General features: G+C 43.9%; 43 protein-coding genes (1 of these 43 cut by a window edge). 24 read left to right on the top strand and 19 right to left on the bottom strand.

Features of this window, described 5'->3' with window-relative positions; genetic code table 11:
• The first annotated feature begins 525 nt into the window (after positions 1–525).
• Positions 526–1083 carry an alkyl hydroperoxide reductase subunit C gene (ahpC, locus tag DFP79_RS00490; RefSeq protein WP_133501904.1) on the top strand — a complete coding sequence of 186 codons (558 nt, stop codon included), beginning with the start codon at positions 526–528 and terminating at the stop codon, positions 1081–1083.
• A gap of 88 nt (positions 1084–1171) precedes the next feature.
• Positions 1172–2716: an alkyl hydroperoxide reductase subunit F gene (gene ahpF / locus DFP79_RS00485; RefSeq protein ID WP_133501913.1), complete on the top strand. Its 1545-nt coding sequence runs from the start codon at positions 1172–1174 to the stop codon at positions 2714–2716.
• Between the two features lie 126 nt (positions 2717–2842).
• Here the strand turns inward: ahpF and DFP79_RS00480 are convergent, their stop codons facing one another.
• Together DFP79_RS00480 and DFP79_RS00475 are read right to left on the bottom strand one after the other, a co-directional pair.
• Positions 2843–4081: an MFS transporter gene (locus tag DFP79_RS00480; protein WP_133501902.1), complete on the bottom strand. Its 1239-nt coding sequence runs from the start codon at positions 4079–4081 to the stop codon at positions 2843–2845.
• A gap of 172 nt (positions 4082–4253) precedes the next feature.
• Positions 4254–4757, bottom strand: coding sequence for a glycine cleavage system transcriptional repressor (locus tag DFP79_RS00475; protein ID WP_133501900.1), 504 nt, complete (start codon positions 4755–4757; stop codon positions 4254–4256).
• 157 nt (positions 4758–4914) lie between these two features.
• On the opposite strand from DFP79_RS00475, the gene DFP79_RS00470 reads away from it, so the two are divergent.
• Together DFP79_RS00470 and DFP79_RS00465 are read left to right on the top strand one after the other, a co-directional pair.
• On the top strand, positions 4915–6834 hold the full coding sequence (locus DFP79_RS00470; protein ID WP_166637605.1) for a putative bifunctional diguanylate cyclase/phosphodiesterase: 1920 nt from the start codon (positions 4915–4917) through the stop codon (positions 6832–6834).
• A 95-nt stretch (positions 6835–6929) separates the two neighbouring features.
• Entirely contained in the window at positions 6930–7568 is a 639-nt protein-coding gene (locus DFP79_RS00465) for an NAD(P)H-dependent oxidoreductase (RefSeq protein WP_133501896.1), read from the top strand.
• Positions 7569–7713: 145 nt separating this feature from the next.
• Here DFP79_RS00465 and DFP79_RS00460 read toward each other — a convergent pair whose 3' ends face one another.
• Together DFP79_RS00460 and DFP79_RS00455 are read right to left on the bottom strand one after the other, a co-directional pair.
• Positions 7714–8730 (bottom strand): AraC family transcriptional regulator ligand-binding domain-containing protein, encoded by a 1017-nt coding sequence (locus DFP79_RS00460; protein WP_133501894.1) that lies wholly within the window; start codon positions 8728–8730, stop codon positions 7714–7716.
• 32 nt (positions 8731–8762) lie between these two features.
• A complete protein-coding gene (locus DFP79_RS00455) occupies positions 8763–9746 on the bottom strand; it encodes a hypothetical protein (RefSeq protein ID WP_133501892.1) in 984 nt (327 codons plus the stop codon).
• A gap of 338 nt (positions 9747–10084) precedes the next feature.
• On the opposite strand from DFP79_RS00455, the gene DFP79_RS00450 reads away from it, so the two are divergent.
• From DFP79_RS00450 to DFP79_RS00440, 3 genes are all read left to right on the top strand, one after another.
• The gene (locus DFP79_RS00450) at positions 10085–12109 is read left to right on the top strand and encodes a phytase (protein WP_133501890.1); all 2025 of its coding nucleotides are present in this window, start codon (positions 10085–10087) and stop codon (positions 12107–12109) included.
• A 143-nt stretch (positions 12110–12252) separates the two neighbouring features.
• Positions 12253–12570, top strand: coding sequence for an antibiotic biosynthesis monooxygenase (locus DFP79_RS00445; RefSeq protein WP_133501888.1), 318 nt, complete (start codon positions 12253–12255; stop codon positions 12568–12570).
• Positions 12571–12578: 8 nt separating this feature from the next.
• Positions 12579–13274 (top strand): helix-turn-helix transcriptional regulator, encoded by a 696-nt coding sequence (locus DFP79_RS00440; protein ID WP_133501886.1) that lies wholly within the window; start codon positions 12579–12581, stop codon positions 13272–13274.
• Here DFP79_RS00440 and DFP79_RS00435 read toward each other — a convergent pair.
• On the bottom strand, positions 13271–13780 hold the full coding sequence (locus DFP79_RS00435) for a hypothetical protein (RefSeq protein WP_133501884.1): 510 nt from the start codon (positions 13778–13780) through the stop codon (positions 13271–13273). The genes DFP79_RS00440 and DFP79_RS00435 overlap by 4 nt on opposite strands.
• Before the next feature lie 106 nt (positions 13781–13886).
• Here DFP79_RS00435 and DFP79_RS00430 point away from each other — a divergent pair, with 106 nt between their 5' ends.
• Entirely contained in the window at positions 13887–14252 is a 366-nt protein-coding gene (locus DFP79_RS00430; protein WP_133501883.1) for a VOC family protein, read from the top strand.
• A 170-nt stretch (positions 14253–14422) separates the two neighbouring features.
• Here DFP79_RS00430 and DFP79_RS00420 read toward each other — a convergent pair whose 3' ends face one another.
• Positions 14423–15082, bottom strand: a complete 660-nt coding sequence (locus DFP79_RS00420; protein ID WP_279526477.1) for an oligopeptide/dipeptide ABC transporter ATP-binding protein — start codon at positions 15080–15082, stop codon at positions 14423–14425.
• A gap of 407 nt (positions 15083–15489) precedes the next feature.
• On the opposite strand from DFP79_RS00420, the gene DFP79_RS00415 reads away from it, so the two are divergent.
• Entirely contained in the window at positions 15490–16929 is a 1440-nt protein-coding gene (locus tag DFP79_RS00415; protein WP_133501881.1) for a glycoside hydrolase family 32 protein, read from the top strand.
• Between the two features lie 61 nt (positions 16930–16990).
• Here the strand turns inward: DFP79_RS00415 and DFP79_RS00410 are convergent, their stop codons facing one another.
• The 6 genes from DFP79_RS00410 to DFP79_RS00385 form a co-directional block, all read right to left on the bottom strand.
• On the bottom strand, positions 16991–17704 hold the full coding sequence (locus tag DFP79_RS00410; RefSeq protein WP_133501879.1) for a type 1 glutamine amidotransferase: 714 nt from the start codon (positions 17702–17704) through the stop codon (positions 16991–16993).
• Positions 17705–17711: 7 nt separating this feature from the next.
• The gene (locus DFP79_RS00405; protein ID WP_133501878.1) at positions 17712–18551 is read right to left on the bottom strand and encodes an ABC transporter permease subunit; all 840 of its coding nucleotides are present in this window, start codon (positions 18549–18551) and stop codon (positions 17712–17714) included.
• Entirely contained in the window at positions 18551–19432 is an 882-nt protein-coding gene (locus DFP79_RS00400; protein ID WP_243730159.1) for an ABC transporter permease subunit, read from the bottom strand. Before DFP79_RS00400 ends, DFP79_RS00405 begins: the two co-directional genes overlap by 1 nt.
• A 41-nt stretch (positions 19433–19473) precedes the next feature.
• Positions 19474–20631, bottom strand: a complete 1158-nt coding sequence (locus tag DFP79_RS00395; protein ID WP_133501874.1) for an ABC transporter ATP-binding protein — start codon at positions 20629–20631, stop codon at positions 19474–19476.
• 255 nt (positions 20632–20886) lie between these two features.
• Entirely contained in the window at positions 20887–21990 is a 1104-nt protein-coding gene (locus tag DFP79_RS00390; protein ID WP_133501872.1) for a polyamine ABC transporter substrate-binding protein, read from the bottom strand.
• A 141-nt stretch (positions 21991–22131) separates the two neighbouring features.
• The gene (locus tag DFP79_RS00385; RefSeq protein WP_133501911.1) at positions 22132–23463 is read right to left on the bottom strand and encodes a glutamine synthetase family protein; all 1332 of its coding nucleotides are present in this window, start codon (positions 23461–23463) and stop codon (positions 22132–22134) included.
• 351 nt (positions 23464–23814) lie between these two features.
• Between DFP79_RS00385 and DFP79_RS00380 the strand changes: the two genes are divergently transcribed.
• The 4 genes from DFP79_RS00380 (at position 23815) to DFP79_RS00365 (ending at position 25985) form a co-directional block, all read left to right on the top strand.
• Positions 23815–24615: a response regulator transcription factor gene (locus DFP79_RS00380; RefSeq protein ID WP_133501870.1), complete on the top strand. Its 801-nt coding sequence runs from the start codon at positions 23815–23817 to the stop codon at positions 24613–24615.
• A 132-nt stretch (positions 24616–24747) separates the two neighbouring features.
• Complete coding sequence (locus tag DFP79_RS00375) at positions 24748–25107, top strand: hypothetical protein (RefSeq protein WP_133501868.1); 360 nt, start codon at positions 24748–24750, stop codon at positions 25105–25107.
• 130 nt (positions 25108–25237) lie between these two features.
• Complete coding sequence (locus DFP79_RS00370; RefSeq protein WP_133501866.1) at positions 25238–25594, top strand: hypothetical protein; 357 nt, start codon at positions 25238–25240, stop codon at positions 25592–25594.
• Between the two features lie 7 nt (positions 25595–25601).
• Positions 25602–25985 carry a hypothetical protein gene (locus DFP79_RS00365; protein ID WP_133501864.1) on the top strand — a complete coding sequence of 128 codons (384 nt, stop codon included), beginning with the start codon at positions 25602–25604 and terminating at the stop codon, positions 25983–25985.
• Between the two features lie 165 nt (positions 25986–26150).
• On the opposite strand, the gene DFP79_RS00360 is transcribed toward DFP79_RS00365, so the two are convergent.
• The 3 genes from DFP79_RS00360 to DFP79_RS00350 all read right to left on the bottom strand — a co-directional run bounded on the left by DFP79_RS00360 (position 26151) and on the right by DFP79_RS00350 (position 30040).
• A complete protein-coding gene (locus DFP79_RS00360; RefSeq protein WP_133501862.1) occupies positions 26151–27434 on the bottom strand; it encodes an NAD(P)/FAD-dependent oxidoreductase in 1284 nt (427 codons plus the stop codon).
• A 75-nt stretch (positions 27435–27509) separates the two neighbouring features.
• Positions 27510–29009, bottom strand: a complete 1500-nt coding sequence (locus tag DFP79_RS00355; RefSeq protein ID WP_133501860.1) for an aldehyde dehydrogenase — start codon at positions 29007–29009, stop codon at positions 27510–27512.
• Positions 29010–29155: 146 nt separating this feature from the next.
• Positions 29156–30040, bottom strand: a complete 885-nt coding sequence (locus tag DFP79_RS00350) for a LysR family transcriptional regulator (protein ID WP_133501858.1) — start codon at positions 30038–30040, stop codon at positions 29156–29158.
• A gap of 162 nt (positions 30041–30202) precedes the next feature.
• On the opposite strand from DFP79_RS00350, the gene aguB reads away from it, so the two are divergent.
• Complete coding sequence (gene aguB, locus DFP79_RS00345) at positions 30203–31081, top strand: N-carbamoylputrescine amidase (RefSeq protein WP_133501856.1); 879 nt, start codon at positions 30203–30205, stop codon at positions 31079–31081.
• Between the two features lie 17 nt (positions 31082–31098).
• Positions 31099–32214 carry an agmatine deiminase gene (aguA, locus tag DFP79_RS00340; protein WP_133501854.1) on the top strand — a complete coding sequence of 372 codons (1116 nt, stop codon included), beginning with the start codon at positions 31099–31101 and terminating at the stop codon, positions 32212–32214.
• A 12-nt stretch (positions 32215–32226) separates the two neighbouring features.
• Here the strand turns inward: aguA and DFP79_RS00335 are convergent, their stop codons facing one another.
• Positions 32227–32850: an SGNH/GDSL hydrolase family protein gene (locus DFP79_RS00335; protein WP_133501852.1), complete on the bottom strand. Its 624-nt coding sequence runs from the start codon at positions 32848–32850 to the stop codon at positions 32227–32229.
• Between the two features lie 155 nt (positions 32851–33005).
• On the bottom strand, positions 33006–33536 hold the full coding sequence (gene uraD / locus DFP79_RS00330) for a 2-oxo-4-hydroxy-4-carboxy-5-ureidoimidazoline decarboxylase (protein WP_133501909.1): 531 nt from the start codon (positions 33534–33536) through the stop codon (positions 33006–33008).
• A 136-nt stretch (positions 33537–33672) separates the two neighbouring features.
• On the opposite strand from uraD, the gene uraH reads away from it, so the two are divergent.
• From uraH to DFP79_RS00310, 4 genes are all read left to right on the top strand, one after another.
• A complete protein-coding gene (uraH, locus tag DFP79_RS00325; RefSeq protein WP_133501850.1) occupies positions 33673–34029 on the top strand; it encodes a hydroxyisourate hydrolase in 357 nt (118 codons plus the stop codon).
• A 398-nt stretch (positions 34030–34427) separates the two neighbouring features.
• Positions 34428–35582, top strand: a complete 1155-nt coding sequence (hpxO, locus tag DFP79_RS00320; protein WP_133501848.1) for an FAD-dependent urate hydroxylase HpxO — start codon at positions 34428–34430, stop codon at positions 35580–35582.
• A gap of 637 nt (positions 35583–36219) precedes the next feature.
• Positions 36220–37848, top strand: a complete 1629-nt coding sequence (locus tag DFP79_RS00315; protein WP_133501846.1) for a methyl-accepting chemotaxis protein — start codon at positions 36220–36222, stop codon at positions 37846–37848.
• Positions 37849–37872: 24 nt separating this feature from the next.
• Positions 37873–39501 carry a methyl-accepting chemotaxis protein gene (locus DFP79_RS00310; protein ID WP_133501844.1) on the top strand — a complete coding sequence of 543 codons (1629 nt, stop codon included), beginning with the start codon at positions 37873–37875 and terminating at the stop codon, positions 39499–39501.
• Positions 39502–39581: 80 nt separating this feature from the next.
• Here DFP79_RS00310 and DFP79_RS00305 read toward each other — a convergent pair whose 3' ends face one another.
• On the bottom strand, positions 39582–40622 hold the full coding sequence (locus DFP79_RS00305) for a hypothetical protein (protein WP_133501842.1): 1041 nt from the start codon (positions 40620–40622) through the stop codon (positions 39582–39584).
• Between the two features lie 155 nt (positions 40623–40777).
• On the opposite strand from DFP79_RS00305, the gene DFP79_RS00300 reads away from it, so the two are divergent.
• The 5 genes from DFP79_RS00300 (at position 40778) to DFP79_RS00280 (ending at position 44888) form a co-directional block, all read left to right on the top strand.
• Entirely contained in the window at positions 40778–41563 is a 786-nt protein-coding gene (locus tag DFP79_RS00300) for an endo alpha-1,4 polygalactosaminidase (RefSeq protein WP_133501840.1), read from the top strand.
• A 62-nt stretch (positions 41564–41625) separates the two neighbouring features.
• Positions 41626–42510 (top strand): nuclear transport factor 2 family protein, encoded by an 885-nt coding sequence (locus tag DFP79_RS00295; protein ID WP_133501838.1) that lies wholly within the window; start codon positions 41626–41628, stop codon positions 42508–42510.
• Between the two features lie 28 nt (positions 42511–42538).
• Positions 42539–43045 (top strand): DNA-deoxyinosine glycosylase, encoded by a 507-nt coding sequence (locus tag DFP79_RS00290; RefSeq protein ID WP_133501836.1) that lies wholly within the window; start codon positions 42539–42541, stop codon positions 43043–43045.
• 125 nt (positions 43046–43170) lie between these two features.
• Positions 43171–44247, top strand: a complete 1077-nt coding sequence (locus DFP79_RS00285; RefSeq protein WP_133501834.1) for a PA0069 family radical SAM protein — start codon at positions 43171–43173, stop codon at positions 44245–44247.
• A 41-nt stretch (positions 44248–44288) separates the two neighbouring features.
• Positions 44289–44888, top strand: a complete 600-nt coding sequence (locus tag DFP79_RS00280) for a DNA-3-methyladenine glycosylase I (RefSeq protein WP_133501832.1) — start codon at positions 44289–44291, stop codon at positions 44886–44888.
• A 36-nt stretch (positions 44889–44924) separates the two neighbouring features.
• On the opposite strand, the gene DFP79_RS00275 is transcribed toward DFP79_RS00280, so the two are convergent.
• Positions 44925–45231, bottom strand: partial view of a S41 family peptidase gene (locus tag DFP79_RS00275; RefSeq protein ID WP_133501830.1) — the end only. 1040 nt of this gene lie beyond the right edge of the window; the window shows 307 of its 1347 coding nt (coding positions 1041–1347); the start codon falls outside the window, past its right edge; the stop codon is at positions 44925–44927.

The following is a 45231-nucleotide window of genomic DNA, read 5'->3' as shown; positions in this document are numbered from 1 at the left end:
ATTGACGTGTTCACTCATCAAAGACTTTAATTTTTTAGAAGTCTCCAGCGAGCGCCCACACAAATTATCTGATTATCTATTTTAAAGAGCGTACCGACTCGGTTACTTAGAAGCGTTCTTCTTAGTGTCTCACTCGTTGTTCTGAGTGGCTTGCCGTGTCAGTGGGTGCGTATATTACCTTCCAGATTTTTTTACGCAAGCACTTTTTTCATTTATTTCGGTTTTTTATCAATCGCGGCATTTTACCTATATTTGCGCTTTAGAGAACAAGCTTTAAAGAAGCTTGCGCTTGTCATACTAGCTTCTTACCCTCCTCGTCTTACTTAGCCCTTTCCTTCTTCTACTCACGCCCTATTATCCAAATCGAAACCATCCACTTTACTAGCCACTATAAGATACAGCCAAACACGGAATAGTTTTTAACTATTAATTTTGTAGATATTAACAATTTCATTAATTTAGTGACTGTTTTTAATATAGCTCTCGTTGGTAACGCAAACCGCAATTAACTTTAGGAGATAAAAAATGGTTAACACTCAAATCAAACCGTTCAACGCTACAGCATTTAAACAAGGTGAGTTCGTCGAGATTTCTGAAAAGGATGTACTAGGTAAATGGGCTGTATTCTTTTTCTACCCAGCTGACTTCACATTTGTTTGCCCAACAGAGCTAGGTGACGTTGCAGACAAATACGAAGAGCTTCAGAAGCTAGGTGTTGAAGTATTCTCTGTGTCTACTGACACTCACTTCACTCACAAAGCATGGCACGACAGTTCTGAGACAATAGGCAAAATCAACTACTACATGGTAGGAGATCAAACAGGTAACGTTACAAACAATTTCGGTGTAATGCGTGAAGGCCAAGGTCTTGCTGACCGTGCCACTTTCTTGATCGATCCAGAAGGCACTATCCAAGCAGTAGAGATTACAGCTGAAGGTATCGGTCGTGATGCTGATGACTTACTTCGCAAAATAAAAGCCGCTCAATATGTTGCTGCGCACCCAGGCGAAGTTTGCCCAGCAAAATGGAAAGAAGGCGAAGCAACATTAGCACCATCTTTAGATTTAGTTGGCAAAATCTAATTTAGACAAAGCCGACTTAGCCTCCCTCATCCCCTCTTAGAGGGAGGCTCTCTACTCTATGTTAAAACACAGTAACGGGTTAACGAACATGTTAGATTCAAATATTAAGCAGCAACTGGACACTTATCTAAAGAATATCATTAATCCGATCGAGATTACTGTGTCCACCAATGGCACCGCAAAAGCAGAAGAATTACTAGATCTTGCTCGAGATATTACGAGCTTGAATGAAAAAATCACTCTATCCGTTGATGAATCCCCAACAGGAAGAGCACCTTTGATGGCAATTGGCCCCCAAGGAGAAGAAACACGCGTTAAGTTTGCAGGAATTCCTATGGGACATGAGTTCACATCACTTGTACTTGCACTATTACAAGCAGGTGGACACCCAGCAAAAGAATCGAAAGAAACCATTGAACAGGCAAAGTCACTTACTAATAAACTTGATTTCGAAATTTATATTTCATTGACCTGCCAGAACTGCCCAGAAGTGGTACAGGCCTTAAACCTATTAGCTGTACTAAACCCGAATGTCACTACAACCATGATTGATGGGGCGCTGTTCCAAGACGAAGTCAACGAGCGCAATATTATGGCAGTACCGTCTGTATATCTGAACGGCGAACTATTCGGCCAAGGCAGAATGTCATTAGATGAAATCCTAAATAAAGTAGATACCGGCGCATCTGACAAACAAGCTGCCGCACTGTCTGAAAAAGCGCCTTACGATGTTCTTGTTGTCGGTGGAGGTCCAGCAGGAGCATCCGCAGCTATCTACTCTGCTCGTAAAGGCATTCGCACGGGCGTAATTGCGGATCGATTTGGTGGGCAGGTCGCTGACACAATGGCGATCGAAAACTTTATTTCTGTCAAAGAAACAGAGGGACCAAAGCTTGTTTCGAATTTAGAACAGCATGTGCTTGATTACGATGTAGATCTAATGAAGACGCAAAAAGCCGTACGTCTTGAGAAAAAAGAATTAATCGAAGTCGAATTGGAAAACGGAGCAGTGTTAAAAAGTAAATCCGTTATTCTAGCGACTGGCGCACGCTGGAGAGAAATGAATGTACCTGGCGAGCAAGAATACAAAGGCAAAGGTGTTGCTTACTGCCCACACTGTGATGGCCCGCTATTTAAAGGTAAGAAAACCGCAGTCATCGGTGGTGGTAATTCAGGCATCGAGGCAGCAATTGATTTAGCCGGAATAGTAGAACATGTAACTGTACTTGAATTTGGCGATCAGCTAAGAGCAGACGATGTATTGGTTAAGAAAGCAGAGTCTCTTGCTAATGTTACGATTATAAAAGAAGCGATGACAACAGAGGTTATTGGCGACGGTCAACGTGTCATAGGCTTGAAGTACACTGACCGTAAATCTAACGAATCACACCTTGTCGATGTCGCGGGAATTTTTGTTCAGATCGGCCTTGTTCCAAACAGTGAATTTTTGAAAGAAACACTAGAGTTAACGGACCGTGGAGAAATTGTCATTGATGGCCGAGGACAAACATCAATTCCAGGCGTTTTTGCAGCTGGTGATGTAACCACACAAGCATACAAACAGATCATTATCTCAATGGGTGCTGGCGCAACAGCAGCTCTTGGAGCATTTGATCACTTAATCAGAAGCTAATGTAGTTTAAACTCAATATTTCACTTTGGTTTGTGCGTGCCAACCAAAACCAACTGGCTGACTTTAATCGAAAGCAGCCAGTTTTTTTATTTTTTATAAACTCGTCGTTGTATGCTCTCTTCCGTTTCAACCCTTTAATTCCATTTTGGATACAATCGTACAGCTGGAACGACTTAAAGATACAATACCAATAATACAGGCAATTATTCCCAACAAAGCTCCCAACCCTATAGCATAACGCCCTCCGAACTCGTCACACAACCAGCCAACAATTGGCCCACCCAGAGCCGTACTTCCTAAAATAACGCTGATAGCAACCGCCATCACACGACCTTTATATCTTTTATCTGAAGAAATTTGCATAAACGCATTTACAGACGTAGTCATAAGTTGCAACGTCATTCCAAGGAAGACTAGCGTAATGCAAAACATCCACATAGAGTCACTCATTGCGACACAAAAACAGGCCACAGCATAAGCAGTTGCAACATATATCATTCTTCTAACGGTTGGAGCAGGAAGGCTTGCAGTCAACACAGCTCCCGTAATAGAACCTACAGCCATCATTGACACTAAAAGACCGTATTGCATCGCGCCTCCGTGGAACTCATTGACATTGATAGAAGACAAATACACAGCAAAACTCATTCCGGTCACGCACACACAAGACACCATTGCCAGAGCAACGACCATCTCGCGACGAGACGAAATATAGACAAAGCCATCCGAGATTTTATTCGGCCCTTTTGTTGAAGATTGATGTTTAAACACACAGGAAGATTTGAGCGAAAACCAGAGAACGCAACACAGCATAGGGATATAAGACATAGCATTCATCAAGATCACCCAACCTGTACTTGTTGAAGCAATAAGCACTCCAGCGATAGCCGGCCCAATAAGACGCGCACTGTTAAACGAGACTGAATTCAAACTAACCGCATTGGTTAGCTTTTTTTCTGAAACGATATCAGATACGAACGCATGTCTTGCCGGAATATCAAACGCCACAACAACACCGTGAATCAATGCTAAAAGATAGAGATGATTCAATGTGACGAGCTCGCTAACAGCTAAAATACCCAACGTTAGCGACGTAGACATTAGTAACAGCTGAGTAATAAACAATAATCTAGCGCGATCAATATAATCCGCTAGAAAACCTGTAAAGGGAGATAAGACTAATTGAGGTATATATTGCAGTAACACGACAATACCTATAGCAGTAGCATTGTCTTTAGAAAGAAACGCAATCACAAGCCAATCTTGCGCCGTTCGTTGCAACCACGTTCCCATATTGGACACAAAAACACTGCCCAACCAAACACGAAAATATCGACTTTCAAGTGAACGGAATGTTTGAAGCACAGCCATCTCCTCATCAAACAGAGCTTTCAACTTAAAATGAACGCAGCGTTCATTCTTCGACTAAAACCGAAATGCTTGATAGGTCGACAACTACAATGGGAATCAGCGGCAATCCATTGCACAACCAAAGAAAGCGACAATCGCTTTCTTATCTATAATTTTTAAAGGGGGTTTAAATACGCTCTACGATAAGATCACTACTAATGTCTTCAATCGCACTCTCCAAATCCGATTCCGTGAGATGTTGGGGCAGAGCTAACAAAAAATTAGCCGTAAACAGCATCTCGGAGCTCATTGGGGCAGGCTCACAAAAACTCTCGAGTTCCTTAACGTTCACTTGAAGACTTGCTAATGCTTCCGCAACTTCCTTCACGATCCCTGGTCGATCGTTTCCGATGACTCGCACAGAGAACTCAGGTAAGTTTCGATCTACCACCGTTGCTCGCTCCACAGAAACTTTAAGCCCTAATGGTTCGAGATCTTCCAACGCGGAAACAAGCTCAGATTCCTGTTTTTTTTCAACATCAACGGTCACAATGCCCGCAAATTTGTCGGCAAGGTGAGCCATCCGACTCTCCTTCCAGCTTGCGTTATTTTGCTGAACAACGTTAGACAACATTTCAACTAAACCGGGGCGATCTTCGCCTATCACTGTTAAAACTAATGTTTGAGACATACTACCTTCCTACACTCATGACATTGAAACTGACGCGGGACACAGCTTGTACTATAAAAGATAGGCTTAAAGTCGAAAATTTGAAAGTTCCAGAACAATCACTTACATTCAATAAATTGCTTTGTCGATTAAATGGTGCAGAAAACAGCAAATGGAAATGAATGATACGAGTTCTGACTCTCAGCAAAATAAAATCGATAAAGAAACGGTTTCAATTCTCTATCGCAATCTACCACCGGGGCTTGCAGTTGCATTTATATCTGCAGTAGCCATCGTTTTTGTATTTTTTGGCGATGAAAGAGATTCGACGAAGTTGTGGTGGTTGCTCGCACTGACCGTGAGCTGCCTCCAACGCATTGTAGATTTATTACTATTTCGGAGAGCAACCCGGTCTTCATCGAACTTCAACGCTCAAAAGTACCAAAGACGATTTTCTATTGGTTGCATTGCTTCTGCTGTGATCTGGTCATCTTACCCTTTCTTGTTATACCAAGGCGCGACGGTTAATGAACAAACTACCAGTATGATCGTCATGACAGGATTATCGGGAGGGGCCGCAACTACATTAGCTGCACACAAACTGACATCAATCAGTTTCATCTTTATTCTCATGGTGCCCTACTCTCTCATCTTGCTCATTTCCTCCTCCGTCCACCATCATGGCCTTGGTGTAATTGGGCTGTGTGCCGCGCTCGCGCTCGCGGTAATGGCTAAGATGAATACACAGCTCTTACTTAACTCAATTAAATTGAAATTTGCGAACACAGATCTACTGGATAAAATGGAAGAAAAAGTAGAACAGCGTTCACGTCAAATCTACGAACTTTCCCACAAAGACCCGTTAACAGGGCTATTAAACCGAGCAGCGTTTTTAGACGCTTTCAAGGGTATTAGCAACTCCCCAGAAAACCAGCATTGCGCTCTGCTTTTTATCGATCTAGATGGTTATAAACTGGTTAACGATGGTATGGGGCATACCGCAGGTGACCAAATCATGAAATCTGTTGCACAACGGATTACCGAAAGTTGTGCGGAATCTCCCCTGATCTGTCGGTGGGGCGGCGATGAGTTTCTTGTTCTTCATCCTTATGTCTCTAAAACCAAAACACTCAAACTCGCCAACAAATTGATCGAAAATTTATCTTACCCTTACCCCGTCACGGCTCAATCAAGTGCAAATATTGGGGCTACAATTGGTATATCCATTTACCCTGAACAGGGTCTTGAACAAGAAATGTTGATTCAACGTGCTGACATGGCAATGTACCAACAAAAAAAGACAGAGAAAGGTAAAGCACGATTTTTTGATGATAATTTACAAAGCCAATTGCTACGTGAACTGCACATACGCAATTGCATGCTCAACGCCATTGGCTCAAATGAGTTCTATGTACTCTTCCAACCCATCATTGATAGATCAAATGAGAGCATTGCATTTATTGAGGCTCTCGCCAGATGGACTCTCGACGAAGACCCAATAAGCCCCGCGGAATTCATTCCCGTAGCAGAACAACATGGACTCATTAAATCTCTGGGAGGACAACTCTTTGAACAAGCATTAACGGAATCCAAAGCATTTATCGAAGCAAGCCCAGCGACCAAACTGTGCTTCAATGTCTCCATCAACCAGCTTCACGATGCACACTTTGCGAAGCTGATTACTCGCTCACTGGAACTGACCGAGTTTCCACCAGAAAAATTAGTGCTTGAAATGACTGAAACCGCAATGGCGGAGGATAAATCCATTATTCTCAAACAGTTACAACAACTTCGCTCAATGGGAGTACAAATTGCCATAGACGATTTTGGCACAGGCTATTCATCATTGGCCTATATGCAAAACTTCGAAATTGACCTAATAAAGCTCGACAGAAGCTTTATTACTCAACTCGATAATGAGCAGACATCTATTATAAAAGCCGTTACAGAGCTGTCTAAAGCATTTCATTTTGACGTAATCGCAGAAGGCATCGAACTAGAAGAACAAGCCGACAGCTTACTTGCATTAAACATTCAGCTGCATCAGGGGTTTCTTTACCACAAACCTATGACAATCAATCAAATAGAAAATCTATAGCAATACTTATTACTTCCTTAATGTTGTACTTGAGATTCCAGAAAGCAATGGCACATTAGTATTATCTTATTAACAACTCTACGAGATGAATGAATATGTCTAAGGTATTAGAAAATCTAGAATGGCGCTATGCCACCAAAAAAATGGATCCAACGAAACAAGTGTCTCAGGAAAAAATAGACACGATTCTAGAAGCAATACGCTTAACCGCAACGTCCAGCGGTCTTCAACCGTATGAAGTGTTTGTGGTAACCAACAAAGAGCTGCGAGAAGAAATAGTACCTCATGCTTGGGGACAAACTCAGATCACTGACGGCTCTCATCTACTCGTCTTCGCTGCGTGGGATAACTACACTGAAGATCGAATCAACACAATGTTTGATTTAGTCAATGAAAAACGCGGTTTCACAAACGATGGCTGGGAAGCTTATCGTCAAAAATTACTTGCTGCATACACTCCTCGTGACGCAAAAGAAAACTATGAGCATGCGGCACGCCAAGCTTACATAGGCTTGGGAACCGCACTGATCGCTGCGGCAGAAGAAGGCGTAGACAGCACACCAATGGAAGGCTTTGATCCTGAAAAAGTAGACGAAATTTTAGGGTTAAAAGAGAAAGGGCTTCGTTCTGTTATCCTTCTGCCTCTAGGCTATCGCGCAGAAGAAGGTGATTGGTTAGCCAAGCTGAAAAAGGTTCGTCGCGCAAAAGAACACTTTATTACCGAAGTAAAATAGAGTTCTGTGTGACCACATGACCTGTGACGAACGGATACGCTGTGTATCCGTTCGTCCATTTTTATCAGAAACTCTAAGAACTTCGCTATATCTCACCATGGTCATTCCATAAGATCCACAGTTCGCTTCACTACCCCAATGACTCTTATTTAGAAACATGCAATGCCCAGCGCCAGCGTTTTCTAGCCCTACGGAAGTTACTCACATCGTAGAAACTGAAATGCTCAACCAAATCCGCTTCTGTATATAACATTCTATCGTGTAAAAAGTGTCCTTCATCTTCACGAATTTGGTCCACCAGCATTTGGTAGTTCGTATTGTGTTTTTTAAGCTTTCGTTTCAAAGTCGCTAAACTCATTCCAACGTGTTCACACAACGCGTCTAGCGAAGGAATGCAACGAACATCCTGTGCTAAGTAAGTACGAACTTCTTCAACAATGCTAGAGGTTTCATTGCTCATCACTTCAGCCAACACTGTTTGATAAAGCCCTTGAGACGGCATTTTCAGGGCAGATTGCGCGAATTGATTCGATATACTCACGCTGTAACGCTTCACTCCGACACCGATTTCCTTTCCCCAAATACCGGAATATTCTTCTAGGTTTTCAGGTACACCTTCTAGTTCAAATTGCCAATCAATGACGGTTCCAATGGGCAGCAACCAATCACACGCATATCGAAATGCCTCCATGCTGTACGTCATCACAAATTGTTTATGGATACTGTCCTGTAGAAGACCGAAGGCATCTCGAAACACAAAATACAAACGTTCTTCAGTTTGCCTGCATTCAACAGCGATAAGAGGAGACCAGTGACTCGTGCTATTCATCAGCAAATAAAACGCATCGTTTAAAGTAGGCGCATGTTGCATCCCTTGCGACCATGTCTGAAGTGCACTGGGTAAAAGTCGCTGCCCTAATTGAAAAGCCAAATCAGAGCTGTGATCAGTGAGCGTTGCGTTATAGCAGAGCTGTGCCATCTGCTCTGCACTGACTCTTCGCTCCAGAGACAAAAAATCATTTTGGAACAGCCTAGTTTTGCGAAGAAACACATCCGGTAATTCGCCAAACTCCATCAATAAATCATTTAACAATGCCATACCGGACTGCAAACTTATAAAAGCATCCGTACTTTCTAGCCATGCTTTTTGCTTGATAGGCACAGGTAAATCACCCTTTATTATTCACGTTGACTTTATCTAACTTGAATTATGTTAGTGGATCCATTGTTTAACGGGATGGATTCAATTAAGGCAAATTGAGCTCGCTTGATGACCTGTACAGCTTCAACCTCGCTCATATTTTCGGAAACACGCTGGGTGGAATGCATGACAGTCATGTCGATAGCAGAATGAGCCGATGCTGGAAAGTAGCGTACTGAACGCAATGCGCCGATCAACCCTTGCACTATTTCATTTTGCCGCTCATCGTCTAAAGTAGGTTGAGAAGGCGAATCCAAAACTAAAAGCACAGCATATTGATCGCCAACTATGTGAAATACTCGGCTTTCATCGGGCAAGTTCCAAAGAATCGTATCCGCAATAATGGATCTCAGTTTGCCATATTCACTGCGCGCTAGAGTCGACTCTTCTGAAGCAATGTCTGGGACGACATCCAAAAAAACAAGCAGTTGTTTATTTTCAGACACCAATGCTTTTTTCAAATGGGGTGTTTGAGGCAAGGACGTTTCACCATGAAGACGGTGAGGCATGCTATGAAAAATCCTAGCGCGCTTATGAAGGTATTTTTGAACTTCCTTCTGCTCTTGATACCAGCGAAACATTCCAAAAGTGAGAGCAAGTAACCCTATAGGCAAAGATTCAAGCAAGCTATCCCAGTAATGACCTTCATGCAGCTTAAAGAACTCATCCAGTACATCTTGATAACACGACGCAAACACACCGAGTAAGCCAAAAGCTAGCCAATTTGTTGTTCTTCCTTTCGGACGTGATGCCAGCACAATGCATAACCAAACACCAAGAAAAAGAGCGGTAGCGCCTTCTCCAAATATATCGATCCATGACCAGTCAGAAACGCGCTTTACATCGCTCGCGCTCATATTCAAAAAGGTCAAAGAGAAGACAGTTAACACCAAAGCAATCAACCAGTATATATGCGGTCGTGCTCGATAGAAGAAATCAGACAATCTATAACAAAAGGTATGAAGAGAGCGAAACATGTTGAACCCCTATTTAGAGTGCCTCGTTTTACGCCTATTTTATGACATTTCCATTGCCATAATATGACAAACAGCGCCCGCGCTAGCGAACTCAATGGGTTTAGTCCGAATCGCTCATGCAACCGATATAAAAGAGACAAACCAAGGGAGTAAACAACCTCAACAGTGGTGTATCTAAGAGAAATGACACTCCTACTCAATAGTCTTATTAGCTCATTTGCATGGGTAAACACCGTCAAAACGATCTATTCACATCTCCTGAAAAAAGAACGTAACAAAATTGACATAAGAGCGGCTTAACGTGCAGACCTATAAACCAACTCTAAAGGTATCTCATCATGTTCAAACGTCATTTAGTTGCGACCGCAATCAGCAGTGCAATGTGCGCTTCTCTTAGTGTGAATGCAGCCGTTATTTCCGAAACTACCTATGAAGATATTGCCGATGCAGCGACGTGGGTTAGTCAAGACAATTCAAAGAGCCTTTTGATCGCCACTCTCGAAGGTGACGGCATTGCCGTATTTAACGAGCAAGGCAAAGAGATTCAGCACATCGAGGGCATAGAAGCGCTTGGTGCGGACGTTCGCTACAGCCTTACGGATGATAATGGCGCGAGTATGGACATCGTCGCTATTGGCCTTCCTGATGAAGACTCATTAGGCTTCTACAAAATCACTGGCAATGCAAAACACCCTCTTAGCTCAGTGGGCACCATTAACATTGACGCAACACCTGAAGGGGTTTGCCTTTATCAACACCCAACAAGCGGCCAAATCACGGCGACAGCCTACACTGAAGACGGCGATCTTCTTCAGTACAAATTGATTTTGGATGGAAATGAAGTAAAAAGCCGCTTCAACGAGGGCGACGTTGCCGAACCAGTACGTCACACTAATGTCGGTGGCGAGTTAAGCGGTTGTATCGTCGATGATCAATCCGGCACACTTTATGTAGCCGAGCAAAATGTTGGCGTTTGGATATACGGCGCCGATGCTGAAAACGTAAAAGACCGAGCGCTATTAGACATCGTTGAGCCACACGGAAAACTTGAAGAAATCGAGAACATCGATCTCGCGATCCAAGAAGGTGGAAAAGGTGTCATCCTGATCGCTGACGAAGGCAAAGGCTTTAACCTTTACGACCGCAACTCAGGCGAATTCCTTGCAAAGTTCGATGTAGAAGGCGTCGAAGAAGCTAAGCTAGTTACAACGGCACGCAACGGAATTTGGATTGGCAACACCGAAGCGGACGAACCTGTTTACCAGTTCATGAGCGCTGACGAGTTTACATCATTAAGCGGTGTGAGCCTTGCTGGTTTACAAAGTAACCGAGACATCAAAGTAGCGGGCGTCAAAGTCGTCACAGCGTCTGGCGAAACCGATGCAGTTGACAGCAAAGGCGATGCAGCGGATGACTCAACCGTTTGGTACAACGAATCAAACCCTGCTAACAGTCTAATTATCGCAACTGATAAAAAAGGCGGATTGCTAGCTTACGATCTTGAAGGGAACGAAATTCAATTCTTCGAAGAAGGTCGTCCAAACAATGTAGACCTACGCCAGAACATCGATGATGGAAAAGGCGGCAAGATCACATTGGCCGCTGCCTCAAACCGTGACCTAAATACGGTGACGCTATACACAATCGACGGTTCGGATACGCCAATCAAGCTGTTGCCTGCCATCGGCGACAACGTTCATGATGCGTCTCCTGAATTGATTTCTAATGTAGATGTCGTATACGGCTTGTGTATGGGACAAGGTGAAGACGGTACTCCTTACGTTTTTGTTAACGGTAAAGACGGCACAACAGAACAATGGAAAATCACGCTAACAAAAGACGGCGCCAAGGGTGAGATTGTTCGTACCTTCTCTGTTGAAAGCCAACCTGAAGGTTGTGTTGTAGACGACAAGACTCAAACAATCTATGTCGGCGAAGAAGACGAAGCAATCTGGACTTTCGATGCTCGCGAAAATGGCTCAACCAAAGCCAAGCTATTTGCGGCAGTAGACGGCAAGCAGTTGGTTGACGACATTGAAGGTGTGACTATCTACGAAACAGACCAAGTTCGTTACTTGATCGCTTCCAGCCAAGGTAACAACACGTACGCGGTTTACGATATGAACGACAACAACCAGTACAAAGGCAGCTTTGCTATCATTGGTGATGATGACAATGGAATTGACGGGACAAGCGATACCGATGGCGTTCACGCGTTCTCTGGCAACCTTGGTAGCGCCTACCCGAATGGTATGTTCATTGCGCAAGATTGGTACAACATCAACGACGAGTACGAATTGAAAAAACAAAACTTCAAAATGGTCGATTGGAGAGAAATCCAATCCGCGCTTAAATTAAAGTAATACTTAAAAAGCGATAGCTCTTCATAGAAATAAAAGCCGCCTGATTTTCTGATATTAGGCGGCTTTTTTATTCTGATTTTTCAATCCCCCATTGCAAAATATCAGTGTTAAACTTGAGTTTTCACCTGTAAAAAGGCATAGACATGATTGCTCGAGAATGGAAAGCACGAGTTCCAAATAAACATAAAGACGGCTTTATCGCCTATCTCCATGAGACCGGAGTGAAAGACACCGCAGCGACAAAAGGCTTTAATGGCGCTCAAATATTTTGCCGACAGTTTGATGACCGAAACGCTGAAATCACCTTAATCACCTATTGGCCTGATCGTGAGAGCGTTATGGAATTTGCGGGTCAAGATATCGATGTCGCTAAGCTCTATCCAGAAGATGATGTATACGAGCTAGACCCTGATACATTTGTTCATCACTATGATGTCTTAGAACATCAGTTCGTCTCGTAGACATCACGATGACTCGTTCTCAACGACTTCTCGAACTCCTCGATCTTCTTCGACAAAGCCGACGTCCGGTGACCGCTAAGCAATTAGCTGAACGACTTTGCATTAGCGTGCGCAGTGTATACCGAGACACCCTAACGTTGCAGGAACAAGGAGCCCAAATCGAAGGAGAAGCGGGCGTAGGTTATGTTATGCAGGAGGGATTCTGGATGCCGCCACTCATGTTCTCCGAACAAGAATTGGAAGCTATCGTCCTTGGTATGCGCTGGGCGTCCAAACAAACGGACTCAGAGATGCAATCCCATGCGATCTCTGCACTTGCTAAAATCCGAAATGCCTTGCCAGACGACTTGGATGACAAAGTGCTTCACAATACGCTACTCGTACCCCCGCCTCAAAAAAGTAAAACAGAAAACGCCTCTAAAGACATTCTGATTCCTCTGCGACAAGCCATTCGAGAAGAAAAGATCGTTCAATTTGACTACAAAAGCTTAGATGGCAAAGCGTCATCTCGAACAGTCTGGCCTTTTGCATTGGGGTATTTCGAATCTGTTTCCGTCTTAGTAGGATGGTGTGAAACACGCAATGCAAACAGACACTTTCGTACAGACCGAATTGGAAATCTAACCCTACTTGAAGAGCGCTACCCTAAATCAAAAAGGGCTCTCGCAGCAGAGTGGAAAAAGGAAAACGGGATCATTAGTTAATGATCAGAAAGTAATAAATACTGATCATTATTGCTTGAAGGGCGAATATAACCCAATTCAATTTTTTCACTTTTACACATTAACCAACCTCGATCAACGTTTATTTCGTCGCGACTAGGTGCACGATTACGCTCTAAATGATATCCCAGAGTACTCAAGTCTGATTGAATTACTATACCTTGACTATTCAGTAACTGTGATTGACCACCTTCACATCTCAGCAAGCTTTGGAGCTTCATTCCATATAAAGTATTAGACGTTATTACAAAAATAATAGACAACATAAAGATACTGAAGAAAACCACTGAGCGTTTTCGCTTAAATACATTTAATGGAAGGCGTACCCAACCATCTTTCATATCTAATAGGTGAAAATGAGCCTCTCTTCCACTTCTAGTCATCATTTTTGCAATAGGTTCGATTAGGAAAGTAGCGAACGATATAAACCCAACAAAAACAACTGTTGGTGTAACTCCTAAGAGCCATTCAATTAAATACAAATCCATAAAAAACGATCTCAAACGGTATTAAACGCTACTGACAAAAATTGACACTAGGTCACCTTAAACTGGTTTCGCTTTCACAGTCAAACTCGTAATCAAGGAGCCTAACATGTCGCAACTAAACTGCGTCGTTCTATATGCAGAATCTATCAACCAAAGCGTTGCACTTTATACTCAACTGATCGGTCTTCCACCAGTTGACCAATCACCAAACTTCGCCATGTTCCGCACAAACGAGGGTTTAATGCTTGGCATTTGGCAAAAAGATCAGGTACGCCCTGAGCTAGAAGAGACGGGATGCGGCATGGAGATCGTTTTCGCAGTTGAGACTCCCACCCAGCTTGAACAAGAACTAGGAAAGTACGAATCACTCAATCTTTCCATCCTTCAGCCAATTATTGAAATGGACTTTGGCTACAGCTTTACAGCAGTTGATTCTGATGGTCACAGGTTACGAGTTATGTGCCAAAAATAGCGAGTTAGGTAATTTTCTGAGTGGGAAGCGAATGCAGACATCCATACGCCACTGCATACAGATGTCTTTGGTGAAACGTTCTTAGTAAAAGACCCAGATGGACACCTTATCCGTATCTCTTCAGCAGACTGATCGTCAGCAGGCGATAAGCCTGCCTGACGACATGATTTCTAGGAAATACGCTTTTCCTGAACACCGTGACAGGCAATCCAATGCTCTTGTTCATTAAACCGAGTTTCGATCAATTCAGGTGTCTCTGTTTTACACCGCTCATTCGCGTACTGGCAGCGGCCATGGAAAGCACAGCCAGATGGCGGATTCAATGGGGAAGGTAATTCACCTTCCAACTTGATTCGTGTACGTCGCTTATCTGGCGAGAGCTGAGGTGTACTCGACAACAGCGCCTGCGTATAAGGATGTTGCGGATTAATAAAGAGCTGTTCGCATGATGTGCGCTCCACAACTTTTCCAAGATACATCACCATCACTTCATCCGCTATGTGCTCTACCACGGACAAATCATGAGAGATGAACACATAACTGAGGCCGAACTCCTCTTGCAAGTCCATCATAAGGTTCAAAACCTGAGCCTGAACAGACACATCCAGCGCGGATACAGGTTCATCCGCCACGATCACTTGTGGATCCAGCATCAAACCTCGGGCGATTGCAATTCGCTGTCGCTGACCACCTGAAAACATATGCGGATAACGATCATAATGTTCTGGCTTCAAGCCAACTTTCGACATCACATCCAGTGCTTTTTGTTTGCGTGCTGTTTTGGACAAGTCAGTATTGATGACTAACGGTTCTTCCAGAATTGACCCGATTTTCTTTCTTGGATTAATTCAGACAGGCTCATTAAAAGCCTCCCACCTAAAATCATTTAGATTAATAGGCGAGAGGCTCAGTCTCATCCGTGAGCCCCCATTAGCCAATCATTGCTCTGTTCCTATGCAAACATCACAAGTTTGGCTGCTAGACAGAGTACGTATAACGCCTAAAATGACCAATCGAAATAACGATATGCCCTATACGCAAAACGCATACGTTTTTCCGCGCCAGATATAACTAATTAAATATAAGATGCTTTTTTTAAAGCCATAAGATCCATAAATCAGAGAAAATCATCTAAAACATCGGCGTTTTAGCGTATCCCCGTCTTGATTGATAAAGCGTAATATGGATAATCCAAAAAACACTTAAACGATTAAGAAACGTTAAATAAGACACTACCATGCCAGATAAGAATCAAAATTTTCGCCCAGCCATACATTTTTCAGCGCCTTTTGGCTGGATTAACGACCCCAACGGGTTGATCTACATGGACGGCGAGTGGCACCTTTTTTATCAATATTATCCATTTGGCACGACATGGGGCCCTATGCATTGGGGTCACGCAGTGAGTCGCGATTTACTAGAATGGACACATTTGCCAATCGCCTTGGCTCCAGATCAAAATGGTCAGTGTTTCTCTGGCTCTTCAATCGTTGATTCAAACAATACATCCGGCTTGTTCGAAAACCCTAGCCCTCACAACTTCGTTTCGTTATACACAAACACCATTGGATTAACCCAAGTGCAAGACAATGGTTTGCAAGCACAGTCCATTGCCACCAGTACCGACGGCAGAGCATTCAAACAACATGCAGACATCAACCCAGTTGCCCCTAACGAAGGCATCCAGCACTTTCGAGACCCAAAGGTGTTTTGGCATGATGCATCCGAAAAATGGATCATGGTCGTTACCGAAGGGCAATGTATTGGCATATATGGATCAATAAACTTAACTAAGTGGAACAAACTTTCGACTTGGGGCAACGATGAGGGGGTTCACGATGAACTTCCTTGGGAATGTCCTGATCTCTTCCCAATTACGGATGATCAAGGCATTGAGCGCTGGGTGCTTATTATTGGGCTTCAAAGAGCAGCCCATGCTGGCGGCAGTGGCACTCAATACATGGTCGGTCACTTCGATGGGGAACGCTTTACGAACCTCAACGCAAAAGAAGACGCGCTTTACTTAGATTATGGTAAAGACTTCTATGCGGCGCAGAGCTTTTCTAATGCCCCAAATGGACGAAGAATCGCAATAGCTTGGATGAGCAACTGGTTGTACGCGAACGATGTGCCAACCGATGGCTACCGTGGCACAATGACACTTCCACGAGAGCTGTCATTAGTCACGACTGAACAAGGTTTACGCCTGAAACAGTCGTTTATCACGGAATCATTTGCAAAAGCCTCTAACGAAAAAGTCCAACATGTTGAACCTAGCATTTGGCAATTTGATCTTAATCATGGCCTGATAAAAGCAGAACTCAAACTGGCTCACGGCTCTAGAATTGAGATTAAACCGTTTGGCGACGATTCATTGGTCTATCGCATTTCACGCACTGATTCTAACTATCTTGTCGAAACAGAACGGAAAGTTGTTGTGTCTGCATCCCCAACCTTCAACCAGCAGTTTCCATACCAGTCGCGTTTTGTAATGCCAGCTCAACAAAGCCTCGATTTCGTGTTAGCAAAAGACACTTCAAGTTGTGAGTTATTGATTAACAATGGTCTGTTTGCTTGCACAGATACGGTGTTTACACACAGCTTAGAAAAAGCATCGCTCTCTGTGGTCGAAGGGCAAGTGTTAATGGAATCTATCGAGGTCTTCGAGCAAGGCTGATTAGAGAAGTAAAAATCGTATTGCCTTCACCCTTTATAACAAAGAGTGAAGGCAGCAGACACTACAACTTACGACTTAAAAAAGACGCAATCCAATCCATCATTGCGGGTGAATGAAGGTCGGTCTTCTCTATCGATTCTCGGGCTTTCGCCACCACGTCTGCGGGAAGTGAATCGTTGCTGTACATATCCACTAATGCGCTTTCATATATTTTCGAGAATTCAGGATGCGCTTGGAAAGTCAAAATACGATCCTCGTAAATTAATCCAGCACATTCACAGAAGTCAGAACGCGCAAAAACACGCGCACTCGAAGGTATTTCAGTCACTTGATATCGATGGAACGCGCAAATAGACAACACTTCTCCTTTAGGGATATCTGGGACAGTATCGTCTGTTACCACATAGGAATGAACTCCCACTCCCCATCCACCAGAAAACTTCTCGACTATCCCGCCTAAAGCATGAGCAATGATTTGATGGCCGAAGCAAATACCGACTAAAGGTTGTTTTGACTCGTCAATTTCACGAATTAGATCGCCTAATTGCAGCATCCAAGGCAGTGCTTCCTCGACATTCGAGGTTGACCCTGTGATAAGCCATCCATCGCATTCCTTCGCATTCTCTGGAAACTGATCAAGACGCACGTCGTAAATGCGAAACTCTAGACTCGATTCAATCTTACCTAACTGAATAGCAAACATATCCGCATACGATGGGTATTCAGACAACAGGCTGTCTGGTGTAATACCAGCGGCTAAAATACCTATTTTCATTTCTTAACTATCTCCAACATGAGTGTCGAGGTATCTCAATTTTATTTTGACGACGCATAATAAAAACAGCAGCCAACACAGCAACCGTCACTGCCACTATCATGAGTGTCGCCAATGCATTCACCTCAGGCGTGACTCCCAATCTCACTTTGGAAAAAATCACCATAGGTAAGGTACTGTTACCTGGACCAGATACGAAGCTGGCGATGACCAGATCGTCGAGTGACAGAGTAAAAGACAATAACCAGCCAGACACAATAGCGGGAGAAATCAACGGCAAGGTAATCAGAAAAAATAAAGACGAGGGTTTCGCCCCTAAATCCATCGCGGCTTCTTCCAAAGTCACATCAAGTGAGGCTAAACGAGATTGCACCACCACCGCTACATACGCTAAACAGAAGGTCGTATGAGCAATGATAATGGTTGTCATACCGCGACCTGCTGGCCAACCAAAGAGACTCTCCATTGCGACAAACAATAACAGTAACGAAAGCCCTGTAATCACTTCAGGCATCACCAGCGGTGCAGTAACCCACCCAGCCAATAACGTTTTACCTTTAAACAGTCCCATGCGACTCAGCACAAAACCCGCCATGGTGCCTAACACCGCAGCTAAGGTCGCACTGATAAAAGCGATCTTCAAGCTGACCCACGCGGCGTTCATGATTTGCTCGTTTTGAAACAAAGCAACATACCACTTAAACGACCAACCGCCCCACACCGTCACCAACTTAGACGCGTTAAAACTGTAGATAATCAAGGCAATAATAGGCGCATATAGAAATAGGAAGCCCGCACCTGCACTCGCCAACAAAAACTTAGATTGACCTTTTGTCGTACTCGACACTACACCGCCTCCTTATTGCCGTTACGCATAAACATAATCGGCCCAACCAAGACAATCAGCATAATAATGGCAACAGCAGACGCCATCGGCCAATCGCGATTGAGAAAGAACTCATCCCATAGTATCCGTCCGATCATTAGCGTATCTGAACCACCTAACAACGCCGGAATCACAAACTCACCGACAGCAGGAATAAAGACTAAAAGACACCCAGCGATAATACCGGGCTTGGCTAAAGGCAAGGTCACCAAACAAAATGCCTGATACGGTTTCGCACCGAGATCTTGAGCGGCTTCGATCAGATTTAAATCCATCTTTTCCAACGTGGTATAAAGAGGCAAAATCATAAATGGAAGATAGGTATAAACAATCCCCAAATACACAGCAAAGTCGGTTTGTAACATCTGAATAGGCTGATCAATCAAGCCAATCGACATTAAAAACTCATTCACTAAGCCATTTTTCTTTAACAACCCCATCCACGCATAAACACGCAGCAGGAATGACGTCCAAAACGGCAAAATGACCAGCGCAAGTAATATGCTGCGCATGGTCGAGGAGCTTTTTGCAATAACGTAGGCAATCGGAAAACCAACGAGAAGCGTGATGATCGTTGAAATCACCGCAATTTTGACCGAACTGAGGTAAGCGTCTAAATAAAAGTACTCCTCAAACAGAAATAGATAGTTACCAAACGTTATTTTTAACGTGGCATACTCATCCGTCGCATCCCATTCAAAAATAGGAGAATACGGTGGGACAGCGATGATCGCTTCAGAGAGTGAGATTTTGAATACCACCAAAAACGGAATAAAAAAGAAGGTGGCAAGCCAAAGCATCGGCACTAATATCACAAAAAGACGACCTATATTGATAGTCATAAGTCGATTTACGAGCCTGCTATTCTTCAGTGTCGAGTTCATCATGAGGTGAGTACCACGCTACTGTCTGGATCCCACGTCAAAATAACGTGATCGTCCCATGTTAAACGATCTTCCGACGAACGAGAGACATTTGGCTGCGTTACGCGGACTTCGTTTCCGCTCAACAACTTGACCTTGTAAATTGACTGGCTCCCCATATACGCCACATCAATGATCTGCCCTTTCGCGCAATTCACATTGCTATCGAACAAATCAAAAGACTGCTTTGCGATACGAAGTTTTTCTGGGCGGATTGCCACGCTCACGGTTTGGTTTGGCGCACAACTAATACCGTGATCGACTTTAATCAAACCACCCATATCATCCGATTGAATCGTAACACTATCTCTTTCGTCATCAACCACGACGCCACTAAACAAGTTTACATTACCAATAAACTCAGCAACGAAACTGTTACTTGGGTATTCGTAGACCTCATGAGGCTCGGCCGTTTGAACGATCACGCCATTGTTCATCACACCAATGCGAGTCGCGAGGGTCATTGCCTCTTCCTGATCGTGCGTCACAACCACAAACGTGATACCCAATTCCTCTTGGATACGCATTAATTCAAATTGAGTCTCTTCCCTTAGCTTCTTATCCAAAGCGCCCAACGGCTCGTCCAAAAGAAGCAACTTCGGCTGTTTAACCAGCGAGCGCGCCAATGCAACACGCTGACGTTGACCACCAGACAACATATGCGGCTTACGTCGCGCTAAGTGACTAAGTTGGACCATGTCTAATATATCCGCGACGCGCTTTTTCACTTGCGCGGCTGGAACACCTTCTCGCTTAAGACCAAACGCTACATTGGCTTCTACGGACATATGAGGGAATAAGGCATAGGACTGAAACATCATATTAACCGGGCGCTCCCACGGTGGGATGTGCGACATATCAACGCCATCAATTAAGATTCGGCCAGACGTTGGCGCTTCAAAACCCGCTAACATTCTCAATAATGTACTTTTGCCTGAACCAGAACCTCCTAGCAGGCAAAACAGTTCATTTTTATAGATATCCAGAGAAACAGAGTCGACTGCTGTAAAGTCACCAAACCGCTTCGTAACCTTTTCGATTTTGACATAGGGCGTCGCATCAGACGTGCGCCAAGGTGTTTCACTTGATATAGACTCAGGTACCGAGGACAAAGACATAGCTCACCAGTGCAATATAGGTTCAAAACGAGACCTCTAAAAGCAACCTTGCATCACTTAAATCTGATATGACTTAGATCTCCGCCATAGTACAACTAAGACTTAAGCGGAGCACATTAAGGCGACAGACTTTTAGACAGACCCATTATGTGAATTTAACTCATGTATTCGATTCTATAGACATTAGAAGAAAATGGGGAGCGCTAATAATATTGTCGCGTCCCTACGCCTAATAATATAATGATCGATACCGTATTAACGACCTGTTTTAACAGATTGCCATGCTCTAGTTAAAGAACGGTCGAATCGAGACGTATGAGCGATTTGAACAAATAGCTTTTCTTGCACGGCTTTAGTTGGGTAAATGCCTTTGTTGCTTTTCACTTCTTCATCTAGCAATGGCACCGCTGCAATGTTGGGTACCGCGTAATACACGAAATTAGATATTGCAGCCGCCGTTTCACCTTTAAGAATAAAGTCTATTAACTTGTAGGCCGCTTCTGGATGTGGCGCGTCTTTAGGTATTGCCATCACGTCATACCAAGCGACAGTACCTTCTTTTGGAATCACGTACTTGATGTCAACGCCCTGTCCTGCTTCTTCTGCACGAGATTGGGACTGAAGAATGTCACCGTTGTAACCAAGAGCAATACAAACATCACCGTTGGCTAAATCTGCAATGTATTTACTAGAGTGGAAATATTTATAAGAAGAACGAGCAGCAGAAAGCAATTTTGCGGACTGTTTCAACTCTGAACGATCTTCGGAGTTCGGGTTAACACCACGGTAGTTGTTCACCACGGCCATCACCTCAGCAGGAGAGTCTAATATACCGATACCACAATCCGCTAGTTTCGCCGCAATGTCAGGATTAAAAAGCACATCTAACGAATCAATGTCTTTTGTTTCTAAACGCTCTTCAATCATTTTAACGTTGTAGCCGATGCCAATCGTGCCACCAGCATACGGAATATTGTATTCATTACCTGGATCATGCAATTCAATTTGCTTTGCAGTAATAGGGTCAATATTGCCCGTATTGCTTAGCTTAGACTTATCAATTGGTTGATAAATCCCAGCTTTTATTTGGCGTTCAACAAATGAATTTGAAGGGAAAACTAGATCGTACCCCGTGCTGCCCGCCATCAGTTTCGCTTCTAAGACTTCATTACTGTCATACACATCGTAGTTTACTTTAATGCCGGTCTCCGCTTCAAACTTCTCCATTGCGTCTGGTGCCATGTAGTCTGACCAGTTATAAACGTTGACGACATCTTGAGCTTGAGCAGCCCCAAAAAGAGTGCTACTGCCGATAACCATAGTTTTCAACAAGATGTTTCCTAAGTATTTCTTTTGCATAGAGTTTCTCCAGTTTAAGGAGGCATTTGGTAAAGTGAAAATTATTAGACTTACCTTCTGCTTTCCTCGTTGGTTTCTTTTGTGATAACGAATAGCGATAGCGGATAATTATTATTAGTTTTCGCGTTGTGAGTATAAAGCCTATAAATAGGCTTCATATTCAACGTTTGATATTTGACTAAATATCTTACTTTGCTCCTGCTCTTTTGCCGCAGCGAAAACACGAACAAAAGATTCACCTAGATAGTCCTTTACGAAACTGCTGTCTTTGAATGACTCCGAAGCCAACTCCCAGCGATTTGGAAGGGTTTCATGCTGATCAGCTAAGGCATAGGCGTCGCCTTCTATCGGACTTGGCGGCGAAAGCTTTTGCTCAATGCCATATAACGCCGCTCCTAATACTGCAGCCAATACGAGATAAGGGTTGGCATCCGCCCCCGAAACGCGATGTTCAATACGGCGAGCAACACATGGGCTTTCAGGAATACGAACCGATACTGTGCGGTTCTCATACCCCCAGCTAGCAAAGGTTGGCGCATGGGTACCTAATTGAAAACGACGATACGAATTCAAATGCGGAGCGAAAATCAACATACTATCGGACATGCGATTCAGCAATCCGGCTACCGCGCGGCGAAGCAATTCAGAGCCTTTTTCAGTTCCGTCATCAAAAACGTTCTTACCATCATTGTCGATTAAACTAAAGTGAACGTGGAAACCATTGCCGCTTTTTTGCGGGTAAGGTTTCGCCATAAACGTCGCTCCGAAGCCATGTGTGCGCGCAACACCTTTCACCAAACGCTTAAATAGATTCGCATGATCTGCCGCTTGAACGGCATTGGATGTATGATTCATATTAATTTCGAACTGACCCGGCCCGAGTTCTGAAATGATCGTATCCGCAGGAATACCCTGTTCATCACACGCATTTCGCACGTCGGTAAAGAAACCCGTTAGCCCATCCATCTCTTCGATAGAGTAACAATCCGTTTGAGTAAGCGTGCTGCGACTTCCTTCTGTCATCGTCGGCTCAGCAGGTCGTTTCTTAGACTCGGAATCTCCGTCCAACAAATAGAACTCAAGCTCGGTCGCGACAACAGGGGTATAACCAAGCGTTTTAAAACGTTCCACTATATTATTTAGAATCTGACGCGGATCGCACATAAATGGCGTGCCGTCGGGGTTATACATCATAGCGAGAATTTGATCTCTCGGCTCAGCGGCCCAAGGAACAGTGATAGGATCTGCATGTACAGGAAGGCAGATACCATCGCTGTCACCTGTTTCAAATACCAAGCCATTTTCAACAACATCGTCCCCCCAGTGATCAAAGCCAATTACAGATTGAGGTAAGTTAACGCCTTGTGTCATGACGCCTTTCAGACCAGATGCGGGAATGCGCTTACCACGTAAATTTCCATTTAAATCCGTAATAAATAGATCAAATTCATTCCCTTCTTGTACAATAGACATAGTCATTCTCTGAAGTTTGTCGTTATAAAACATGTATTGAACGTCATGAATTTCAAGCCACGGTAAATTTTCATTCACGGGTTCAATGACACTGACTTTCACTTGATATATATCACCTTACCCGTTACAAACAGGAAGAGTAACTATCCCCGAGTGGGTATATGTACTTTACACCTGATTCCATTACTATTTTTATTAGGCGCCTTTTCAGCGAGATGCAGCATTGAACGTTTTGTGACGAACATGCAGAACCGTTATTGATATCAGGGAACACTGACGAGTTTAAAATCATAATGTACATAAATTGAATAACAATAACCTGCTAACGCACCCAGCATAGGAACACTCGAAATGCACAAGACACAAGTGGACACATCAAGCCTAATCAAAGACCTTGCGGTATTGACCACTCATTTGCGTGTTCACAGCTTTCCCGTCGTTATGGAAAGCTTTCTAAGCAGTTTATGTTACTTCGACACCATTTTGATTGTCTCTTATAAAAAGTCCCTTAGACCGGTTCTTATTCATCCTCTTGACCCAGCTGAGCATAGCCCTTCACTAAAGCTATATCTCAACAAAGCGTACATTCTTGATCCACTCTTCAATGCGATTCAAAACGGCGTAAACCCAGGTATCAGCCGATTAGTCGACATAGCACCCGATTCATTTGAAGAAACTGAGTATTTTCAAACCTGCTATAAAAAGTTCGATTTAGTCGATGAAATTAATCTCATTGTTTCCGTTGACCAATCGACCACATTGGCGATTACACTCGGTCGAAAAAAAGTCGTCGGCTCCATACGCAGGACGGAATTAAATAATTTGAAAACTGCGTTTCCAATGATTGAAGCGCTCATAGGTCAATTCTGGTTAGCTCAGGCACGAGACTATCTGGATCAAGCCCCGAAAAAAGGCGCATTAAAACACGCGTTAAAAACTTTCGCTCGTGGTGTATTAACCGCTCGCGAGCAAGAAATATTAGGTCTTATCCTACGAGGTCATTCTTCTAAAGCGATTGCTGATTTATTGAGCATCAGCGCAGGTACCGTGAAAGTACACCGCAAAAACATACACGCCAGACTCAACACGTCGACACAATCGGAAATCTTCACCTTGTTTTTGAACCATCTAGACGACGTGGATAACACTTAACCCATTTCGAGCAACGCATTACCGCAACATGTTTATCATTGTCCGATTGTAAACTGATGTCGCAAGTCATTAATTCGTTTCCTATTTCAGCCTGTTCATGCCTTCATTCCTAATTAAAACAACGGAGTTATTATGAACAACGTATTACCTAGTATTACCGTGTTATCCGCTATGCTCTCTTCATTTGCTTTTACCATGAAGCCAGTAGACAGTGAAACATCGCTGAATATGGCCATCAAGCAAGCAAATCGTGACTCAAGCACCTCGAGCATTGTTTTAAAAAAGGACGCGGCCATTTCGCTTACTTCTCCAATTATCTATACCGGAAAGCAAGCGCTTTCTATTGAAGGAAACGGAGCGGTACTAAACGGCGAAAAGTCAGGGACGTACGAAGAGTTTTACGACAAAGAAGAAAAAATAACAACCGTTCGAACAAATGATGGCACGCTCGTTTTTAAAACCGCTGCAGACATCACTATCAGCGGTCGATAGCCATACCCGAGGCATTGTCGTCACCGTACCAGAAAATGCCAAAGGCAAAGACCTTCACATGACGCTCAACAACGTCAATGTAAAAGGATCGTCTCTGTACGGCTTGCACCTTGATGACAATCTAAGTTAATTGGACGACGGTGACTTAGGGTCTGCGATTGGTATCAAACTAGACATCCGCAACTCTAACTTTATCGCTAACGGTACTGGTGCAATTGACTTTGACAGCATTCGTGTTGACGAGCGTGCACAAGGGAGCATTACCGCTACCATCGTCAACACCAACATTATTGGTAACGGCGGCGACGGCATTGAATTAGACGAAGCTGGCGCAGGCGATGTCAACGCGACAATGAACAACGTGGCTATTAACAACAACGGCGCATACAACGAAAAAGATCTAGACGACGGATTCGATATAGATGACGGCGACGACGGTGATTTAATTGTGACGCTAAATAACTTACAGATTAACCATAAACCGTGACGAAGGTTTGGATTTTGATGAAACAGGCAACGGCAGTATTCTAGCAACAATCAACAACGTCTTCGCTTCCTACATTGATGACGAAGCCATCAAATTAGACGAAGAAAACGCAGGCGGCATTAATGCCACGCTATCCAACGTCAGCATCGATCACAGCCAAGATGACGGCATTCAATTTACCGAGCTTGGCAAAGGTCAAATCGAAGTCGCGCTAAACAACGTTAGTGTGACAAACAGCAAAAAGTACGGAGCAAAAATCGAGCAGTGGTTAGTTGAAGATGAAACGACGTCTGAAGAAGCACAAGGTTCGGTAAACCTAAGCAGCGTCCTGTTAAAAGGTAATGGTAAAGGGAACAACACCAGCAGCCATGGCGTTACAATCAACAAATAACATCGTTAATAAATACCATCACAACAACACTTGTATTGATAACGAACAGTGATGACATAGTAGCCCTCTGAAAAAAGTTAGGGGGCTACTTTCTATCAAGACATGTTCAAAACACGCCGGTGAGAAGGCCCTTTCTCCCCTTCGCGCTTCACGAGGAACCTCGGTTTAAATACCCAATTTGTCACGCATAATATAATAAGACGCACCTATGGCAGTGTAAGGCACCCTCAACATACGCCCGCCCGGGAACGGATACTGAGGCATACTAGCGAAGACATCGTAACGCTCTCGGTCACCTTCGATCGCATCCGCCAAAATCACACCCATTAGGTGAGAATTTGTGACACCGTGACCGGAATAACCTTGAGCGTAAAACAGGTTATCGCCAATACAACCAACTTGCGGCATCCTCAACAGCGTCAGCAAAAAGTTGCCCGTCCACTCAAAATCGATCTTCACATCTTTCAGGTATGGGAAGGTTTTCAACATTTTGGGAACGATCAGCTGTTCAATTTTGCCCGGTTCACGTGCGCCATACGAGGTGCCTCCACCGTATATAAGACGCCCATCACCGGATAAACGGAAGTAGTCCAGCAGATAATTGCAGTCCTCGACACAATACCCCGTTGGAAGCAGTTGCTGTTGAAGTTCTTCAGGCAAAATTTTAGTCGCAACCATTTTAGTACCACAGGGCATGGCTTTCTTCTCGACTTCTGGAATCAAACCTAATAAGTAAGCGTTACCTGCAACCACAACGGTATCTGCGACCACTACACCATGTTCTGTCACCACTTTCGCAGGTGTGCCTTGTTCGATTCGAATGGCCTTTGAATCTTCAAAGATAATGCCACTGAGGGATTCCAGTGCTTGCGCCTGACCGAGAACTAAATTCAGAGGCTGAATATGTCCCCCTTTACGGTCGAGCAAACCGCCTGCGTAGCGATCCGACCCAATATGATCTTGAATCGAAGACGCAGACAGAAGTTCCAAGTCGTTGTGACCGTGCGCTTCCCAAAGCGCTTTCTTCGACTTTAAGTCCTCGAATTGCTTTTTGTTGCAGGCCGCAAAAACATTGCCATGCTTTACATCACAATCGATGTTGTACTTTTTTATTCGTTCTCGAATCAGCTCTGAGCCAGCAAACGCCATCCTTCCCATTTTTTGGCCGATGTCTTCACCATACGTGCGAGTGATGTAATCAATATCACGGTTAAAGCTGTTTACGATTTGCCCTCCGTTTCGACCTGACGCACCAAACCCAATACGTGTTCCTTCTAAAACAACAACGCGTTTACCACGCTCAGCAAGACTGAGCGCGGTAGAGATTCCTGTAAATCCAGCACCTACAACGCAAACATCGCACTGATGCTCACCTTCTAGCTTAGGTCTAACCTTTTTATCGTTAGCGGATGCCGCATAATACGAATCAATATGTGAGGGCCCTGACATGAATTAACTCCTAATAAAGCAGCCGAACTATCGTTAAAAACACAGTCCGAACGAAGGTTAAGCACAACAAAAAATTTACAATCGAATGCAGGTATATTTCACTACGGTGTATTTTTCTAGCGCATGCCAGGATTTGTCTCGACCATTACCAGACGTTTTTACACCGCCAAAAGGCACCGTCGTATCGCCGTCACCCCACGTATTCACCCACACCATGCCCGACTCTAATAACCGACTAACACGATGTGCTCTTGATAGATCCGCCGTCCAAATGGCTGCGCCCAAGCCATACTTAGAGTCGTTCGCCAATGCAATCGCTTCGTCTTCTGTCTGGAAAGTTTGAATCGCCAACACAGGACCAAATACTTCTTCTTGAACAAAGGTCATGCCATTATCCGCATGATCAAAAATCGTTGGCTTCGCAAAGAAACCATTGCCTTCTAAATAATCTGGCTCGCCGCCCAATAATAGGTTTGCCCCCTCTTCTTTCGCACTTTGGATATAGCGCGTTACGGTTTCTAGTTGCGCTTTATCCACCATTGGCCCCATCTTGGTTGCAGGGTTCAATGGGTCGCCAGGTTGATATGTTTTCGCCGCACGTAACAACGCGGCCATAAATTCATCTTTAATACTGTCATGCACATACAAACGCGAGCAGGCAATGCAAACTTCACCTTGATTAGTAAAGATCGCAGACGCTGCTCCTTCAGCAGCCGCTTCGATATCCTTGCAGTCCGAAAATATAATACAAGGTGATTTACCGCCCGCTTCCAGCCATACACGTTTCATGTTGGATTGCCCCGCATATTGCATCAACAAGCCAGCAACTCGGCTAGATCCTGTAAACGCAAGTGTCGTCACATCCATATGCAATGCGAGGGCTTTACCCGCAGTGTGTCCAAAGCCTGGGAGAACATTAAACACACCGTCAGGCAAACCAGCCTGTGTCGCCAGTTGCGCAATGCGAAGCGCACTCAAAGGCGATTTTTCAGAAGGTTTCAGCACGATGCAATTCCCCGCTGCCAATGCCGCAGAAATTTTCCACATCACCATCATGAGTGGATAATTCCAGGGCGTTATCGTTGCAACTACACCCAAAGGCTCACGTGTGATCAAAGCAAGGTTTTTGGGGTCTGTAGGCGCAATTTCACCATACAATTTATCGATACATTCTGCCGACCAACGCAAAGCATCAATGGAATCGGGCACATCAATATTGACCATTTCATTAATCGACTTACCCATATCCAGTGTATCAATTAAGGCTAACTCGTCTTTATGCGTTTCTAGTAAATCCGCCCATTTCTGAAGGATACGCTTGCGCTTGCCTGGCGCCATTGTCGACCAAACACCGCTTTTAAACGCATTCTTAGCAGTTTCTACCGCGACGTTCACATCGTCTTCATCGCAGCTTGCTACTTTGGCTAACAACAACTCATCGGTTGGATTAATACAATCAAATGTTTCACCATTCACGGCGGAAACATACGCACCATCAATATAGGCCATATAAGGCAATCGATCTTGACTGATTAGCTCGTCACGAAGAGACAGCCATTCTTGGTAAGTTTTCATAATTTCTTCCTGTATCGTGCGCTAAATGTGGTGTATTGGGTATAATTAAGTATGGATACCCGCCTTTTGGACACATTTACTTTTTCAATACATCTAAAGCTACCGACATGCTTTAAGTAAAACTATATCCCTTAGGAGGTATCACGCTATTTTAATGTGAGTATTTGACGAATTAACCATTGTACGCTGTCTTGATTATCAAACCTGTGATGCGTCGTTAAACTTAATTTTAATGGAGGAACACCGTCGGGAAGCGCAACCTGGCGTAACGGCAACATAGTTAAGAGAGACGTCGCAATCCGAGATGGCACACACATTAGATAACTCGATTTCGCGGTGACCATGCCGCCTATTGCGTAACTTTGGACAATCATTGCAATCTGCCGTGCCTGATGCTGTTGTAAGAGCCAGTCGTCGATAGGGTCCGTCGACGCATTAGGCAAATGAATATGTGGCGTTTCGAGAAACTGTTTTAACGTCAGTGCTTCAGGCAAATGAGAACCCTCGGCAACGATTCCGACAAGTGGATCATCCAGCCAATCGTACCTTTGATAATACTTAGGCACAGTGGAAGGTTGATCAACACTGATGATCATTTCAATATCACCGGACTCTAAGCGCTCACGCTGGCGTTTCTCTGGCAAGATTTCAATGGCGATTCGAACGTTAGGCGCTTCTTTTTCCAACACAGGTACAAGCTGAGGCAATGCAAAAAACTCAAAGTAGTCCACGGCGGCGACATTAAAGGTTTTTGCGTCCAATACTGGGTTGAAAGGCTTCGCTCGAGAAAGCGCCATCTCGATACTGTTAAGCCCTTTTTGCAAATCAGGCAATAAACTTAACGTAAGTGGCGATGGCTCCATTCCCATGCGAGTTTTAACGAACAACGGGTCATCTAAACGCTGACGCAACTTTGCCAGAATGTGACTGGCAGCAGACTGACTCATAAACAGCTTGTCCGCAGCACGAGATAAATTACCCTCTTCGGCCAATACGGTCAGTAATCTAAGTTGCTGAATGTCTATGTCCATGGCTTAATCCCGTGTACAAATTCTAGGGGGAACGTATTGACACTTTCCCAATGTTATTAGTTTTTCTCATACTGAGAATCAAAATTAGCACTTCCAGAATAATCCGAATACCACTAAAAAGAATAGACACTAGATTAATAACTCGAAAAAGAGGCGTCGAAAATGAGCAAAATGACGGTTGCAGCAACACAAATGCACTGCACTTGGAACAAAGCAGAAAACATGGATCGAGCAGAATCACTCGTTCGACAAGCCGCGGCGCAAGGTGCTCAAGTTATTCTTATACAAGAGCTGTTTGAACTACCTTACTTTTGTATTGAAATTCATGAACCCTATACGATGTTAGCGACGACGCTTGAAGAAAATGAGATGTTTCATCGCATGCAAGCGCTGGCCAAAGAACTGAACGTGGTATTACCTTTTAGTTGGTATGAGCAAGCGGGGCAAGTTCGCTTTAATTCCGTAGCAATGATTGACGCCGATGGCAGTTTGTTAGGTGTATATCGTAAAACTCATATCCCAGACAGCGATGGCTACTTAGAGAAATACTATTTTAGCCCTGGCGATACAGGCTTTAAAGTTTGGAACACACAATACGGAAAGATTGGCGTTGGTATCTGTTGGGATCAATGGTTCCCTGAAACTGCACGTTCAATGGCATTAATGGGCGCTGATATTTTACTGTTCCCTACCGCCATTGGCAGTGAACCGAGTCAACCCGATATGGACAGTATGCCGCACTGGACCAACGTAATGCGAGGCCACGCAGCCGCAAATATGATCCCCGTCATTGCCTCCAACCGCATAGGTAAAGAAGAGGCGCAACACCGCGATCTAAGTATGACCTTCTTTGGTTCTTCGTTCATATGTGATGAAACAGGAAACCTCGTCAAGCAAGCAGACCGAACGTCTGAAAGCATTTTAGTTCATACTTTTGATCTGAGCGAAATACGCTTCCAACGTCAGGCATGGGGTCTTTTCCGCGACCGCCGTCCTGAGCATTACGATGTAATTAAAACGTTAGACGGCAATGTAAAATAAGGGAAGCAGGTATCACCATGTCCATCGAAAACAGTCATTTAACAAAAGAATATCTAGCGTCGACACCAGCACAAGACGGCTTTCATATGCCAGGGGAACATCATCCTCACTCGAGTGTTTGGCTAATATGGCCAGAGCGCCCAGACAACTGGCGAGAAAACGCAAAACCTGGGCAAGCGACATTTGCACGTTTTATTACGAAACTGTCCGAGTATGTCGAAGTAAAAGTTGCCGTGTCTCCAGAACGTTTAAACGAAGCGAGGCAACGACTTCCAAAGACTGTCACGCTGTATACCATGAAATCGAACGACGCTTGGATGCGAGATGTCGGTCCAACATTCGTTATCAATGATCAAGGAGAGAAGCGTGCTGTCGATTGGCACTTTAACGCTTGGGGCGGCGAGCTAGATGGTCTTTATGAAAACTGGTCTGACGACGAGTTAATCGCCAAGCAAGTCGCCGATGTAGAACAAACTGCCGCATATAAAGCCCCATTTATTTTAGAAGGTGGTTCCATACACTGCGATGGTGAAGGCACTGTTTATACAACGTCCGAATGCCTTTTGCACCCCAGTCGCAACCCAACACTGTCAAAAGAGCAGATCGAACAAAACCTCTATGATTACCTAGGTGCAAAGAAGATCGTATGGCTTGATCAAGGGCTGTTTGACGACGAAACCAACGGCCACGTGGATAATATATTGCACATAGTGCGTCCTGGTGAAGTCATCATCACGGTTTGTGATGATCCAGAAGACCCTCAATACAACATTAGCCAAGCTGCATTAGACGTACTTTCTTTAGAAAAAGACGCCCAAGGAAGACAAATCGTTGTTCATAAACTGCCCATGCCTGGACCGCTCTTCATTACAGAAGAAGAAGCCAATGGCATCATTCAGACAGAACGGATGGAGCGTCACAAAGGCGAGCGATTAGGTGCGTCATACGCCAACTTTCTGATTACGAATAAGGCGATTTTCTTTCCGTTGTTGGATGAAGAACACGACGATGAAGCAAAGCAAATACTGCAAAACATTTTCCCCGAGCGAGAAGTGATTGGCATTCCCGCCCGTGAAATCGTACTCGGTGGAGGCAATCTACACTGTATTACGCAGCAAGTACCTCTCGTCTAGACCGCCCCACTCTTAGCTCAATAACTTCACAACGAATGGCTCTAATGCTTCGGCCAATAACTTGTTGCCATTCGTATCCAAATGAACGCCGTCAGCCTGACTCGCTTGCAGCACACCTGCCGCGTTAAGGAATAGACAATCGTTGTTCATTGCCATGTTTTGGTAATGCTGGTGGAAGTATTGGGATTTTTCTACTGCGCCAGAAAACGTTTCCGCCATGTCTCCGGTTGGTGACATGATATTTGGGGGGGCAACTACAATAATGTTAGGTGCCGGAAAGTCTTGGCTATTGGGCATTCGAGCCTTTTCTATGATTTTTTCGACGCCTTTCGCAGCCTCAAAAGCCCCCACATTAAAATGTCGTTTTAAGTCGTTTGTTCCTAACATAATAATCAAAACATCGACGGGACCAAATGTCTCCAATGCAGCTTGAATGTAGGTTACGCCAACACGTCCGTCACGAAACGGATCTTCCCAAAGAGTGGTTCTCCCAGGAAGACCGAAATTAATCACCTGATGTTCTTTATCGAGCAACTCGTCAAGGATGCTAGTCCAACGAAGCTGTTTCATATAACGGCCGCCATTCGGCACCGCGCCCCAAGTGAGAGAATCGCCGTAACACAATATTGTTGCCATACCGTCGCCCTTTCAGTTTAAAAAAACATCTACGCTAAGTATTAAGGAAGCTGAGAATAAGTCCACTGATTTCGCGCATGACTTCGGCGTTATAATTCAGACGAGAGACATTGAACTTGCTTATCTCCTAAGCCTAACCGTGAGAGTTATCAAGTTTACATCGATAACGCATCAAGCCTAAAGCCAGCAATTTTGTGGACTTCTTGAATGGCAGTATCGAACTCCGTTTGCCAGTCGTTCGGTGTTCTTTTCTCAAATCCTTCTAAAATCTGATCTTTCGTTGCCCCTTTTACCGCCATAATGAACGGGAACTCAAACTTCTGTTTGTATTCATTATTGAGATCCATAAAACGCGCTAATTCTTCTGTGGTACATTGATCTAAACCTGCCCCCGCTTGCTCTTGTGTAGAGCTGTCGGTTAATTCGCCGGCCAAAGCGGCTTTGCCTGCCAAGTCTGGATGAGCATTGAGCAGAGCCAATTTTTGTTCCTGAGTACTGTTTTCAACAATCAATCTCATTCGATCTTTTAACTCCTTTGTCGAGTTGAAAGACAAAGGAGCATGGTCAAACAGCGTTTCAGCCACCCACTGCGAATGCTCATAAATGCTTCCTAATACACGAACAAATTCCGCTTTCTTTAGTTTAGTGAGTGCTACTAACTTACTTTCATTTGCGTCGTCTATCATCACTGTCATCCTCCTATTTATTGGCTATTATTACCTTATATACTTGTGTTGGCGCTGTCAGTGGCACAAATTTTGTTGGTGTATGTTTTATCACATAAAAACGTCGCTAATATTGCTTAACAATTTAGGATCTTCCATGGGTTATCTTACTACACATATTTTAGACACAGCCAACGGCAAACCTGCTGAAAGCGTCAACATTCGCCTCTACGCCATTGGCGAGGCCAGCGAGCGGATTCTTATAACAGATACCACATCAAACTATGATGGACGATGCGACAGCCCAATTTTGACCGAACAGACGTTTGAAATCGGAACATACGAGCTAGAATTCGATATCGGTGAGTACTATGCGAATGAAGGAGTAGAGCTACCAGAACCACGCTTTTTGGATGTTGTCGTCATTCGATTTGGTATTAATGATTTAGAGGCTCACTACCACGTTCCCTTGCTCGTCTCTCCATTCTCCTACAGCACCTACCGAGGCAGTTAGAATTGCAACGAAGAAGCGCACCATCATCGCCCTGATCAATCGGAATTCGTCGCCATTCGCACCATCCATGAGCAAATAACCACCAACAAACCAACGTACTATGAAATCATTGAATCAGATAAATTCCTAAACGATCGGTCAAATATAATAATTTCATTGTTACACAATAAAAAATACTCCAGCAAGCCTCATAAGGCATGAAATTTGCCCCTTTCGAATTCATAGAGACCTTTGCACGAAGTCACGAGCAAAGCCAAGACAAGGCAAAAATAGACGAAAAAGCGGAGTTTATACGTTATAAATGAGCATTTTAAGTCTCTTTTTAACACTGTATTGGAGAGCGTAGTAGTCGTGCAAAGGTCTCTCATAACAATACGAATTCGAAAGGAGTGCACATAATGAAAGCGTTAATTATTGGTGCTGGAATAGGTGGAGTAGCTGCTGCTGCCGCATTAAAACAACAAGGCATTGAATGTGAAATTTTTGAAGCGGTAAAGGAAGTAAGACCCGCCGGTGCTGCGATTTCAATTTGGTCCAATGGCGTAAAATGCATGAACCACCTAGGTATGGGCGACATTATGGATCGCCTAGGCGGACCGATGCATTACATGGCGTACAAGGACGGGCTAAGTAACAGCCTTATGACCCAATTTAGCCTTTCACCCCTTGTAGAGGCCGTTGGTGAACGCCCTTGTCCAGTATCCAGAACCGATTTACAAAGCCAAATGATCGACTGGTGGGGAAGACAAAACATTCATTTCGGAAAGCGCTTGGACTCCCTAGAGCAAACTGAGAGCGGCGTCATTGCGTACTTTACGGATGGCAGTTGCGCCGAAGGAGACTTTGTCGTTGCAGCAGACGGTACACACTCAAAAGCACGCAAACATGTATTAGGCTATGAAGTAGAACGACGTTACGCCGACTATGTAAATTGGAATGGCTTAGTCGATGTAGACGAGGAAATCGCCCCTCACAATCAGTGGACTATGTTTGTCGGTGAAGGTAAACGTGTTTCAATCATGCCGATCGCGAATAAACGCTTCTATTTCTTTTTCGATGTTCCGCTGCCACTCGGTTTAGCTGAAGACAGAACCACTGTGAAGCAAGATCTCAAACGCTATTTCAACGGATGGACGGCACCAGTACAAAAACTGATTGATGCAATTGATCCACAAACCACAAACCGCATTGAAATACACGACATCGAACCGTTCGATCAACTCGTAAATGGAAAGATTGCGCTATTGGGCGATTCTGCTCACAGCACGACACCCGACATTGGTCAAGGTGGCTGCTCTGCTCTTGAAGACGCCGTTGTATTAGGGCAATGCTTCGCGAAAACCACAGACATTGAGACTGCGCTCAAAGAATACGAAGCATTGCGTCGATTCCGAGTAAAAGACCTAGTGTTAAAAGCCAGAAAACGCTGTGATGTCACGCATGGGAAAAACATGACCGAAACTCAAGCGTGGTACGATGAGCTGAAAGAAGAATCCGGTGAAGGCATCATAAACGGCCTAAAAAACACCATTCTTGGTGGGCCATTGGCTTAATCTACGTAAAACAACAAAACATCAATCAGTTATAGAAGCAAAAAAAGGCCAACTCATGTTGGCCTTTTTTTGGATTAGAGATAACCGGAACCTGAAGGGTCGTTATAGTCATCAAAATATTCAGCCCCGGAGTTTGTTCTTCTCCAAAAAAAAGCTTCGTCGATCAACATCACTTACACGCAAGTACAAAAGAAATGAACTTTTTGAAGCACCATACATGCTATAAACCATGCTTATCGACTCCCCCTATCTCCTCTCTATTTAAAAACAACAACGAGTACGTTATTCGCTAATAATGCTGTATACCAACGCCGCGAATTGGGCGGTGAATTCGTAAACGTATTCTGAGCAAACACTGAGATCTTTGAGTCTAATTTTAGAAGTTCAAATACCAAAGCGTGTCAACAGCCCAATTACATAATGAAACACAAATATAACGATTTGCTTGCATTTCACCTTGTCAGAATTGAAATCCATGCCATCTTTAAACTTGTAATATTCTTGTTAGGCCTTGTTCCTTCAACGCTTTGATCAATAGCAATGCGTTCCCTTAGAACAAATGCAGTGACCTACAAAAACAACTCGTGACCACGTTGTAACTATCACGGCAATTCAAAGGATGAAAGAGGGATTTATAATGCAGGCATTATCGAGTATCCGCAGTCGCTATACTCTCGCTTTTAGTGGGTTGAGTGCGGTTTTTTTACTTGTTGTACTCACAACTCATGCACTGGTTACACACCTTCAAACAAACGTAGGTAAATACAGCTCAGGGCTGTCTCTTGTTCAAAATGCAGACCGAGATTTGTATCAGTCTCGCCTTGCTATGGCGTCGCTTTTATTTGCAGAAGCCAAGTTGACTGATGCAAACCGGAAAGAGCTGCAAGAGCAAGCGTATTCAAACGCACAACAAGCCTACGACCGTATGATATCGTTTATTGCACTGACCAAAGATATCAACGAGGTACAAAACACACTACGCGACTTTGAAACCCGGTACGAACGCTGGAACAGCGACTCAAACAGCATTTTAGATCACCTGAAAAAGGGGGAAGCAGACCTCGCAACCCTTCAATTTATCGACAGTAACGAACAACTCTTTCTTTCCTTACGAAGCCTTTATGACATCTCTGAAGAATTAATAGACAAACACGCTCATTTGGAAAAACAGGAAATTGACGCGTTCACAAATGCATTTAAAACGTCGGTTGCGGCGCTTGCGACAATCGTCCTACTTATTAGCGTAAGTTTGGCATGGTACGCACCGAGAAACATTTCTAACGCGATTAAACGTGTAACTACAGGAGTGGTAGAGATAAGCAAAGGCGATGGCGATTTAACAAAACGAATTAACAGCACCAAGTCAGATGAAACAGGTGAACTCAGTCGCGAACTCGATGGACTAGTATCCAAGCTCGGAAGCCTCATAGGTCAGGTACGTAAAGGCTGTGACCATATCCAATCAGAAATGTATTCGTTGGGAAAATCTGCAACACAATCCGCTCAATTGAGTGAAAGGCAAAACACTGCCTTGGATTTCGTGGTCACAGCGGTCGAGCAAATGGGTGGCGCAACCAGAGATGTCGCCCGAAACGCGTCCGAAACAGTGGATCAGGTCAACAATTTAACGCACTGTGCGGATCAAGGCACTGCGATGTTAGAAAGCTCTGTAGAACAACTTGCAGACTTATCACACCAAGTTTCCGATGCCGCCACCGTGATTAATAATCTCTCAGAGCATTCTGAACGCATTGCATCAGTATTAGACGTGATTCTGGGAATAGCGGAACAAACGAATTTGCTGGCACTTAATGCCGCAATTGAAGCCGCACGAGCAGGAGAGCAAGGTCGTGGATTCGCCGTGGTCGCTGACGAAGTACGTAACCTTGCGAGTAAAACCCAAAACTCCACCAGCGATATTCAATCCATGATCGATGATTTGCAATCAGGCGTTCGAGGAGCCGTCGTTGCCATTAATGAAAGTGTCCAAATGGCGAATTCTACTCAGGATTTATCGCAGGAAACCAAACAATCTATACTGGAAGTCAAGAAAGCGGCTGAGCAGATTTATGACATTACAACTCAAACAGCAAGCGCCACAGAGGAACAAAGTAAAGTAACGGATGAAATCAATGAAAACTTATCCATGTTATCCACTATGTCCAAGGAAGTACTCGACATATCGACAAAAGTGAGCCAATCGGTTCAAGAAACATTGTCGAATTCAGATGAGCTAGCAGGGCAAGTAAAACGATTTGTTGTTTAACACAAAAATTAAAGGATTATGACGATGGAAAACACACTTAATAGTATTCGAGGGCAATACACATTGGCTTTCGGTGCACTCACCACGCTATTTTTGATTCTGGTTATAAGTGCGTATCAACTCGTGAACTATTTGCAAAATAACATAAACAAATATTCTGAAAGCATTCTGTTGGTTCAAAATGCGGACAGAGACCTCTATCAATCAAGAGTCAGCTTAACGCATTTACTATTTTCTAAATCAGCCAGCGAACTCGATAAACAGCAATCGATGCAACGTATTTTTGACAATGCAAAGCAGGCGAAAGATAGAATGCAAAACTTTAGAGCGATCTCGTCTGACATTTCCAGCATTACACATCATCTAAATTCGTTCGACGTGCTGTTTAGATCATGGGAAAACGGCACCCGCGAGATTGTTGATCTTTATAATAAAGGAGAACTCAATCAAGCCTCTTTACTGTTCACGACGACAAACGCAAATGACTTCACCAACGTGAGAGCCAAGTACGACATTGCCGAACAGTTAATCGATCAATACTCACACCAAGAGCAAGAACGAATAAATACGGTAACGGATAATTTCAAACTTGGTATCGCAAGCTTTTCAGTCTTGGTGCTTATATCCAGTTTATTACTTGCCTGGTTTGCGCCCCGAAATATGTCTTCAGCCATCAAACGCGTGACTCAAGGTGTTAAGAATATCAGTCGTGGAGACGGCAACCTCACACAAAGAATCAATAATAAAAAGAAAGACGAAACCGGAGAACTGAGTCGGGAGCTGGATAACTTTGTCGCTAAGCTTGCCGGTATTATTCGAGAGGTACGCTACGGTACAGAGCATATTCGAGAGGAAATGGAATATTTAAACCAGACGTCAAATCAATCTGCCGAATTAAGTGAGCGACAGAATGAAACGTTGGAATTTATTGTTTCCGCAATAGAAGAAATGGCAGGGGCAACGCGAGATGTGGCTCACAATGCATCTGAAACGGTCAATCAAGTGAACATGCTTAACGATCGATCTGATGCTGGCCTTCAAATGCTAGACCGTTCTGCCGTTCAGCTAAATCAATTGTCAGCTCAAATTGACCACGCATACAATGTAATTCAATCTTTGTCTAAGCATTCTGAAAACATTGCTTCGGTTTTAGATGTCATCCTTAATATCGCAGAACAAACCAATTTACTTGCTTTAAATGCCGCGATAGAAGCAGCACGAGCCGGCGAACAAGGACGAGGGTTTGCAGTCGTCGCTGACGAAGTAAGACATTTAGCCAGTCAAACGCAGAACTCCACAGTCGATATTCAAGATATGATTACCAACCTCAAACAGGGCGTACGTGACGCGGATAACGTCGTAACCAAAAGCGTTTCGATGGTAAAGGAAACCGAATATCGATCTGAAATGGCTAAAAAATCGATAGACGAAGTTAAAAAATCAACGCTAGAAATTCATGATTTTACAGCTCAAACAGCCAGCACAACAGAGGAGCAAAGCCAAGTAACAGACGAAATCACCGAAAGCCTTACGACACTTGCGCATACCTCTAAAGAAGTGCTCGATATATCCCAAAAAATAAATAAGTCGGTTCAAGAAACGTTGACGAATTCGGATACGCTATCGGCTCAGGTAAAACGCTTTACTGTGTGAATTTCCTCAGTGCTTCTTTGATCTTTCGAGCCAGAAAGCGCTAGAGTAATTAAGGCTTAGAGAGACCTTTGCACGATTCATCATATAATCAGGTCAACATGCTGCATGCTGTCAACTGAGCCATTGTCTCTAACATACAAGCCGGTTTCACGAATGACTCCGGTTCTTTCACCTTTATCGTTAAAAAGACTAAAAGGCGTGTCGGATCGTTCTAATATGAAAGCTTCGATTCCAACATCTTTCAATGAAAGTAGCGTTTCATTGCCATTCTCATCGCGTTGGGTCAAAACAAGTTGATCAAACACCGAATCGAGTTCATCGATCATTCCATCGCCATTGTCGTCGTATTTAGCAAGATCCGCAAAGCCGCTTCCTGATTGAGGTCCAAAAAGCTCAGAACCATCGTCTATCATGCCATTACTGTTTTTATCTAATGCCAAAAAAGCGGAATCACCCGATGCAAAATGGATCTGATCTGTTTTTCCATCGCGATCTAAATCGAACCCTACTTTACTCTGGGTTAACTGAGCCATATTACCTCTTAGGTTCACGACAAGTGGGTCGGTCATCGCACCTGAGAGAATCATTTCTCCGTAATACGATTCATCACGGGTACGAGACATATCCAAATTAAAATCAACATTGATGCTATTCCCACTGCTCAATACAATCTCACCTTTGGCCCTAAAAGACGTATTCTCTTGCTCGTGAATTTGATGATATTCCTGTCGAACGCTCTCCACAGTTTGGTTTGATACACTGCCGACTGTAGTGCTCTCATTTGGGGACGATGACGGCATATTCTCTGCGTAGAGATCAATTTCTACATTGAACATTTTCTCGATTAACGTCAGCATTTTTTGATACTGAACCGACAATGTTTCAAGTGGATCTCCCTCTTCCGTCTCTCCTGAGGATTTTGACACCGATGAGACTTCCTGCGTCTGGCTCAGCATAGATTCTGAAACAGCACGGATATTGACCGCATTCGTATTTGATTCCGTTCGTTCTGATTCTTCCATTGAATCTCGATTTCTAACTCTCATAAACTCAATCTGATGCACCGTTTCATTTCGCACAAATGAACGACTCGATGACATACCCAAGTTCAGCGTCCCCATGGTTATCCCTCCACACTGGAATTTACGTTAGAAAAAATGCACTCTCACGTTCTTGTTTACGGCGGATAAATAGAGCAATTTAATATAGAATACGACATAGATGGTCGTACAAAAAACAACCAGAACTTATATCTGAACTCGGTTCGAGATTATGTATGTACTTTAAAAGTCTAATTGCACTTTTTTTCTTCGCCCCTTCTTACGGCATGGCGTTAAGCCACTTTCTGCCAAACATCAACGACACTTGGCAGTGGCAACTACAGGGAACATTAAACACGACCTATAAAGCAACAATCTATGACGTTGATTTGTTTGATACTTCTTGGAATTCCATCCGAGAATTACACGCAAAACGCCATAAAGTCATCTGCTATTTTTCGGCAGGTACATACGAAGATTGGCGTGAGGATAAAGCCCTGTTTGAACCAGAATACATTGGTAATTCGTTGGATAACTGGAAAGGAGAGCGCTGGGTAGACATACGAACCCGTCACATCAAAATGAGAATGATTGCGCGCCTAAACTTAGCGCAAAAAAAAGGATGTGATGGCGTGGAACCCGATAATGTTGATGGCTACCTACAAGATACCGGTTTTGACTTAACCTATAACGATCAAATTCAATTTAATCGCTTCCTTGCTGGAGAGGCGCATCAGAGAGGTTTGGCCATCGCGCTTAAAAACGATCTGAACCAAGTGCTCGACTTAGTGGATTATTTTGACTTTGCCGTAAATGAGCAATGCTTTGAATTCAATGAATGCAACAAACTCATGCCCTTTATCCAACAGAATAAACCTGTTTTCAATGCAGAATATAAGACAGAGTGGAGCAATAATGGTCCTTTGAATCAGCGTTTATGCGAACAAGCAAGAGCTCTGCGTATTCAGACCTTGGTATTGCCTCTAGCGCTCGATGATAGCTATCGTTATGCATGCCAATAAGCACAGTTTGACACATTAGAAATAATTTATCGGAGAAACCTCCAATGACGGAATCTAAGAATATGAAAACGAGTCCCCTTACGAAACTTAAATGGCTTGGTCTCGCGGCAATTAGCTCAGCCGTACTATTAACCGGTTGTGCCAGTACAGAACAGACACAGCCTCTGACAAATGAAGAAAAAGCCATTGCCGTTTTAGACAGTCTTGGGACAACAAATCAAGCTCCGCTAAAATACATTAGTGACGAGCAGTATATTCAACACAATCAATCTGCTCCCAGCGGCAAAGCGGGGTTGCTCAGCTTCCTAAGCAACTACCCAAAAGTAGAGGTAAAAGAAAGCAATGTGGTTCGATCTTTTACCGACCGAAACTATGTCATTGTGCATTCACATGTTAAAGGTTTTGATGGCGTGGTCTTTGATATTTTCAGGTTCGATGATGGTTTAATGGTTGAGCATTGGGACGCTATTCAGCCCAGTACAAAACCCAACGAAAGCGGCCATACTATGTATGATGGAACAACCAAAATCGCTGATCTGTCTAAAACGACTGAAAACAAAGCACTGGTTAAAGAAATGATAGACACGCTGTTTGTAAAAGGCGAGTTTGGTAAAGCCAGCCAATACATTAGCGAAGACACTTACATCCAACATAACCCTTGGTTTGGAGACGGCTTAGACACTCTTTTACAGGGTTTCAGCGCCATGGCTGCACAAGGGCAAACTCTCCAATACTACCAAGTTCATGCGATATTAGGCCAAGGCAACTTCGTATTGTCTGTAAGCGAAGGGGAGCTAAATGGAACACATACGGCTTTCTACGATTTATTTAGAGTCGAGGATGGAAAAGTCGTAGAACATTGGGATGTGCTTCAAAATGTACCGCCCTTCGAACAAAGAAAGAACAGTAACGGTATGTTTAATTTTCCCGCTTCAGCCATGCAATAGCGCCTAAATAAAAAGAGATCATCTCTACATGACCGTAAAACACAGCTTCAAGCCCGTTGTTCCCGCTGGAGCAATGATTTTAGTTCTTGGCTCGATGCCAGGAGAAGCCTCATTAGACAAACAGGCTTATTATGCTCATCCCCAAAACTTATTTTGGAAAATACCCGCGTCTTTACCGAATGCGCCCTCTCTTGAAAGCTACCTAGAGCGAATTGAATCGTTAGACCTTTATCGAGTAGCGCTTTGGGATGTTTTACAACAATGCCAACGCGAAGGTAGCTTAGATTCGAAAATAATTAAGTCGTCTGAAAAACCAAATGACATTGTGACGTTACTGAAACAAACACCGTCTCTGAAAAAAATATGTTTTAACGGCCAAAAAGCTTTTCAGTCATTCAAAAAGCACATTTTAAAAGCCGAAGCGGACTTTTTTAAACAGTACGAATTGGTAACGCTTCCCTCTACCAGCCCAGCTAACGCTTCCATCCCCAAAGAGATCAAATATGAAACTTGGATAAGAGAAGTTTGGACTTAGATCCTTTACATTTTTTAAAACAATTCCGTCGCTCCTCACAATCTGAAAAGCTTGCATAAGAAGCGCCATCAGACCTACTATACTGTATAAATAACCAGTCAAAATACAGTATAGTAGGTAATGTCGTGCCATCCGATTTAAAAACCTTCATTAAAGGCCGAGGCTCAAACAGCAACATCACAGGTCGCTTTGAAAAAACAGAGTCCTACCTTGATGATGAGTTTGCTTACGAAGCCACTTATGAAAACCTCATCCAAACGGAAGTTCGATATGAAACGGCCAAAAGCCTAATCACATCCAATAATTCTCCTGATGTGCCTTTTAAGCTGTCCATTAATCCTTATCGGGGCTGTGAGCACGGTTGTATTTATTGTTTTGCACGACCATCACACGCTTACATTGATTTATCGCCGGGATTGGACTTTGAAACCAAGTTAACGGCAAAAATTAACGCTCCAGATGTGTTCGAAAGAGAATTACGTAATGTACGCTATCAATGCCAACCCATTGCGCTTGGTATTAATACAGACGCATACCAACCGATAGAAAAGTCTCTCAAAATAACCCAATCATTACTCCAGATTGCGTATGAGTACAGGCAACCCGTGTCTCTGATTACCAAAAGCGCACTTATCCTGCGAGATTTGCCGCTTTTAGAGAAAATGGTGTCTGAAAACCTCGTACACGTAGCGATCAGCATCACAACACTAGACAACGACCTAAAACGCAAACTAGAACCCAGAACGGCATCTGGTCATACTCGCCTAAACCTAGTCAAAGCGCTTTCGGAGCGCCGAATTCCAACCACAGTACTTGCCGCACCCGTCATCCCTTTCGTTAACGACCACGAGCTCGAATCCATTGTTCATCAAAGCGCTGAGGCTGGCGCGCAGAGTGCGCACTATATAATGTTGAGATTACCTCATGAAGTCGCTCCGCTTTTCACAGACTGGCTGCATACTCACTTACCAGACCGAGCTGAGCACGTTCTCAACCGCATAAAAGACATGCATGCAGGACAACTTTATGACAGCCAATTTGGCAAACGCATGACGGGCGACGGCCTCTACGCAGACCTCATTCGCCAACGATTTAACATCACAATCAAAAAAGCGGGGCTGTCTGGAAAGCGCTTAACAGAGTTAGATTGCTCTCGATTTCGTATTCCGCCAAAGTCCGGCGATCAACTATCATTGATCTAACGCATTCATAGAGCCTAAGAACACTTATACGGAGAGACAAAATGACAACGTACACTGGTGAAGACAAGATTCAACGCTGTTCTTGGTGCTCAGCGACGGAACAATACACCCAATACCACGACACAGAATGGGGCTTTCCCGTCGATGATGATCGAAGGTTATTTGAAAAACTGTGTCTAGAGAGCTTTCAATCTGGATTAAGCTGGCGCACGATTCTCGAAAAGCGAGACAATTTCCGCAATGCCTTTGATAATTTTGAAATAGAGAAGATGGCGAGATACACAGAAAACGATGTCGAACGACTTGTTCAAGATGCAGGCATCATTCGACACAAAGGCAAGATCACCGCCGTAATCAACAACGCACAACGCGCCCAAGAACTGATTACAAAAGAAGGCTCACTTGCCGCCTATTTCTGGCGGTTTGAGCCAGAGGAAAAGTCGACATACGAAGCTGTTTCAACATCGGTGGAATCCACTGAGATATCCAAACAGCTCAAAAAAATGGGCTGGAAATTTGTTGGCCCCACAACCGTTTATTCATTCATGCAGGCCATGGGGTTGGTAAACGACCATCACCCTGACTGCCACCTAAAACCTAAAATCGACGCTATAAAAGCTCAATACAAACGTCCAACTTAAGCAAGAAACAACGTTTGATAGCGAGCTTTTATCCAGCTAGAAAAAGTCCTCTTTAAATTGCGAAGGCTCGCTCTTAATCATAAAAGCGGGCTCCGAACGCGCGGGGCGATTCACAAGATTACGAGACCTGAGCGCGGTGCAACTCCCCCCAGCCGATAACCGCAATGCTGTCGATAACAATGGATCACTCTCATCGCCAAATCGATGAGCATAGTCGTCATCAACTTCACAACTTGGTGATATTCCGTCAAAGTATCCGCCTTCGTTTTGAGAATTGGTGAGCTGGAACTCAATCGGAAATAGGATGTTGCCACAGAATGAGTGACCGTACATCCCAATGGGC

The organism is Marinomonas balearica, from assembly GCF_004362145.1.
In the GTDB taxonomy this organism is placed as follows: domain Bacteria; phylum Pseudomonadota; class Gammaproteobacteria; order Pseudomonadales; family Marinomonadaceae; genus Marinomonas; species Marinomonas balearica.
This window is presented reverse-complemented; position numbering and strand designations above follow the sequence as displayed.

Excerpts from the sequence above, each read along its gene's own strand:
- ahpC (WP_133501904.1), top strand. The coding sequence starts at position 526 with ATGGTTAACACTCAAATCAAACCGTTCAACGCTACAGCATTTAAACAA.
- ahpF (WP_133501913.1), top strand. The coding sequence starts at position 1,172 with ATGTTAGATTCAAATATTAAGCAGCAACTGGACACTTATCTAAAGAAT.
- DFP79_RS00475 (WP_133501900.1), bottom strand. The coding sequence starts at position 4,757 with ATGTCTCAAACATTAGTTTTAACAGTGATAGGCGAAGATCGCCCCGGT.
- DFP79_RS00470 (WP_166637605.1), top strand. The coding sequence starts at position 4,915 with ATGAATGATACGAGTTCTGACTCTCAGCAAAATAAAATCGATAAAGAA.
- DFP79_RS00465 (WP_133501896.1), top strand. The coding sequence starts at position 6,930 with ATGTCTAAGGTATTAGAAAATCTAGAATGGCGCTATGCCACCAAAAAA.
- DFP79_RS00455 (WP_133501892.1), bottom strand. The coding sequence starts at position 9,746 with ATGTTTCGCTCTCTTCATACCTTTTGTTATAGATTGTCTGATTTCTTC.
- DFP79_RS00450 (WP_133501890.1), top strand. The coding sequence starts at position 10,085 with ATGTTCAAACGTCATTTAGTTGCGACCGCAATCAGCAGTGCAATGTGC.
- DFP79_RS00445 (WP_133501888.1), top strand. The coding sequence starts at position 12,253 with ATGATTGCTCGAGAATGGAAAGCACGAGTTCCAAATAAACATAAAGAC.
- DFP79_RS00440 (WP_133501886.1), top strand. The coding sequence starts at position 12,579 with ATGACTCGTTCTCAACGACTTCTCGAACTCCTCGATCTTCTTCGACAA.
- DFP79_RS00435 (WP_133501884.1), bottom strand. The coding sequence starts at position 13,780 with ATGGATTTGTATTTAATTGAATGGCTCTTAGGAGTTACACCAACAGTT.
- DFP79_RS00430 (WP_133501883.1), top strand. The coding sequence starts at position 13,887 with ATGTCGCAACTAAACTGCGTCGTTCTATATGCAGAATCTATCAACCAA.
- DFP79_RS00415 (WP_133501881.1), top strand. The coding sequence starts at position 15,490 with ATGCCAGATAAGAATCAAAATTTTCGCCCAGCCATACATTTTTCAGCG.
- DFP79_RS00410 (WP_133501879.1), bottom strand. The coding sequence starts at position 17,704 with ATGAAAATAGGTATTTTAGCCGCTGGTATTACACCAGACAGCCTGTTG.
- DFP79_RS00400 (WP_243730159.1), bottom strand. The coding sequence starts at position 19,432 with ATGACTATCAATATAGGTCGTCTTTTTGTGATATTAGTGCCGATGCTT.
- DFP79_RS00395 (WP_133501874.1), bottom strand. The coding sequence starts at position 20,631 with ATGTCTTTGTCCTCGGTACCTGAGTCTATATCAAGTGAAACACCTTGG.
- DFP79_RS00390 (WP_133501872.1), bottom strand. The coding sequence starts at position 21,990 with ATGCAAAAGAAATACTTAGGAAACATCTTGTTGAAAACTATGGTTATC.
- DFP79_RS00385 (WP_133501911.1), bottom strand. The coding sequence starts at position 23,463 with ATGTCTATTGTACAAGAAGGGAATGAATTTGATCTATTTATTACGGAT.
- DFP79_RS00380 (WP_133501870.1), top strand. The coding sequence starts at position 23,815 with ATGCACAAGACACAAGTGGACACATCAAGCCTAATCAAAGACCTTGCG.
- DFP79_RS00375 (WP_133501868.1), top strand. The coding sequence starts at position 24,748 with ATGAACAACGTATTACCTAGTATTACCGTGTTATCCGCTATGCTCTCT.
- DFP79_RS00360 (WP_133501862.1), bottom strand. The coding sequence starts at position 27,434 with ATGTCAGGGCCCTCACATATTGATTCGTATTATGCGGCATCCGCTAAC.
- DFP79_RS00355 (WP_133501860.1), bottom strand. The coding sequence starts at position 29,009 with ATGAAAACTTACCAAGAATGGCTGTCTCTTCGTGACGAGCTAATCAGT.
- DFP79_RS00350 (WP_133501858.1), bottom strand. The coding sequence starts at position 30,040 with ATGGACATAGACATTCAGCAACTTAGATTACTGACCGTATTGGCCGAA.
- aguB (WP_133501856.1), top strand. The coding sequence starts at position 30,203 with ATGAGCAAAATGACGGTTGCAGCAACACAAATGCACTGCACTTGGAAC.
- aguA (WP_133501854.1), top strand. The coding sequence starts at position 31,099 with ATGTCCATCGAAAACAGTCATTTAACAAAAGAATATCTAGCGTCGACA.
- DFP79_RS00335 (WP_133501852.1), bottom strand. The coding sequence starts at position 32,850 with ATGGCAACAATATTGTGTTACGGCGATTCTCTCACTTGGGGCGCGGTG.
- uraD (WP_133501909.1), bottom strand. The coding sequence starts at position 33,536 with ATGATAGACGACGCAAATGAAAGTAAGTTAGTAGCACTCACTAAACTA.
- uraH (WP_133501850.1), top strand. The coding sequence starts at position 33,673 with ATGGGTTATCTTACTACACATATTTTAGACACAGCCAACGGCAAACCT.
- hpxO (WP_133501848.1), top strand. The coding sequence starts at position 34,428 with ATGAAAGCGTTAATTATTGGTGCTGGAATAGGTGGAGTAGCTGCTGCT.
- DFP79_RS00315 (WP_133501846.1), top strand. The coding sequence starts at position 36,220 with ATGCAGGCATTATCGAGTATCCGCAGTCGCTATACTCTCGCTTTTAGT.
- DFP79_RS00310 (WP_133501844.1), top strand. The coding sequence starts at position 37,873 with ATGGAAAACACACTTAATAGTATTCGAGGGCAATACACATTGGCTTTC.
- DFP79_RS00305 (WP_133501842.1), bottom strand. The coding sequence starts at position 40,622 with ATGGGGACGCTGAACTTGGGTATGTCATCGAGTCGTTCATTTGTGCGA.
- DFP79_RS00300 (WP_133501840.1), top strand. The coding sequence starts at position 40,778 with ATGTACTTTAAAAGTCTAATTGCACTTTTTTTCTTCGCCCCTTCTTAC.
- DFP79_RS00295 (WP_133501838.1), top strand. The coding sequence starts at position 41,626 with ATGAAAACGAGTCCCCTTACGAAACTTAAATGGCTTGGTCTCGCGGCA.
- DFP79_RS00290 (WP_133501836.1), top strand. The coding sequence starts at position 42,539 with ATGACCGTAAAACACAGCTTCAAGCCCGTTGTTCCCGCTGGAGCAATG.
- DFP79_RS00280 (WP_133501832.1), top strand. The coding sequence starts at position 44,289 with ATGACAACGTACACTGGTGAAGACAAGATTCAACGCTGTTCTTGGTGC.